We start from the raw sequence: 57671 nt of genomic DNA, 5'->3' as shown, positions 1-57671 counted from the left end.
TTCCCTATGTACCAACCCTACTCTCCTTCAGGGAGTTGAAGCCTGTGGTAAATGCATACCTTAGGTTAAGGACTAAGTCCCAGGTAATCCTCATTGATGGTCATGGCAGAGCACACCCGTATAGACTCGGTATTGCTAGCCACTTCGGTGTATGTATGCACATACCAACTATTGGTGTCGCTAAGTCGTTATTGTATGGTAGGGTGGATAGAGTTGAGGGCCCGATACTTGATATAAGTACTGACGAGGTTATTGGTTGGGCAATACAATGCGCGCCAAGTAAGCCAACCTATGTTAGTGTTGGTTATGGTTTATCACTGAGGAGTGCCGTTGATCTCGTTAAGAGACTATGTGTTGGTTCACAGATGCCAATACCAATACTACACTCGCATAATATGGCTAATAATCTGAAGAAGAGAATTATTGGGAAATTAATGAGTAAAGCATCAATTAATGAATTAGATAATGAATGCAGGATATCAATGAGTAATTACCTTTGAAATTAATGATTACCCTTCTCGCTAAGCTTCTCGGGTATTAGTAATTTCTGTCTCTCAATGACGTATGTCCTGACATCCCTAATCATTGAATCAATAACCTGTGGGTTAGCCCTAGCCTTAGCTAAGTCGAGTATTGTCTTGGACGTATCGACAAGCTTTAGATCATACTCAACAAGCTTCTCCAGGTTCTCGGGAAATACCTTAAACCTATCATGCATTCCAGCATCGCCTGTTGGTGATCCCCAAACCTCAGCAATTAAACTCCTTAAGTCACTGAGCACGGTCTCGTATTGCTGTATCAATGAATCAAAGGGGTTATTACGGGCTATCTCTTCCTCAATCCTTTCAATAAAGCCAAGAGCCTCCTCAAGCATTGAAGCTGCGGTCTTCCTAACGAGGAAATCGTCCTGCCTAATCAAGTCCTTAACCTTATAGCCTCTGAAACCCGGCACTAGTAATTGGAGTCTCTCCAATGGGCTGAGTGGCGACTCAGAAATAGGCGGTTTAGCATTGTCTGAAGACATTAATTATTAATTTATGCTCAATTTTATAAACACTAGCCTAGCTAACTAGGGATGGGTTAGCATTCAATCCCAATAACATCCTTACATGAACCAAGCAACTCCCTATACAAATGGGTTAGAATTCTGGCTGCCTTAATCTTCGTATCCAAGGTCTCAAGTAATTCGTAATAAGCCTTCCTAAGTATTTCCCTAACATCCTCCGGTTTTGTCTTTAGTGATAACTCAATATTGACAGTGTGACACACCATCTTAACAATAGGTTCCTCAACACAACCTGTTAACCTAACAATTACCTTTCCCTCATCAACCCTAAACTCAGGAACAACATTCAAGCTAGACAGTACCCAATTACTGCCAATTGGCGTTGCACCAGACATACTGCATTAGTAATTCACGGTTATTTTAAAATGCTATACCCTCAGGTGGCTTTTTACGATTTCGTTGGTTGTGCTTCGTATGGTTTTGGTAGTCCTGAGAATACTCCCCATGTGTAGAAGGCTATGGCTAGTATGGTGACCGTTACCATGTCCCACGGGAACTTAAGTATTGGCACTGGTCCTCCTGCTGTTTGGCCGATGTACGTCATTAGGACCATGGCGAGCATATAAACAATGTACCAAGTGGAATTTCTAAAGGCACCCCTAACCTTATAAATGGCTGCGAAAATAATCGATAAAACAAACACGAGCAAAACACCATATGGTGTTGCAGGCCAACCACTCCAATAAACAATCCAAGTAGCAAATATGAAGGCGAGTGCGCCAATAACGGCCGCTGCAGGCACCTTGTATGTTCCACTTAATCCCTGCCTTCTCGAAACCACCAATGACACCGGCACTACCGAGAAGCCTAGGTATCCAGCCACAACAGCCTCCTCAATTATTGTATAGACAGTCGGTATTGGTGAGAGAAGAGCTAGTACTAACCCTACAATACCAAAGATTATCAATGCCCAATAAGGTATTGCGTACTTCTCATGGATCTCACCAACCCTTTGGCTAACATATTTAGACCTATACATCGAGAAGAAGACCCTTGTTCCACCACCGAGATAGATATAGCCGACCACGAAGGGACCAATAATACCAACTATTGTAGCTATCGCCAATAACCAGTTAATACCGTATGTACCAGCTATGTACATTACTGGATTATATGATGATGTGATTGATGTTAGGTCAGCCCAATCACCAGGCTTTACATTAAACGCACTCCACTTAATTGATAATACGTACGTAGCGGCAAACAACACGTATATCAATGTTTGTCCAATAACCACAAGTAGGATGGCAATTGGTATATCCCTCTGCGGATTCTTCATTTCTTCGGCATAATCGGGTATAACTCTAGTACCACCGAAGGCAAACATACCGAGGGGTATTGCAGAGAATACTGCAGCCCATCCGTAAGGTACAAAACCACCAGGTAAGCTAGATACGTTCTGTGGTATGAACACAGCAGCAAGGAGCCCAACAGGAATTATCAGGTATAGTATTAACTTTATTATACCGATGCCTGTCGTTGATTGACCGAAGAATTTAACACCAAAGTAATTAAACGGTACCATAAGAAGAATAAGCAAGGCAGCAACACCGGCGCCAAGCCATGTAGGGATACCACTTGGCGTTAATAGATTATGCGTGAAATAATTTATTCCGTAAACCACTGCTATGGCCTCAGCCGGTGGTATGAATAGGTACCAAACCATACTAGCCCAGGCATTCAACAGGTTTGTTACAGGCCCATGTGTGTAGTAGGCATAGCGGGCAGGGCCACCAGCCTCTGGGTATAACGTGCCCATTTCCATGTACGTTAAACTAATTATGAAGTAGAAAATACCACCAAGTATCCACTCAAGAATTACAGCTGGTCCGCTCATAACCATCATCTGGGGCGCAGAGAACAGGATACCAGTACCAACAGCACCAACAAGACCTATTATCGTTAACTCAAGTAGACTTAACTCTTTACGTAAGCCAACACTTTGCCCGCTCTGTTCATTCCCAGAGCTTAGCATATTTGTCAAAATATTTGCTGTCTTTTAAATTTTATCATTTATCTTGATTTAAGTGAATCATTAATTATGAACTTTTACCAAGATTAATTATTCATGTAATAGCTCACTGATCTTCCTTAGGATAATGTGTCTTACCTCAGTAGGGCTTAGTCTCCTTCCTTCGATTATCTTTCTACCATTAATAATTAATGCAGGTAAATCAAATACGTTATATTCCCTTAATTCATTAATTATTGGCATAAATTCGGCGGGTCCCTCACCACCCAATAGCATGCTGATTATTATGTCCAGGTAATCTCTACTTATCTTAATGGTAACAAACCTAATAGCATTTTTACCTAGTCTTAATTCGTTAGTGGCTTCCTTAATCACCTCCTTAATTATTTCCAGGTACTTATCATCTCTGTCTTCAATCATATAAAGCCTAATGTTTATTATCATTCAATTACTAATAAATAATTAATCATTAATAAATCCTACTCTTCATTGAAAATAATTAATTGCCTCAACCAAACCTAGCAGCCAAGTAACCACCTATTACACCGGCGAGTATGTTAACGGCGATGAATATGCCAATCTTAGTCCTACTCCAGAGTGGCCCTGGATATACATCAAATAATATACCTAGTATCGCAACAGCTATTATGACATAAATAACAGTCCTCTGGGCAGGCCTAAAGTATATGTTATAACTCATCATCTCCTCAGACCTATACGGCTTAGTAAATAGTATGAGCAATCCATAAAGAATCAGTATTAGTATGAAGGATAGCAAGTAACCCCTAATTAATGCCCATATTGGGCTGAGGACAAGCGGCGTTGGGTAAAATATGTTGGCTACGGCCTCGAGTACTAGGGTGACCACCGATACGAAGAATGCGTAACCAACACCAGCCACTGCATTATACCTGGTCTCACGTGTGGACATTATTTTCAATTGATAAATAAACCTTATAAATCAATCTAACAATATTGGTATTAATATGTCGATAAGGGCTCAAGTAATATCCACGATAGATGAGAAGGGAATAGATCAGATGGGTCCTGATGACTTGATAGTGAAGTATCACTCGGTCGATGTTAGGACTAGGTCAAGGCTCATTGTTTACTCAAACCAAAAGGCAGTGGTTAGGATACAGGGGCAAATACAGGGGGTCTTTGATCCAGGTGCCCATGACCTTCAAACGCCCGCTAACCCAATATCACAATTCTTTGCCAAATTCCAGTACGCTGGTAACATACCGTGGGAAGTCGAGGTACTGTTTGCAAGTACGGCAAGGCACGAGGCAAGAAGCGAGGGAATTACGCAGACGAAGGAACTCGTACCAATGAGATATCAAGTGGCTTATTACTTCATGATTACCGATCCCGTCAAGTTCATAAACTCCGTACAATTCAGTGGTTTTAAGTATACAGTTGAGGATTTCAAGAACTACGTATCACCAATCGTTGACCAATCAGTTAGTCAAGTCCTAAACCTCGTCTCTCTCAATGAGGTTTACGCAAATCTGCATAAGGTCACGGATGCTGTAACGGCTAGTCTAAGAACATTCCTTGATGAGGTTGGTGTTCATTTAATAACGTGCAGGATAGTTAGGCTTGAGCCGGAGGATGAAACAATGAGGAGGGTTGTTCAGTTCATGGCCCTTGGTCTCGATGTAAATACTGCAATTAGAGCTAGATTATCTGAGATAATGGCTCAGAGGAGTGATCCGGCGGCCACGAATATGATGCTTGGCGTACCATACTACCCAATATACATATTACCAACGGCAGGCATGCCAACAAACCTACAGCAATTAATGGTGCCGCCGACTCAGACACAGCAACAATCCAAAGGGCAGTCCCAGCAAGGTGGTTCAGAGCAATCCAGCGGCTTTGAGATTAGTGGAGGTTAATGAGGGGTTATGAGTCACGAAGTCCTAAAAAGCTATGGAATGTTTAATAACAACGAATTAGTGCTTGAGGAGGTTAGGTTTGATAATCTGCCGTGTTTCATAAACCTATCAATACTTAGCCAGGGCAAAGTTCCTGAAATACTTATTGAGTTAAGTACTGGTTGTCGTCATTACAATACCATGATAAGGGTGACGAGGAAATTCATGGAGCTCTTTGGCGTAGATACCGCCAGGATAGCTGCGGCTAAGCTGGCCAGGGCATTGGGTATTGAGGATTACGAGGCCATTGAGCGTGGAGATATTGAATTAAGAATAAAGAAGATGCCGAGGCACTACTCAGAGTGGGTTGGTCAGAATATGAATATGGTAATTAATGCATTTAACGAGGTGTTATCGACACTTGGCATAATTACGCAACCAGTAATTACACAAACAGCTCAGGAGACGCAGCAGAAGTCGCAAGCAACATTAAGCATTCCTCAGCAAGCCTCCTCAGTAGCCTTAACAGCCCATGTGGTTAAATCATACGGTAATGTTGGCGGTCAAAACCTAGTACTAAGGTCCCTAAGCGAAAATAAGCATATTGAGTTATGCCTTGAGAGAATGGGTAGTTGTAAGCCATTAATCACAGTAAGGGCTAAGCCACTCGAAGTAGTGGTTCATGAGGATGCTGTAAAGGTATTTGGTGAAAATAGGGCGATTGAGTATGCCACGTGGATTGCTAACGCTCTGTATATAGCCAATTATAGTATTGATGAACCTAATGGCGAGATAATACTAAGATCTAACGATGGTGCTGATGATGCCTTAACAAATGAGGTAATTAGGGTAATGGATAGGATAGTCAATAAGTACCTTGGTACTGAATAGTAATGTAATTAAAACAGACCAATGTATTACATAAAACTTAAAATGGGTCATAGTATTGGGGTAATGTTATGATCATTGTAATACCTGTTGTGGAGAGTAACGGTAAGTATTACCTTTCTCCACACTTTGGTAAGGCACCTAAATACGCATTTATTGAGGTTAAAGGTAAGGAGTTCAATATCGTAGATGTAGTGAATAATCCAGTTCCTCCGAGTATTGAGGGCGGTGGTCGTGGACGTGCAATTGCTGATTTAATAATTAGTAAGGGAGCAGAGGCCGTAATAGCGCTGGAGGTTGGTCCTGGAGCCTTTAGATTCCTTAAGGAAGCAAACATTAGGATTTATTATTACCCACCAAGAAGAGGTCTAATACCGATTGAGGATGCACTGGACGCGTTTATAAACGGTAAACTTGAGGAGGGCCTAGAACCAAGGGAGATCGATTAATGAAGGTCCATGCGCTGCAAATGCTTAATTAACGGCACATCTATTTTTATCTCTGACGTAGACTAGGGTTGCAATTATAGGACTGTTGGTAGTTACGTTTAGGATCTGCGCTATTAATGGGCACTTGGCTCTAAATAGAAATACGGCATTTTTAATGGAGGATCCAGCTCAAGGTACGTCTCAAAGCCATCTAAGCCCTTCAGAAACAATGCGTCGTGCATCCTCATTTCGCTTCATAGCTCTTTATTAAATAGCGCCGTATATGCGCTAGCCTCACTATTCAATTCATGCCTTATCCAATTATGCGAACTCAACAAATACAGCAGCTCTACCTCTATTCGCATTCCTCATTATGTACTCCCCAAGTCGAGTATAAATGCCTGTCATTAATCCCTAGATTTCTTGATTCCGAGTACCTGGATTCGGGGAGGCACAATAGGCATTCTAGTGTGTCTATGTACTACACGGTTTCACACCTTTATGGCTAGATAATTAACACCTAGATACGCAAAGAAGAGAGGGATTAGCACAAGGTCCGTTATGTCGAGTCCCGCGGCCTCCATGGCCCACAACGTACCTAGACTAAAGAGTAGGGCTGAGAGTACGTACTTGAGGTGCGGCAGCCTAATCCTAGCTATTTGATCCTTAATTAACGCTGTAAGCACCACCACTATTGCGGCCGCTAACAACGTACCAATTAGGGCTGACGAGTAACTCCTTGGTATCAAGGCAATGAGCACCAAGGCAGCCTCAAAGGCCTCTATTGCAGATACCGTGAAAACCACCGCCAAGTCGCCACGCTCCTCCTCACTACCCTTACCCTTCCCAACCCTCCTGAAGTATCTACGCGCGCTCCTTATCAATCTATAGCCGAAGTAGAATAGTATTGCTGCGGATACGGCCAACACGTAGTCGAGGGGTAGGTAGATAATGTAACGACCAACTGTAAATGTTGGTACTAGGACTAGGAGGACCCCAGCTATTGCATAAAGCACTGGCTTGAACCCCCTGTAAATCCCCTGATAGATTGCCGTGACGGCACCAGCCTCCGAAAGCTCCAGCAGACTTATGCCAAATGCTGCGAAGAAGATCCCGAAATTCACGGGACCTTGATAATCATACCCAGTTTTAAGTATTTCTCATGGATTAATAATGAGTGCGAAGGTATATATTTTCCCTGAACATGTCATAAGGTAGAATGAGTGAAGAGATGATCATAATACCAAGCGTACTCATCGAGGAACTCAGGAAGAAAGATCTTGATCCTGAAGACGTGATTCTCGATGCATTAGTGAGAACAGCAAATCTGGACCCAGATGTGGTAATTGAAGCCAGGGTAAATCTCGCAAATAAATACTTGGGTAAGGAACTAGTTAATAAGGACCCAGTACAGGCGAGTGAGAAATTGTACAAGGCTGCTGAGGAGTGTGTGAAGGCCTTAGCTCAATACTACGATTTAAAGGACATACTTGTAAGAGTCAGTGAGAAAGGTAGGTGGACAGTGACGGAGCTCGAGAAAACCGTATTGGAAGTATCGAAGAGGCTTGGCAATTGGTTTGGGGAAGCTTGGGATAGGGCGTGGGCGTTACATGTCTGGGGTTTTCATGAAGCGAAATTCGACGCTGAAGATATAATGGCCAGGTTGCCTTATGTTCAGAGAATTGTGGAGGAGACTAGTAGGTTGGTAAAGGTTAAATCATGAGATTATGTGGTTATGCGCGCGAAATACGTATAAGTATGCGTGAATTAAGGTTTTCATGCCAAATTACAAGGTAATTAATGACATAACTAAGGTACGTGAGGAACCATTAAGTATTAAGGGCGCTGTGGGCGTGCGCACCCAATGGCTTGTGGGCAAGGACGATGGTTCAAAATACGCAGTAAGGAGACAAGTGGTTAAGCCGGGTGGTAGGGCACCACTACATAAGCATGCCTATGCAGAAACGTTCATAATATTAAAGGGGATTGGGAAAATGACCGTAGAAAATAACACAATTGATGTTAAGCCTGGCATGTGCATATTCGTAAAACCGAACACGCCACATTCAATAATGAATATTGGTAATGAGGATTTGGAGTTGATAACCATAATATCGTATGAGGATAATATGAGCATAGACGTTCTTGAATAATGTATATGATCTATGGGTTGTTTTATTAGAAATTGAACAGATACGTTTAAATACCTGTTTTACTTTCAATTTAATAATGAGTGAGCCCATACTAAGGCTTCGACCAATCCAGGAAAAAAGCCAAATAACTGGGTACATTCTTCCATTTGGAGTTATCATTGCAATGTGGTTCCTCATTGGCTACCTATTACCATTAAAAATGAATGCATCACTCTCAGTAACAATTGGACTCCAACTTTTCTTTGGATTGTTTTTCATATTGGCAATCTACAGCTTATACAGGGACATTAAGAGGAGGGGCAAGTTCATAAAGGATTTTGCCCTATATAGGGATTACGCCTGGTTCTTGACTAAGAATGATAAGGAAGTGACAATCCCAATTGGAGAATTCAACCCATGCGTAGTTGATTACGCACCGCCGGTGCGATCATACTCTCCACAGTGGGGATCATTATATTTTCCAGGAAAGGTTTGGATTAGGATTAATCATTATGGTGAGGATTACATACTCCTCATTGATACTGAGCAATGTAGAAGGCTTAATCAAATCCTAAATACGGACTTTGGGAAGCCCAGGATTGACTGGTGCGGTGGGAGGGTTGTGAAGGACATGGGCAAGCTTGGCAGGATTGAGAGACCTGGCCTAGCCTGCTAGGGATGATGAACATGAGCGCGATTGTAATAGGACCAGCCCCCGGTGGTGGGAGACCACGAACGCTCTTCGCACTGGGATTGTTTTTGGTCCTCATTGGGCTCCTAATCATGCTCCTTGGCTTCCTATACAGGAATTACACGTTAATTTATAAATACTCATGGATATTCCTAGCTCCGGGGATTGGGAGTTTAACATGGAGTTATCGTGGGCATAGGGCAGAGGTGAAGAGGGAGGAGTTTGTGAGGAATAGTGGGGCTTTATGGGGCTTTCCAAATGCCTTCGTTACATCAGTCAGGTCAATAAAGTCCTGGTTTATTGCCTATTCAATTATCAATTTATTCATGATATCGGTAGTTATTTGGGAGTTTATTAAGGGCTCTAGTGATGTTCTTGGATTGTTCATAGCGTTCCTAATCCTATTCATACCATATGTTCTAATCATGAAGGGTAGAGTGAGGGATATTAGGAGGGCGAGTAGGACTAGGAGGAATGAGGTTAGGGATATTCTCGTCTTTAATGACCATATCCACATTAGGACTGCATCGAGGGAGGAGTTGGATATACCACTTAATGATGCCATTGTTTGTATTGCAGGGTTGAATGTCCCTGACCCATTTGTATATTTGTATTATGATAAGTTCAGGATTAAGTATGGAGATAGGGTGTTCTCCCTGGTACTCCCTCACGGTACTGGCAACGAACTCATTAACGTACTCAAGGATAATTTAGGGCTCGAAATTCATACATGCGATTACCTGGGTATTAAATGACCTTATAAACGTCTATAAATTCACTGTACCACTCATTATACGTCCTCCTACTAACCACGTGGAACTCGAGTACCATGAGCACGTCCTCACCAACCTCCCTAATAATGCTCATGACTAATTCCACGTATTTATGAGGGTCATCACCATAGGCATCTGATATTATCAGAACATCAGCATCACTATCCGACCTGAAGTCACCGCACACGTAGCTACCAATGAGCATTAACTCAGCACTTGGGTCAAGCCTAAGCACCACGTCTCTAATCCTGCCCAGGTAATAGTCCATGTTATTGAGAATCCTGTCCCTAATCCCCTTAATGTCCATCAGCAAATCTACGAGATGCCCCGTTTCCCTGCATCCTAATGACCCTCCTCACTCCTCGGCTCCTGTCGGCATTGTCCCATCCTTGGGGGCATCAGTGGTCAGTTTCCCACGGGGCTGGGGGCCAGCCGGCCCATCACTGGTCAGGTAACCGGCTGGCTCTGTTTTGGCTTTTTCAACAATCTATAAACCTTTCTCTGTAGAAAACTTTATAAAGCAGTCTGTTAAATGGGTTATATGCCTCTGGTTTTGAGGGGGACTGTTGAGGTTAGGAGTTCGAAGGAGGGGAGGTACAGGTGGATGGGGATTTACCTGGGCAACGTGCCCGAGTTGGAGAAGTATAGTGGGAGGAGGGTGTGTATAGTCATCTACACGCCAGAGGAGTGCAGGATAGGTGATTGAATGCTGGCACACCGTACACTACTAATCAAGAGGCCATTAAGGACATTCACCAATGAGGAGCGTGAGGCATTGGTTAAAGTCCTTACCAGGGCTGACGCATTGGGCAACCTATGGGCAAGGGGGTTTGAGGTATGGCCGATAGGCCTAGACTCGAGGTTTGCGGATAAATTCAATTACTTTAAGAGTGAGTTAAGGCTTGTTAATGTTAAGAGGTGGTTGGCTAGGGTTCATGCAATATTCAATGTCGGCGTTAGGCTCGATAACGAGCGTGATATGGGTCAAGGCGTCTTCATTGACTTGACCAGGAATGCCCTAAGGCTTAGGTGGGTTATTAAGAGGAGGGCCATTGTTATCAGCCTCACGGAAAGTGAGGCTAAGTATATTCGTGATAGACTTAGCGAGGGTGGCAAGCCTAAACTAGCCAGGGCCTGGGTCGATGATGAGCATTTATTCATAGCCATAACTTTCGAGCGTGATGCCGAGCAAATCACGCCGAGCAATTATAGGCTTGTCATTGACGTGAATTCCTGGAAAAACGGCATTGTTTATGCAATTGTTAAGGATTCGACAAGGAACCTTGAGAGACTGTACAACCACGTCACCAAGCTTGAGCGAAAGTACGGCGCCTTGAGGAGGCTCGGCCTTCATAAAACGCCATACGGTAGGAGGCTTTGGCGCGAAATCAAGGCTACTAAGCGTAGGCTATACGCCTACCTGAGGGACTATGCTCAGAAGGCCGTAAGCATACTCGTTAAGCAGGCCCTTAATCTTAGGGCTAAGGTAATTATTGACGACATAATTGAGGAATCTAGGCGTGAATTGATGGAGGAGAAGCCGTTAAATGGATTAGCTAAAGTGTACATGCTCTATTTAAGGAGGTTCGTAAAATTACTGACTAACCAGCTGAGGTGGTACGGTATTCCCTACGAGTTCAAACGCCTACCAAGCACAACATGCCCAATATGTGGCAGTGAATTAACCCAGCTACCTGGAAGGATAATGATCTGTTCAAAGTGCGGATTTAAGGCAGATAGAGACTTGGTGCCGATCCTATGGGCGATCAAGCAGCCCTAATTAAGGGGTGGGGTTAAGTCAATAAGGGTTTCTGAGGAGAGGGCCCATGGAACCTCAGACTTTGTCACGCCATATTGCTTTTCAATTGTTGGTAAGGATGGCGTGACAACCATCTCAACGTACATAGCAATTATAGATATTGAGGCGAGGACAGCTAAGTATCTCCATGCCTCGGAACTAAGTCTAACGCTGCCGATATTCCTGAGCACGAAAACCGATATCTATAATGATTAAAAAGCTAACTCACGAAGTATTTAATTGACTTTATGACACTGCGTTTCTCATCGTAGTGTTAAGGTAATTGAAGGTATTTCATAATGGTATACCAAAGGTTTTGTTAATGGCGTACCTAAGCGATCTCAATGTCTAGCGTCGTTAGCTTTAAGGTTAGGAAGGAGGTTAAGGAGAAGATGGAGAGGTATAGGGATAGGGTTAATTGGGCTGAGGAATTAGGGAGGTTTGTTGAGGAGAGGATTAGGGAGTTGGAGGCTGAGGAGAATATTAAGCGTGTCGTTGAGGAGCTTGAGAAAATACCAATAAGTGCACCTAAGGGCTTTTCAGCAAACTCAGTGAGGGAGGACCGTGATAGTAATTGACACATCGGCACTAACAGCCTTCATACTTAAGGAACCTGGTTGGCAATCATTAATTACGTACGTCACTAATTCCATCTCTATCGATCATATCGTTAAGGAGGTTATGAACGCTATATGGAAGGCTCAGGTCAAAGGGATTGTTAGCAGGGAGTACGCGTTTAAACTTCGTGATATACTAATGTCCTTAATTGGTAAGAATGTCGTTTTAGAGCCTGAGGAGAAGTATGTTGATAGGGCGTTCATGATAGCAATTGATAATAAATTACCAATTTACGACTCGCTCCATATAGCGCTTGCAATGAGTAAAGGGCTACCCCCTTTTAACGCTTAATGTTAAGCAGGGAGAGATTGCGAGAATGTTAGGTATAAATGTGATAATGCTATTGTAGGCGTTACCTCCTTAACGGCCTTATGGGTGGTACTGCATTCAAGTGCATTAACTCATCAGGAATCGCCTTATTCATCGCTATCTCCCTATAGATATAGGCCGATGGTCTCCAGTACTGCTTCTTGCTGGAATAATCAACGTAGAGCAGGCCAAACCTCATGCTAAAGCCTGAGGCCCACTCGTAATTATCCGTTAACGACCAATGCAGGTAACCCCTAACGTCAGCACCATCGCCCAACGCCCTATGTACCTGGTATACGTGACTAACGAGATAGTAAGGCCTTAGGTAATCGGCCGCATCGGCTATTCCATTCTCCGTAACATACATAGGCAAGCGATAACGCCTCCAGTACTTCATTAAAACGTCATAAAGTCCCTCGGGATAGAATTCCCAGCCAAAGTCGCTGCATGGCTTGTTATCGGGACTCACAGAATTCCTTTCGCAGGCGTGACCATAGCCTGGAACTACGGAGTAGGAATTCTCACCGGTTAGCCTAACCACAAGCCTTGAATAGTAATTAACACCAATCCAATCAAGCCTACCCCTGAGATCATCCCTAACCTCACCATATAAATTACCATGAATTATAGCATCAAAGAAGGACCACCTGGCATCCTGCTCCGCCAACTCGACGGCCCCAGCATCCTTCTCTGTCAGTGGTGTATAGGCGTTGTTTGCGTAGATAATGCCGACCGGTTTCCTACTAATGGCCTTAATCGCATCATAAGCCCTGGCATGGGCCTGAATCAGGTTAATCAACGCCCTCCTGGCAAGGCCAGGGTTTAGGTAGCCCGGTGGGAAACCGCTCTTAACATTGGCGTAACCGGCGTAGGCAACCACATTGGGCTCATTCATTGTGGAGTACATATCGACCAAGTCATCAAACCTCCAAGCCACATACGCAGCAAACCTAGCGAAGTTAATGACAGTTTTAACATCAAGCCAACCAGTGGGCCCAGAAAGGTCACCACGCCTAACCCTAATCGGGTCATGAATCCATAGTGGCAACGGCCAGTGATACAGGTTGAGTATGAAGAAAATATTCCTATTCTTCAAATCATTAAACATCACCCTATAATGCTCAACAGCAGCCTTATTGGCAGCCTCATCGAGTCTCCTTAGGTCACGCTCATCAACATCAACCTTAATGACATTATCACCAACAACCTCAACATTACCACTAGGCGGCTCGGGCATTGGTTTTGGGAATACCCTGGACCACTCAACATTAATCCTCGCAATATCAAGACCCATCCTAACGGCATTATCGTGGAAAACCCTGTATAGACTCCAATAGCCAGGGCCGTTCTCAGGCAAGTCACCACTAACGAGCCCTGACGCTATATTATCCCTATCATGAACCCAAACCCACCAATCACTATTAGGATCCTCATCTCCAGGAATACCCATCTCATGCTGAAAACCAGCCTGAGACCAACCAAACCTAAAGTCCTGGGGAAATGACAATGTCACGTACTAAAATCCAGGTTAGGGATATTTTTATGGATTATCAACATAACTGGAAGTATTAAATTAGGTATAAACGGAATAATTAGCGTGAAAATAACGACCATAATCATCAGCACCACAAGAGCAAGAGCACCACTACTAAAGCAAGCCATTTCCTCAGTAATAAATCAATCCAGGAAGCCTGACGAACTAATTATCGTCTCGTCATACACTAATAACGAGATTAAGGAACTAGTCAACCCATACGGCTTTGTAATTCACCATACAAGCAATAAGGTAGGCCCCATGTGGGCCAGAGGCATTAAGGAATCAAGCGGCGACATTATCGCATTCCTCGACGACGATGATGAATGGCTACAAAACAAACTTAGCCATATAGAGAAGGTATTCAAAAACACCACCGATCTAGGTCTTTACCACAATCTATTTCAATTCATCGACATCAATGGCAACGAAATCCACTGCAACGAACTACCCACCTACTATTGCTCAGTGATCCTTAATAAGAAAATCATCACCAAGGACAATACCAATAAGTACATACGCCTAGACATCAATGAATGGCTACATGCCGATTATTGGCAACTATTCTACAATACATCAAGCCTATTAGCACTACGAGATCCATTAATTAAGAGACTCGACATAATTGAAAGCGTTAACCTATACTCAGACGCAATACTCTTCATACTCATACTTAGCCAATGCTTTATCGTACTTCATGAACCAATCATCCTAACAAAATACAGAATTCACGAAATGCAAACATCAAGAAAAATCCTAAACGGCGAACTCATGGAAATGGCCATCAAAGACTACGAACTATTTAACAAAATAATCAAGGAATCCGCTTGCAATAGCGATTAACACCAATCACAACAACCAACAAGAAACCACGAACAAAATAACCATCCATAAATAACACCACAAAACCCACTACTAAAACAAATCAAACAAAAACAACGATTTATATAGAGAAAACAAACAAAACAACAATGCCAACACTCACCAAAGAAAAATAATGAAATCAATACCGGAAGGATGGAAACTAGAAGACAACTACCTAACAAGAGAAATAGAATTCAAAACATTCATGGACTGCATAGGATTCATAAACGAACTAGCCCAAATAGCCGAGGCGGAGGAACACCACCCAGACATGATCATAACCTGGAAACACCTAACACTAAGACTAACAACGCACGACGAAGGAGGAATAACGCAACTCGACATAGAAATGGCAAAGAAAATAAACGAACTAATAAACAAATGGAAAGAAAAATAGAAATACTTAAATAGTTACCTTATTTTTCTTAATGCATTATTCATTAATCTTTCTTTAATAAATTCTTATCACTTTCATTCTAGACAAGAACCTTTAATAGTAGCTCAATTAAAATATTGACTTACTTCCCTTAAGTTCTAAACATTATTATCTAAATTAATTTAGGGCTAAATTATATCGTTAAGAATGCTAAATAATCTCTCTTTGGCTGTTTTTAATACATTATGAATGTCATCGAATTCTCCTGGGTCAATCCTTACTAAATATATATTTTTATTATTGTTTAATGAGATTTTTGCATAACCATATTTTTTAATTATACTCCAAAGTTTTGCCGTTGCCTTATCCTCTTCATCATATACGATCTTTATATTTAACCCTGGAAGCACCAAAATTCCTAGGTCGGCATTATATTCGTACATGTAAGCCATGACCTTATACCTACCAGCGGTTATATATGTAGGTGTTTCTGAGAATTTGCATTCAATTACTATTGTATGTTCATTTCCTACAATTGAGACATCAGGTCTACCTCTTACTCTTTTAGCTAAATCTTTACTAGAATCTGCAGACATAATTATAGAATTACTTAATGGTCTATTAAATACTATATTGATTATCTTCTCATTTTTAGATAACCTCAATATTCTCGACTTTTTCGATTCGATTTTATAACCCACGCTTTCAAATATTTCTAGTATAAGCATATATATGAATATTTCATAAAGTCTCCAACCGAGCATTATTAAATCATGAGTACCAACTTTGCGCCTGGTTGTAACATAAACTTTCCTGCCTAAGAAACGACTTAATAAGTATGCGTCATAGGCATCTAATAACCATGCAGGTGCATAAGGTGCCAATCTTTCAATCTCGGTTATTATATCTCGATGAGCATACTTAATGGTCGATGCTGGTAGCTTATTTATTTTTCGCTTTAGCCTTGCAACCATCTTCTTTAAGTTATTAGTCTCATATCTTAATTCATGAATAACTTTATTCTCTTGATCGCTATTACGTATTATATCTTCAACCCAATTAATTATATGTCTTGTGTTTATTAATGCTCGAGAGGCTATTTCCCTAAGTAATAAGTATTCTGGTGATTTACTTGTTGGTAGGTATGTCATAAATGCATAAAGTCCGCTGGGATATGTTATTACTGTACGTGTTACATCAAGGGCACCCCATGTCTGATTATCAAAAACAACTTTAAACTCCCTATATCTAATGTAATCATGTATTGCATCATTAATTGCTCTAATTAGATCTTTAGTAATTATCATACCCATAGTCACGAATAAGTAATTCCTAGTCAAATTATCGATAGGTACATGCGCATCTTCAGGTAAATGACCAAGGAGAACACGAAGTATTCTTGATGATTTACGTAAACCGTAATGCCTAACGTAATATCTTCCAACGAGGACAGATAAATTTCTCAGCCTTCTTAAGTACCTACTACTCATAGTAATTACATCTCACTAGGACTTATAAGCTCACTCTTGACTCTATTAATAGTATCCTCGAGTTTTTTGGCTGAGGTACCAACAATTATACCTAATGATGACTTAAGGTAATCTGCAAAATAATTCAGAACTTTAGCCTTATCGTTAGCATCGAGCAATTTTTTATCTAACGTATTAGACAATAACCGTATAGCATTCTTAACACTACCTGGAGATATACAGAGTTGCTTATTACTAAGATCCTTACGTAATCTACCTATAAACTCCTTAATTAGGTCCTTAATTGGATTATCTAAGGTAGTTAATTCTTTAAGGAACATTTCAACGTCATATGTATCTGTAGGGCACTTAAGTTCTATTATTACGAATCTCCTTAATGTAGCCTCACCAACCATGAATAGGTTCCTAATATCAATAACATTCATAGTACCAATAACTCTAATTAACTTTAACGGTTCATCTTTAAAGTTACTATAATTCTTAATAAATAATTTAGCTTGATTATCAATATGCTCATTATAACTTTCAATTTCACGTATTAAATCCACCGGTATTTCCCAATCTTCAGGATTTGGCGATCTAAATATTGCAAAGAAATCACCAAAGGCCTTATCTACATCTGCCCTATTAAATTCGTCAATAACTACAAAGTAAGGACGATTATCACCATTTTTAATTCTTTCGGCAACATTATTATAAGCCTGAACTAACATACCAGCCCTCCATTTAATAGAGCCCTCCTCAAGAGTTTCACCACCAATCACATCTCTCCTAAACCAAAGAGCATTTGCAACTCTAACCATATAGCCATTATCACCACCCAATAATCTTGCTGCAGTAATTGCAAGGCTAGTCTTACCAACGCCAGGAGGACCAACAAGAAGAACATTGCCAAACTGCACAGCACTAATGAACCTACGAATGAAACTCTCATCATAGTAAAAATCCTCAGATATCCTCTTAACGATTTCATTAATATTAAATTCAGAAATACCGACGAGAACCTGCTTAGATAATGCAGGGAATTGCGTATGCCCGTAAAATTTAATCATGGATTTAACCTCATCATCATTATGAAATATATCACTTATCTTCTGCCAAACCTCTTTACGCAAACTCTCATTTGTAAAACACGTATTTCCCTGCCTTGGCACATTAATTTCAATCCTATTAGTAATTCTATCCTTTAGCACCTTAATCAATTCCTCCTCATTTCTCCATCCAAAGCCAGGATCCATAAGAAGGGCCCTAACGCCAGGGTCAAGCCATAGAACCCTCATCCTCCACCTAATAATCCAATGACCCTGGTCCTCCCTCCAATGCCTAAAGTTCCTAAAAGCATCAAGGGTAATGTCAGTCACCAAACCAATCCCGACAACCCCAACATCAATTACGTGAAAAAGAGCAATAATAGGCATTGCATCGTTAAGATCCCTCCTCAATAACAGTCTAGCATTACCGTCCTTTTTCTCAATTCTAAATAAGGCATTAATGTACCTATCAACGAGACCCTTAAATGGAAAACCAGTATTCTCACTAAGGCCTTTAATACTTACGGGCCCACTAGCTCTATCACCCCAAAGAGCATAACCAACCTCACCCTTAACAGAGTACTTAAGGGACCAAAACCAATGCTCGGCATTACCAGGAAATACACAAATATATGGTGGCTCCTTCTTTGTTTTAATCCATTGAATAATCTCCTTTAAATCGCCAAATTTATCAAAGGGCGGTCTATAAATAAACCAATTATCTAATCCCATTAAAATCCAAGCTTTGCAGTACTATATTAATTTAACATGCAGAAATAGAATGCGAATGACAATACTATTATATTGTGGTTATTAGTGTGGCTATTGTTTTTGTGTCGTTTATTAGGTTTGTTATTTTTGTGTATTCGTTTGGTTGGTGTGCTACTTCGTCTATTGTTGACCATACTACGGCTGGTATTTCGAGCATTCTGAAGTATGCTGCGAATGTTCCTCCTCCTATTCCTCCTATTTTTGGTTCTATTCCTCTTGTCTCCCTCAGTACCTTTACCAGTGCCTTTACTATCTCTGCGTCTGTGGGTGTTGGTTTTGGTGCGTCTAGCCTCTGTATTGTCTCTACCTCTATCCTTGGTACCTCCTCGTTCTCTATCTTCCTATGGTACATGGCCTTGACTAGGTTTATTGCGTTGCCTATGTCCCTGAGTACTTCGTCTAGGCTGTATTGTGGTAGTACCCTACTGTCCATTACGAATTCATGGTATCCAGGTACGATGTTCGGTGAGGTTGCTGTCCCGCTTACCATTGTTATTTCGAAGGTTGACTCAGGCGGTTCATATAGCGCGTCCCTAATGCTGTATTTTGTGATCAGTAGGTTCTTTAGTAGGTTGGCTAGGGTTATGGCTACCTCATGTGCATTTAACCCCTTGTGTGGCGTACTACCGTGGGTCTGCTTACCATACACCTTGAACTTTAGCCATAGTATTGATTTCTCGGCAACCTCTATGAAACTACCATCCGAATTACCGGCGTCTGGTACTAGGGCTTGGTCCTTCTTGTCAAAGAGCTCTGGGTGTTTGCTCATTAGGTATTTTATGCCGTAGTCCGAGCCCGCCTCCTCGTCGCTTACGAAGGCCAGTACCACGGTCCTCCTAGGCCTAATGCCGAGTTCCATCAATGCCTTGACCGCGTATAGTGATGCCACCAGTGATTGTCCATTGTCCTCTGTACCTCTGCCATAGATTTTATCGCCTACGATCTTTGGCTCAAAGGGTTTTGTAACAGTCCATGCGCTTAGGTCGCCGGGTGGTACAACGTCTAGGTGGGTCACTATCCAGAGCTTGCCTGCACTCTCGTCCTTGCCCCTGTATATGGCTAGTATGTTTGGTCTAACGCCACCCTTGGCCCTCCTGTCTGGTGCGTCTATGCGTTTTACTTCGTCGAAGGGCCAACCCCTTATTATCTCGAGTAGTGCATTTGCCTTTTCCAACTCTCCTTCTCCCCCGTAGCTTGGGTTTACCGCTGGTATGCTTATTAGGTGGGTTAGTGTGTTGATTATTTCATTACGTAGTTCATCAACCTTCCTCGAGATCGATTCATACATTGATGACACACCTCCCTATTTACCTGTTGGATTAAAGTATTGCGTATGGAATTTATTGATTCTTGGTACCCAGCCTATAGATTATTTAGATCTCTTGGTCATTGATTGGCTTGCTCTAGTCATGGTCCTGGCTTTATCATTGTGAATATTTCCTAGATTTTTGCATGAATATTACGTGCTTGCTGAACGGTATGCCTGTTAGATTTCGTAATGCTTATATACCTTGCCTTTGTCTCATTCGAAACCGTGATCAACAAAACACACATTAAGTATGTGGTAATATCCCTAATCTCAATAATCGCTGTAATGGCCATGGTAATAGTAGCATCACAAAACACAACGCAGGTAAATGTGGTTGTTCAGGGGGTAGGTCCATTAAGTAATGCGACTATAACATACATGGAGTTTGTTCAGTCATATACCACACAAATGCTTCATGCATACGGTACGGCTACAACAAACAATGAGGGGATTGCATTAATTCCGCAACCACCGCCTCCATTGCCTGGTAAGGAGGATGTGATCACTATTACGGTTAACGCAACTATAGGTAAGACAGCGGTGTTTAGGGCATACACCTTCTACCTAACAAGTGAGAACTTTACTAATCAATTAAACATAACATTATCGATACCGGAGTCAAGCAAAGTTTCAGGTAATCAAGACATGCTATTAATAGCAATAATTATAGTGATCGTAGTACTGATTGCAGTAATAATATTGGCAATAAGAAGGCCAAGGTCATAATGGCATAAAGGCTTTGATTTTAAGTAAAAAGCCTTTTTTTATTTTCTCTCCATTGGTGGTTCATGAAGGGAATATTTCGCTCCTTGCCTCTCTGGTTGTTGGTCTTGGTGTTGTGGGGTATGGTAGGTATTCGATTCCGGGTCTGTTTGTTCTGGCTTGTGGGTATAGTGTCATTAGGTCATAGACCTCCATGGGTACTTCTGTTGATACCTTAAGGCCCATCTCCTTAAGATGCTCCACAGTTATCGGATAATCATGAGTATAATAACCACCCACAAGCCTATCAGCAATATACCCAGCCCTCTCCTCACCAACCTTATCCTTAATTAGCTCAATGACTAACTCCTTGACTTGATTAATGGCCTTCTCGGCCATGTCTGCGAGGATCAGTGTCTGATCATCAACCTTGTCCTTACCCTTAACCTCAACCGCCTTTAGAATAGACGGTGCAGGTAAGTAAATTCCTCCAGGGCCGCCCAACTGAGGATCAAGAGGTCCAAGTACAGCATTTGGGTCCATTACTATTTCATCAGCTGCCAGTGCGATCAGTGTACCGCCGCTCATGGCATAGTGTGGTACAACCACAACCTTCTTTGCTGGGTGTGCCTTGAGTGCCTTGGCTATCTGTGAGGCGGCAAGCACAAGGCCTCCTGGGGTGTGTAAGATGAGCATAATGGGTGTGTTAGGTGGTGTTGTCCTGATAGCCCTTACGATGGCCTCTGAATCCTCAATGTCTATGTAGCGATAAATCGGAACACCAAGTAGTCCAATCTTTTCCTGTCTATGAATCATGGTTATTACCCTGGATCCATACTTACGTTCCATGAATGCGATAAGCCTTAGTCGTGCATGTTGTAGTGATCTCATTGAGAGCCATGGCGATAGCATTGCTATGAAAAATAAAATCCAGAAAAGGTACCCGAGTACGTCCGTATATATGTCGAGAAGCATTGTGAAATTTAATTACATATACTTATTAAAAAGCATTACCATATACTTCATGATCACTGTAGTATAATATTTTTAATATTATTTTTAATCATAATAAGGGTGTCATTGAATGGGTAGGTACTCATTAATGATGGGTAGTGAGGCCTTAGTCCGTGGCGCCATTTATGCTGGTATTAGGTTCTATGCTGGTTATCCAATAACGCCTGCCACGGAGATTGCTGAGTACATGGCTCAATTATTGCCTAGGGCTGGCGGCATTTTCGTACAGACAGAGGATGAGTTGGCGGCAATAAACATGGCAATTGGAGCCTCGGTGGCTGGGTGGAAGGCCATGGTTGCTACGAGTGGTCCAGGTTTCTCCCTAATGCAGGAGGGTGTTGGTCATGCCATTAATACTGAGGTACCCCTGCTAATAGTTGATGTTCAGAGGGGTGGTCCATCAACAGGACAGCCCACAATGCCATCCCAACAAGACGTTATGCAGGCCAGGTATGGTTCTCATGGTTCCTACGAAATAATAGTCCTGAGCCCAGGCAATGTTCAGGAGTTGTTCTATCTAACCATAGATGCCATTAACTTGTCCGAGCAATACCGCACGCCTGTGATATTACTTACGGAGGAAGTTACTGTGCATCTGTGGGAAAAGATCCATGTTCCAGATCCCGAAGAATACCCGGTGCTACCTCACGTTACACCGCCAACCCACGGTGATGAGGGATTCTTACTCGAGAGCCAGCTTCATGATGAGAGGGGCTATAACGTGGCTAATGATCCTGAACTCTCCGCTAAGGCGCTATGGCGTTTAATAGGGAAGATTAGAGACAATGTAGATAAAATATCTAGGATTGAGGTTAAGTACGCCGGTGATAATCCCGAGATCTTCATAGCATCCTATGGATGCTCAGCAAGGTCAGCACTAGCCGCAGTTAAGATGCTTCGGCAAGACGGCCATAAGGTTGGTTTCCTACGACTTATAACACTCTGGCCATTTCCAGAAAATGCCATTAAGAGTGTATTAAGGAATGCCAACACCATTATTGTCCCTGAAATGAATTCCGGCTACATGGCCAATGAATTCAGGTTGCTTGGCCTAAATGTGGTGCCAATACCGAAGTTAGGTGGTGAAATACCAACACCCGAGGAGATATACAGTGCAGTTAAGGGTGTCCTCCCATGAATCCCCTTATCCAGAAGTACCTCCGAAGTGAATATGCACAGGGTAAGAGGAGGACTATATTTTGCCCTGGCTGCGGCAACGGCATAATACTTGGTTACTTCGTTAGGGCTATTGATGAGTTGAAACATGAGGGTAGGTTTGATGACTCTAAACTATACATAGTCACAGGCATAGGCTGCTCTGGGAACATCCCTGTACCCCTTAAGTATAATATTGTGCGTGCGCTGCATGGCAGGGCATTGGCCGTGGCCACTGGCATTAAACTTGTTAGGCCTGATGCAGAGGTCGTAGCCTTTGTTGGCGATGGCGATTTACTATCTATCGGTGGTAATCACTTCATTCACACTATTAGGAGGAACGCTGGTGTTAAGGTCATCTTAGTCAACAACATGCTCTATGGGATGACCGGTGGACAAGTAGCACCAACAACGCCCATGGACGCGATAACGCATACTACGCCGTATGGTAATCCAGAACCACCAATTGATGCCTGTAGATTAGCCATGGCCCTCGGCGCTACGTATGTGGCTAGGTGGACCGTAGCCCTGTCTAGGCAATGTATAGAGTCAATCAAGGAGTTACTGCTTCATAGAGGTTTCGGACTACTGGAGTGCTTATCCCAATGTCCCGTTTATCAGGGTAGGTATGTGATTGGTATTGATAGGCCCTCGAAAATAATGGATTACCACCTGAAAATAACGGTATTAGGTAAGGAACCCATGTATGGCGATAAAATAACCATTGGTAAGTTCGTGGACTATGAGAAGCCTACGTATGAGGAGATAATTTGGAGCATGATAAATAGGGTTAGTAAGGGTGGCGAGTCATGAAGAGGGTTACCAAGGTCTCTGTGATTAGGATAGACATTGATAAGTACCTCTGCAAGGGATGCTATATATGCGTTGATAAGTGCCCAACAAAGGTCTTTGAGGTCTCAGACATAGTTGGTGATTATGGCGTATTCATACCGCAGGCCAAGCATCTCGATAAATGCATTGGATGCGAAATCTGTGAATTGTACTGCCCGGACTTTGCAATAACAATTGTTAGGGGTGATGGTGGTGAGGTATGAAATTAGGTTTGCAGGGTTTGGCGGACAAGGCGTAATCACGGCGGGTAGATTATTAGCGTTAATGGTTATTGAGGCTGAACCAAGCATTTACGTGGTCTATAGCCCATCCTACGGATTTCAAACAAGAGGTGGTGATGCGGTATCAGACGTAATAATCAGTGATGAGGAAATTGATTTCCCAAAGGCGAGATACCTCGACTTAGCCTTAATCCTAAGCCAGCAAGCCTATAACAAGTACTGCAGGTACGTAAGGGAGGATGGTGCATTAATAGTTGATAAGTACATAAATAGGCAAGGCACATGCCAAAGTAAAAGACATCATGAGCTCGATATTGTAGCAAACGCTAAGGCGCTTGGCGGTGATGTGTTCTCATCAATGATAGCCTTAGGCTCAGCGATAAGGTTCTTCGAAAGTAAGTCAATACCCAATGATAAATTAACCTTAAGTCTGGCTGAGAAAATTGTGGCTGATTATTTTAAGGAGTCATTAATTGGTAGGAGGGTGAATGTCGAGGACATAATAGCTAAGAACATTAAGGCACTTAGGCTTGGTTATAAAATGGTAACAATATAATGTCTATTTTAAAGGTACTTATTTGGTGATGATTATTAATTGTACTAATCAGCACCGCCATCGTACTCCTCAACAGGCTTTGGTACCGCTAACTCAGCCATTCTTGATATTAACCTATCTTCACAAATTACATCGTTTGATGTTAAGACACCATATGGTTTACCTGAATCATCAACTACAAGTAAATGTCTAACACCATACTCGCTCATAATTAGAGCAGCCTTATAGATACTGTCATTTAACCTTATCGTAACCAGCTTATTATATGAGCAGCATTGACCAACGTTAACATCCAAACGCCCTGTCTTAACTATTGTCCTTAATATATCGTTAGCTGTGACTATACCTAGTATCTTTCCATTTTTGCCAGTTACGACTAAATAATCAGTATTTTCCTTCGTCATCAACTCAATAGCGATCTTTAAGGGTTTATCTTCATCAATTATTATTCCCTTTCTCCTAAGAACTTTATCAACGGTAGTACTCATCAAGGCAACGAATGATTAAACAAAATATAAGACCTGCTAAGGATACATTGCCTGCACTAAACGAATACTTTATAAATGTACTGAGCTTATATTCAAATGAATTATAACAAATATCAATATAATTAAGAAATAAGTAATATATTATTTAATAAATATCGATTCAGCCATACCCAAATATGTTTCTTCTTAATTCCTTCTTATCTAACCTGTACTTGTCAGCGGTATCTCCTTAACGAAGATTATATCGTCAGGTAACCACCACTTGGGTATCCTGCCAGAATTAACCTCCTTATTCAATGCTTCATATATTTGCACCTTAGTTATGTTATATCCCTCCCTTAACTTCACTACAGCTACTGGTCTCTCACCCCACTTCTCATGAGGCTTACCTATAACTGCGACCAAATCAACTCCAGGTATGTTGGAAATAATAGCCTCTAGAATACTCGTTGGTATCCATTCACCACCACTCTTAATAACATCCTTCAACCTATCAAGTACTCTTAAGCCGCCATCACTTAGTACTATACCAACATCACCAGTCCTAAACCAACCACCTACATAACTCTCCCTGGTCTTTTCAGGGTCCTTATGGTATTCGTATGGCAACCATGGTGCTCTCAACCAAACCTCACCTATTTGACCCCTATCGACATCCTTACCTGTCGCTGGGTTAACTATCCTAATTTCAACGAATGGAACAGGATGAGTTGTTAGTCTAATATAATCAAGGAATTCATCGACTGAACTAAAATCCTTAGACACTATTGATATTGATGTGGCGAGCATGTCTGTTCCTCCATAAATTGACGAAAAAGCTATGCCTAACTCATGCATCCTCTTAGCTAATCCGCTTGCTATTGGCATGCCACCAACCAATGCCTTAAGCCCACGTAATACATGTAACTTATTCATTTTCTCGGCCGCATCAATCAGCATGTACATCATTGTTGGTACGGCATTTATCCACGTAATCTTTTCCCTCTCTATCAACATTAATGCCTTATCTGGTGTAAATCTACCCATAAGCACATACTTACTGCATAAATACGGTGCATGTATGAAGCTACCCCATGAATGAATATGATAAAATGGTATAAACGGCATTATTATATCACCCTGATGAAGATTAGCTGGTGTATTGTAAAATCCAAGTTGATAAGCTATTGCTAGTGCGCCATGCACAAACTTTTCATGTGTGTATTTAACCGCCTTTGGAAGCCCTGTTGTTCCTGATGTAAAAAGAATAGAGAAATAGTCATTACCTGAGACCTCTATCTCGGGCTCCTTAACTTCCTTATTATTAATTAAATCATCATAACAATACTTAGCATCACATGTTGGGCCTAGGCTTACAAGCTTATCCTTATTGACGAGAGTAGCAAGCGCCCTAAAATCATTAGAATAAAATAACCACTCGATCTCGGCCACTTTCATGGTATACGCTATTTGATCAGGAGGTAGTCTTATATTTACTGGATATATCACAGCACCTATCATGGCTGCTGCATAGTGCAGCTCAAACATGGGCAATGTGTTCCAATCAGCTACACCGATAACAGTACCCTTATGAATACCAAGAGATAGTAATGAGTTAGCTAATGATATGATGCGCCCATAAACATCACTATATTTAAGCCTAGTATTTTCGGTCACAACCTCAGTATCAGGACATAGTAATGAAGCTCTCCTTATAACGTAATGCACCGTAAACCCAATCCCGCTATCTGACATACGTTACCACCTCGTTCTCAATATCTATTATTTTCCTGCCTAGATCATAAGAACCAACCTTATAACCACCCTGCAGATGCCTCTCTAGATATAGTTCAGCAATCACGGCATACCTCTCTATACCCAGCTTCTCTGCAATATCGGTTAATACAATAATGGATATGGCGTGACCTACTGTGGATAATATGTCCTTAGCCCTAAATTCTATTTCTAATGAACTTAATGAAGAAATTACCTGCATTGTGTTTCTCATCGCATTCATGGCTGCCTCAGCTATTTCGTGATAAGATTTGATGCTTGCCACAGTGTTTTCCATCTCACTCAACATAGTAATATGGGCATTCTTCTTATTCATTGCCTCAAGCATATCCAATGCCTGTATATTGCTTGTGCCCTCCCAAATTGGCGTTATCAATGCCTCCCTATGCCACCTCTCGATTGGGTATTCACTTAAGAACCCAATACCACCATAAAGTTCCATTGCCAACCTAGTTATGTATGCTGCAGCATCGGCGGTCACATTCTTAGCTATATGCGTTAATAACCTGGCATAATGATAACGATCACCATAAGGCGGCTTATCATGCCATGACCTATCAAATTCATCAACAGCCTTAAACACAAGCGCCGTGGCGCCCTCAAGGGCTACCTCCATATCCATTAAATCCCTAATGACGAGTGGATGCTCAATTAACAACTTGCCAAAGGCCCTCCTCCTACTTGCATACTCATAAGCCTCAAGATAGGCCTTCCTGGCAACACCAACGGCGCCAATGGCATTTGCAAGTCTTGATACCATTAAGTCTTCCATTATATAGTAAATACCATTACTCTGATCACCAACTAAGTAGGCCTCTGATCCGTGGAACTCGACCTCGCCTGTTGGTACGGAGTTTGTACCGCTCTTATCTTTTAATCTTCTAACCATGAAGTTCAAGTTGCCAGACGAATCGAGTCTAGGTACTGCAAAGAGAGCTAATCCCTTAGCGCCAGGTTTACCACCCTCTGGTCTTGCTGAGGTTAAAGCAATGTCTGCTAACCCGACACCACTGGCAAAGTACTTATCGCCGTATAATCGCCACTTACCTCCATCTACCTTAGCTACCGTAGTATTAGCACCAAGATCACTACCTCCCTGTATCTCTGTAAACCATGTAGCACCGAAATTGATTGGTTTATCATCACCAATAAGTTTTGGTACGTACCTCTTCAGTTCTTCGTTACCATACTTATGAAGAGCATATGCTGTTTGGTTAGTTATGGTGATTATGCAGTAAAGACCAGGGTCCGAGATTAGGTAGCCCATGGCATAATGCTCATGCCAACTACCACCATGATAAGGAGGTTTATTTATTCCAAAATCAAGTACTAATTTCTCAATTGCATATCTCTCAGCAGGATTTAACCAAACCCTATCAACTCTATTACCATTTACATCCCACATAATATGTTTAGGCTTTGAGATCTTGTCCACATAATCTGTAATTTCGAGCAAATCACGACCAGCAAAGATACCTAATTCACTAAGGGAAGGAATCTTACCAGTGAAATACTGAAGGATTCTCTGTAATGGTTTATCAGCATCATACATATTAATACCATATACATTAGACAAAAAGCCATACACATCTATATTATCCCCAATATTTCTTGACATATGCAAATTATTATTTATTTATGCTTTATAAGAGTTATAACAATATATTTTATATAGGTAGACAAATACACTCAACAATTGCATCTAGGATTTAATATTCTTTCAAGTATTTTATTTACTTCATCAATTACATACCTAGGTATTTTATTATTCACCCATAAAATGTATCGCTTAGCTATAAAATCAGCAATACCCATTAATATGAAGGATAAAGCCTCCGGATCATACCTCGCTATTTCACCTCTATTCATAGCCTCTGATAATTTCCTGGAGTATCTCTCGGATAATTTCATGTAGTGCCACTTATAAAGTTCGATATTATTTGATTCAGCCTCTATTAAGATTTTGTAGAGGTATTGATTATAATACATCCAATCAAAGAATGCCTCAAAGCCTCGTTTTTCTATTGATATTCTATCAGAGAGTCCCGCAGTACTTAACGTTAGGTAATGCCTCATATCCCTATTTATTCGTTTAACAAGTTCGTTTAGTAATTCGTCCTTATTATTAAAATAGAAGTAAAAAAGACCGTGTGATACACCAGCTCTTGATGTTATTTCATCAATCGACGCGTCGTTAAATCCCTTCTCGGCAATTACTGCAATTGCTGCATTTAGAATCTTATTTAAGGACTCCTCGCCTTTCTTTGTTTTTGGAGAATACTTCATGGTTTTACCATAGTAAATAAAAAGGTAGTTTAAATTTTTAAAGTGAAATTACTTAATACGTTGAAGCACTGTAGCGCCCCATGTCCAACCAGTACCTGCTGCCACTAAGACTATGATACTACCTTTACGTATCTTACCATATTGCTCGGCTAACCATAATGAGAGGAATGGATCAACTGCCTGCATATGCCCATAATTCTCTAGATATATTGTCCTGTCGGGAGGTATACCTAGTTCCTTTAGTATTTTCTCGTGGAATGAACGTTTCATATGTAGAATGGCTAAATAATCAACATCTCTTAATGCTAATCCACTCCTTTCCACCGCACTCTTTATTACATTAATGAAGTTGTTAAATGATACGCTTTCAAAGATTTTATTGAATTCGTCTGTTCTATTTACCTGAAGTAAATAGTCTTGATTTGCGTCATTAACGCTATAAAACCTCTCGCCTAATCTTTGATAAACGACATTTGAGAACCTTCCATCAGTTATTATAGAGCTCTCCAATATTCTGTACTTACCATCAACATTACTTAAGAGAACTGCTGCGGCCCCGTCAGAAAAATCGTACATAAATGAAGACGCCTTGTCCTTATAATTAACAATCATACTCTGCTTCGTGGCAATAACCATTAATACATGTGAATCATTACCCGTAGTCTGCAATTTCGACTTTAACAAATCAAGTGCAACAATACTACTGACACATTGCATTGATAAATCAACGCCATAGGCCCCCTCTATACCTAATTCATTAATTACATCCGGTGCAACATCCCAGACGTATTTATCTTTAAAATCAGAACCTGCATAGGCCACGAGATCAACCTTCACATTGTATTTACTCATTAATTTCTTAGCGACCAGCTTAGCCATATCAGAAACTGATAGTGATCTCTCAATTGGTTTCCTAACGATACCCATCTTATCCTTAATCACCCAATCAGGTAACCCCGTTTCTATAGCCAGGGTCTTATAATCAATGAATGTGTTTGGTATGTATAATTCATAATCAACAATATATGCGTTTCTCATAACTATGCTCAACCCTCATCTAGTACGTCCTTAAAACCATCCTTTATATACCTCTCACGCAACTCTCTTTTTGAAATCTTACCAATCTGGGTCTTAGGTATCTCCTTAACGAATATTATACGCTTGGGCACCTTAAACGAAGCCAACACCTTCTTAAGATCCTTCTTCACGTCATCCTCGGTTACCTTAAAACCTGGCTTCTTAACGACAACAGCAACGACAGCCTCGCCCCAATGCTCATCAGGAACTCCGAAGACAGCTGCGTCATCTATGTATGGCAATTGCTTAAGAGCTACCTCAACCTCAGTTGAGTAAACATTCTCACCACCTGTCTTTATCATATCCTTCTTTCTATCTAAGAATGAAAAGTCCCCATCCCTATCAATAACGAATAAGTCACCCGTCCTTAAATAGCCGTCCTCCGTAAATGGCCTTTCACCAGGTCTATTCCAATATCCCTTAAAAACATGTGGTCCCTTTATTAATAACTCACCCTCCTCTGATAATTTCATCTCAATGAACAGTAGGGGTTTACCGACAGACATCACCTTATCTCTGTAACGTTCTGGCGCGATATAGAAATTATTGGGACCAGCCTCGGTTAATCCATACCCCTGAAAGATCCTGTATCCTTTATTGATAAAACGCTGTGCAACATTGGGTAATAACGGCCCACCGCCATTAATGAAGAGAACATGCGATAAATCCATGCTTTCAAATAATGGCGACTTACTTATTGAATCAAGCATTGTTGGTACACCCATATACACGGTGCAGCCTTCCCTAACCAATGTTTGTATTGTCCAGTCTGGGTCAAACTTATCGGTTTCAGGGAGCACGACCTTACCACCGACTAATAATAATGGCATTAATAATACGTTCCATCCACCAGTGTGGTAAAGAGGTAATGATACTATGGTGCAGTCATTCTTTGTAAGCCCCCATGATATTACCGTTATTATTGCGTTCCAAAGAATGGATCCTTCATGAACCATAGCGCCCTTAGGAGGACCCGTAGTGCCTCCTGTATATAGAATCATGGCTATTTCATCAAGATTCATCCTATATTCATAACTATATCCATGGTTTGCATCTTCAATAACCTTATCCATACTTATACCCTTTCCGTAATAGTCATCGATTATAAGGGATGGCCTAACATCGTTAATTACGAAATTTAGAAAATCAATGCCAAGCCTAGGATTTACAGGTACCAATGTGGCTCCTATTTTCCTTAATGCAAAGAATGTTGTTACGTGATGTATTGGCGACCTTATAAGCGTAATAACCCTGTCGCCAAATCTAACACCTAGATTACTTAATGCATACGCAATCCTATTAGACAAAGCTTCAAGGTGTGAATACGTATATGAGTCATTACCAACCTTAATAGCGATTGAGTCCTCAATTCTAGCTCTATGCCTAAGTAGGCTCTCAAGCATGTTAAATCACCATGGCTTCCTTCGACGGCTTAAATGTACCATTGATAACATCATTTATGAAATTAAGAACTAACCTATTATAATCATCAGCACGCTCGATAATCGCCAAATGACCAGCCCCCTTAAGTATGACAAGCTTACTATTAGGCATTAATTGATTCATTATGCGGGAATTCTCAGGGTTAACTACATAGTCCTCATCACCAGTCACTATTAATGTTGGAACCACTATATTGGGCAGTCTATCCTTAAAGTCAAATGTCAGTACAGCGGCTAATTGATTGTTATATGCCTTTGGATCCTCCTCGAACATCATCCTCACCTCTACAATACGCTCAACCTCATCCCTATGTCTCTCAAAGAAATCCTTGGAGAAAGCAACCCTCATCCTTTCAATAAGCATTTGCCTCCTATCAAGATTAGGATTAGGAGGTTTTAACAAAACTTCAAGTGCTTCCTTACTTGGCGGTAACGATTTAACACCAAAATTAGTCCCACCAAGGATTAAGCCCTTAACCCTACCTGGGTTCCTATATGTGAAGTACATTGCTATCATGCCGCCCATCGAGACGCCCCATATAAACGCCCTATCTATTGAGAGGTAGTTCAGTAAGTCCTCAAGGTCATTAGCAAAATCATCCATAGTGTATGGTTTATCAGGCTTTGAGGACAAACCAGCACCCCTATTATCATAAATTATTAATTTTACATAATTAGCAAGCGACCTTTGCTTAATCCACATCCAATTAGCATACCCTAAACCCTCAACTAAGACCAAGGGTTCCCCCATACCATCAACTTCATAATATATCGATACACCATCTCTAGTGACTACATAACCGCTCTTCACATTAATCACCGCATTAATCCGAAACCTGCTCAAGCCTTAATTTAGTTGTTCTTGGGCCTGTAAGCACTATTAATGTGGCAATTATCTCAAATATGCCAAGTAGCACGAAAGTCCATACACCAGTACTAAGCGGATTTAATGGATTAAAGACGAGGTATATTATGAATGGAACCACGGCACCACCAAGATGCCCAACACCGTCGGCTATAGCGAAACCACTAGCCCTTGCCCTTGTTGGGAATAATTCAGCAGTATATGTATAGGCGGGCACAGCAAATGCCGTCGCAAAGGCGCCCAGGAATGCGCCTATAGTTAATATTATTGGTGAACGAATACCAACGGCTACGGCATATAAGAATACTGCGAGTGTGGCGATGCTAAAAGCTGAAGCCACAAGGTACTTTCTCTCCCACTTATCGGCTATAGGCGCCATGGACAACGCACCAACTATATAACCAATGCTACCCAGTGCTATGTACCAGGTCGCTGTTGTGAATGTGAAGCCAGCGGCCACGAATATGTATGGTGCAAAACCAATTACACCATATGCAAGCATGTAATCGAAGAACCAGAATAAAACGGCCATTAAAAGTCTTGGGCCGTATTTCCTATTGAATAATTCTGCCGTTGGGAACTTCGATAATAGTTTCTCAGGAAGTGGTGGTGGAACTGGCGGTAATGGCCTTACCTTCTTTTCAGCAAAGCTTTCCAGTGTTCTAACGACCCTCTCAGCCTCATCAAACTTACCCTTTATTGTAAGCCATCTGGGGCTTTCTGGCATTAGGTATCGTAAAGGAACTATTGCCGCTGCAACAAGTGCACCTAATCCAAATAACCACCTCCAGCCTATTGGCGATATTGGTATCAATGCAAAGGCTATGAATGGTGTTACGGCAAAACCTAAAGCTCCTGCTAAGTACGTAAATTGTACCATTTTACCCCTAATGGGTGCTGGCGTTATTTCTGATATGTATGTATTTATAATAGCTATTTCAGCACCAATACCCATACCAGCTATTAATCTACTTGCTATTAAGACGATGGCGTTTGTTGATAATGCGCTACCCAAAGAACCAATGGCAATTAATATGGCGTTAGTTATTAATCCCCACCTACGCCCCCAATAATCACTTACTGTGGCAACAAAATAAGCACCAATTATGTATCCAAATAATGAAACAGAGACAGCCTCACTGATCTCTAACCTAGTCATTTTCAATTGCTGAATCATGGGAGAAACTATAGCAAATGATAACGTAAGTATATCGTAGAATGCAAAGAAGTAACCAAGACCGATAATGACCATCCAGGAAACAGGGTAAGGTCTTACTGGGAGTCTATCTATTCTTGCTCGAAGCTCACCAAGCTTGAGCTCTCTATCTGACACTTGACCCACCTGTCAAGTTTAACATAAAAATAAGAATATTTAAAGATATCAAATCAATGTTTATAAAAGAACATTGTCGATATTATTAAAAGCAGTACTTATTAATATGTATTATTAAAATTAAATCCTTCAAATTTACGGTAATTAATTAATTGCATTAATTCTATTTCTTAATAATTAAGATTTTTTGAATAAAAATTATTATGTCGATTATTAAAAATACCTAATTGTTAAAGATAACCTTTTTATTCATGATTATATTCTATATATTTTATAAACATATTATTTTTATAAATCCTAAATTAATTATCAGATATTGTATGAGTATATTGCTTTATATAAAGCTAGGTTTAGCTGTGATTTGTTTGCTCCTTGTGGCAATATTACTGAGTGTTCCTATTAGCATTCTGGCTCCCCTAGGGCAGGTTCTTAATCCAGGTACTGGTGTTTGGAATAGTGTTCCTCCTCCTGGTGTTGGTTGTCATAGTAGTGTTTTAACGATTAATGATAGTTCCGCAGCCATTGTTGTATGTGTAACTCCTGATGGTTTCATTAGGATTGCCTCTAATGAGACCTGGGCTGTGTTTTATGAGGAGGGTTACTTAACAGCTGAGTATAGACTTGCTCAAATGTACTTTATGGCGATGATGACCATGGGTAATTTATCATCAGTAGTAGGTCCATCGGTACTACCCAGTGATGAATTCTTTAGGACATTATTAACACCCCAGGTTACTCAGGAAATTGTTGATTCATTGAACAAATCGAGCTTTACCTATGAGGCCCTTTACTACTATACCCTTGGCGTTAATGCATACATTGAATCATTGACATCACAAAGGATGCCCATTATATTTAAGGTTCTTGGTTTTAGACCTCTACCATGGACTATGGAAGATACCTTTGCCATACAGCAATTACTCACGTGGTCATTGAGCGGATCTGCTGATCAATTGCCATTTACTGTGGCACTTCTCAAAATGCCAAAGCAGGTTATTTATGCATTCTACCCGGCGTACCCCTCATCAATTCAATACCCCGTGTATCCCGAGGAATGGAACCTAGGTATTTACAATACCACGGGAAATATTAAGGGCCTAAGTTTCTATTCCCCAAACCCATTGCCACCCGGCATAACTAAGCAGGAATTTATTGAGGCGATTGATAAGGCAATAGCATTTTATGAGGAGAGCGATACTGCATTTAGGGACTCTATAGCTAGTAAGTTATTACCTGGCATAAACCCATTTGAGCACTTCGTAATTGGCTTGAGCGATGAAGGTAGTAATAACTGGGTCGCATTATCACCGAGCGGACAGGCATTCTTGGCAAATGACCCCCACCTAACAACGACTGTCCCATCTATTTGGATCGGCTTTCAACTGGTTGGACCTGGCATGAATGTGATTGGTGTAGATTTCCCAGGTGTTCCAGGTGTGATACTTGGTCATAATCCATTTATAGCATGGGGCGCGACCGATGCGGAGCCCCAGGTAGTTTATTATTACGTTGAGGTTACAAGCCCTAATCACCCAGGTGAGTATTACTATGATGGTTCTTGGATGCCCTTTGAGGTTGTTCAGGAGAAGATCTACGTTAAGGGTGTTGGGTATGTACCATATAATGTGTACCTAGCCCGTAATGGCGTTGTCATTGCCAATTATAGTGGTGTTGTTATAGTGATGAATTGGACTGGAATGTATCCAACAGATGAAGGAGCTACATTCCTATACTTCGACATTGCACAAAACCTCACTGAGTTTCTTGAGGGCTTATCGTACTTTAAGGTTGGAATACAGAACTTTGCGTACGCCGATAGGTATGGAAACATTGGTATATTTGCCTGGGGACTATACCCAGTAGTTAACGGTGGTAATCCAAGGGCTGTAATGCTCGGTAATGGATCTTACGACTGGGTTGGTTTTATACCGACACAATATCAACCATATGTCCTAAACCCACCATCACGCTTTGCATTATCAGCCAATGAGATACTTGTATCGCCTAACTACCCATATTACGTGGGTTGGATCTTTGAAAGTGGATTTAGAGCTGACGAGATTTATACATTGCTCTCCAAGTTTGAGGAGGAGAGTAACATAACTTACGCATCGATGGAGGCGATACAACTTAACGTTCATGATTACTCCACGAATTTATTCTTACCACCACTACTTAACGCCTTATCCACGCATTTAGACCGACTAACGCCGATTGAGGTACAGGCCTACGAATTACTTAAGGATTGGAACGGCGATTTCACACCAAACTCTGCAGCGGCCACGATATATTACTTCTGGCTATGGAATTACCTAAACGATACCTTCATGCCCTGGTTCCAATACTACAACATAACACCCGCTGATGGTCTCGGCGAATTCTCCATATTCCTAGGACCGGACGCAATATTCCACGGACCATTAATACTAGACCTGGCAAACTGGACTAATAATTATCCAGACATAGTGTGGTTTAACGACCCAATCACGGGACAAAGTAGGAACGCAACAATAGTCATGTTACTGGCCTTCAATCAAACAATAAGTGAATTAATGAGTAAGTTAGGGCCAACCCCGTCAACGTGGTATTGGGGTAGGGTGCATTATAGGGAATTAACAAGCTTCTTTGGCGTTAATCAACTATCGGTCGGCCCATTCCCAGCACCTGGTGATTGCAATACAATAAACGCGGCCTATGGATTGATATCGAATGAGGGACCGAGCTGGCGTCAGATAGTCAACATGGCCACCCCACTCGGTGGTATTGGTGTTTACCCAGGCGGTATTTCAGAGAATCCACTAAGTCCGTTATACAACGACACAACCGCATACTGGCTCAATGGACAATACTACACATTAATACCACCAGGCCTACCCCAGTACTTCTATTACCTATATCTACCAAACGCCACATTACCAGGGTGATAGACATGACCATGAGTTATACAACCCGCTTCTGGGTCTTATTCATAGTGAATCTGGTGATCTCATTTGCATTGGTATATGAAGGTTACTGGCTATTAATGGCAGTACTAGGTCTAATAATTGGTTATTCCTTAAATGCTAATAAGGCACTGTCTGCATTTACGTGCGCAGGGGTGCCTGGACTTCTCGGTGTCCTGATTAGTATTCTTGCAAACCCATACGCGATCTATGATGGCGAAGTAACAGCCGCAATAATCGGATTACCATACAGTATCGTTGGCTCAATAATACTCCTAGTAATAACGTTATTAATAGCACTCGCCCTCGCAGGCTTAGGAGGATTGGTGGGCCACTATATACGTAAATTAATAAAGCGTTAATCTGAAAGTAAGGTACGGTATTACTGAATGGTAAAGCTGTTTAAAAACTTACGGTATTACCGTCACTTCATGTTTACTAGCCGCTTTCCTCAGTCTTTGGTCGTAAGTGGCTAAGTAAGCACCCCTCCTTAATGCCACTGACAATATTATGTAATCATTTAACATTGAAATTGGAGCTCCATCCTCCTCCATCAGAGCTAAACCGGAATATATCGTATCTAAATCCTCATGAATTATTATGAAGTCACTTAATTCATTCAGTTTCGATTTAACAATCTTCACATCCTTCATTAGTTTCATTAATACCCATATATATTCATGAAGAACAACATAAGGTATTACGGCATCACCCTTTTGTATTATGCTATATGATTCATCATGATACTCACTATCTTTAAACGTTGCATATACCAAAACATTTGTATCAATGATTATTTGCGTTTTCATACCTCACCTCATTAATTATCTGCTCAATATCTTCAGGCGTTAACTTCTTACCTAGCGTATAGGTTGTCCATTTTTTACGATAAGGCCTTATGATAATGACTCCCTCCTTCTCGTCATAGGTAATGTCTACGTAATCACCAACCCTTATCCCAAGTCTTTCCCTTATTTCGGTGGGTATTGTTACCTGAAAATTCCTAGTGACCTTTACCCTCATAATTACTAAGTTAATTAATTACTAACTGATAAATCTTACTAAATCAAATTACCTAGTATTAATGTAATCACCATGCCTACCCGCACCCTCCTTAAACCTCCTCACACCCTCGTATATCTCCCCAGCCCTTATTGATTTCAATCCATAATTCATCTCAATGATTAGGCCTTCACTCAATGGCTTATCTAAGCCCTCGTATATCGCGAGCCTATCATTCCTAAGGGTCTCCTGTGGGTACCTACTGATTAATTCTGCAATTTCAATGGCCTTATCAAGAGCCTTACCCTCATCAACCAGGTAATTAACTAAACCCCACTGATACGCCTCCTCAGCACTTATTAATCGTCCCGTCAATATTAAGTCAAGGGCCCTACCAAGCCCAACAATCCTAACCAGTCTCTGCGTACCACCATCAACGAGTGGAACACCAAATCTCCTTTCCAGAAAGCCGAACTTAGCAGTCCTATCAGCAACCCTAATATCAGCCCAAAGCGCTATCTCCAAACCACCGGCTACACAATAACCACTTACCGCGGCTATCACAGGCTTGGAAAGCCTAAGCCTAGTAAAGCCAAGAGGACCATTAGGGTCAGTAACCCTATTAATGAGCCTATCAATGTCGTACAAATCAGCCCCAGCCGAAAAATAACCACCAGCACCAGTGATTATACCCACATATAGATCAGGATCTCCATCAAAGTACCTCCAAGCCCTAAACAAATCCTCAGCGGTATTAGCATCAATAGCATTCCTCCTCTCCGGCCTACTAATCATAACAATAAATACATGTCCCCTCCTTTCAGTAATTACATTGCCCATGATTAACATCATCCCTTAATCAATTATAACTATTTCATTCATTAAGATAACTAATTATCCAGCAGATTAATGCTCATAGTATACTTAAGCTATACCTATATATAATTATAAATTATATTACAGAAAAATAATTTTTGTCTAAAATAATATAATCATTACTTAAAATCTGGAGGAAAAACATACAAAACAATGTGAAATTAGTATTATTAATACGTTATAGTATATCTTATTGTTAAAAATAATTATAAAATACGAGAGATAGAAAAATTTATAAATATTTTGTTCCTTGGAACCTGTATGTCTCAGATAAGTGAGGATGAACGCACATGGGGCTTAATAGCCTGGATCATACCGCTTGTTGGTGGGATAATTGGCATTATAATGAGACCGAACTCTGGATATGTTAAGCATTGGTCCTACCTGAGTATAGCCTTTGGGCTTGTGATAATAGTTGTGGATGTGATACTGGACATATTGACCTTCGCACTTATTTTTATACCTCCGGTTTTATTGCTCATAAGGATCCTTGGAATCTTGGTTGGTTTAGCGTTTCTTATAATATGGTTAGTTGGAATACTTAGGGAACGTAGTAATCTTTATTGGAAACCACCAGTCGTATATGACATAGCTAGAATAATGGGTAAACAATAATGCTTAGCTTCATATTACTATTTGTTACAGGTATTATACTGCTATTTATTTCCCTATACATGTTTCGTCATTTGAGAACTTGGATTCGATCCTGGAGGATAAAGGAGAAGGGGACACATACATATGTGAGGGGAGGTCCCAAGGGTAAAAAGGCAGTTGCTATGGTACTGGGTATGTTCATGTTGTTCATAGGCTTGATACTTAATGTTGGCGTATTGACCATAGTGTTATTAATGATAACTGGTAACACGGGAATTGCGGAATTACTCTTGAATATGGTCTCAAATGCCGCATACATAGAAGCATCACCATATGGATTTAAGTACATAGGGCCTTTTACAAACTATACACCAACCCAGATTTACTACGGGAGCGTCAATACCGCAATCGTAATGGTAATACTCACAATGCTTGGAGCGGCTGTATTACTGGCGTTAATGAAATCGCAACCCATGGTAAAGGGTAACCCATTATAAACACTCTATTATAGTATTTTCCCTGGATTCATTATCATATTTACATCAAGTACATCCTTTATCTTCCTTAATAATTCCCATTGCTGGTTCATTTCCAATTTAACATAGTCCCTCTTTAGCAGTCCAGTACCGTGATGATGCGTTATGGTTGCGCCTACCTTGCTTGTGATTTCAAATGTCTTGTGCCAAATTCTCCAGTAAGTATTCTCATCCTGCCTAAGAACTACCACACTATAGAGTGAAGCGCCGTTTAGATATATATGGGTTATTCTTGGTAATACGTAGATCACACCATCGACTTCCTTAAGCTCGCCTTTAATACCAGCGTAAAGACCTGGCAACCTACTCCAGGTGGTTGCGGTATCTATTGTTTCAACCCAAAGGCCTTGATTCACCAACTGCATTAATTGCGATTCATAGTCTTTAGCAAGACGATTCTCCATCTCTTGACCAGGTCCTGACTAACCTCAGAACCACCATGGTGCCTTGCCAATTTACTTACAATACTCGCCTCAGCATTAACAAGCTCCTCATCATGCCTCCTAATCCTGATTAATGCGACAAACATATCCTCACCAATCATTAACTTACTACTATCCTTATCATGAATAACGACTCTATAAGGACCAGGAAGCCTAATGGCCATGTCCCTAGCGAATTTAATGGCACTGACAATATTGTTAAATACGAACGCCCTATCAACATAGTAATTAGCCAGCGGTTTAATTCTCAATGTGGCTCCTATCACGATGCCCAGTGCGCCCTCGGAGCCAATGAATAAGCATCTCATGTCGGGCCATGAAACCCTTACATAAGTGCCAGGACCAATACTCACTAGGTCACCATTTGGTAGGAGTATGTCCATTGATAGGACCAGCTCCTCAATATTACTAGCACTATGTGAGCCGGTGCTCCCATGCCCAATAGCACCACCAACTGTGAGCAATTGAAACGATTGCGGGTGGTAATCCAGGGTATAACCTCTCTCATTAAGCCACTTCTCCACATCAATCATCTTAGCACCAGCTTCAACGGTTATTGTTAGGTCCTCCTCACTAAAGTCTAGGATTTTATTTAACCTACTCATATCGATAACAACGCAACCATTGTGATAGGCACCACCAACAACGCTAGACCCACCACCATATGGAACAAGACATATGCCATACTTATTGGCAAGTTTAACAACATTAATTACATCATTAATACTACCAGGCCTAATAACGGCTGGTGGTGAATCAAGGCTATGCCCAAGGGCTTCCCTAAGCATGAGTATTGACCACCAATCCCTCCTGAACATCGATAATCCGTGGCCTTCACTAATGACGTTGTCTTTCCCAAGCAGCTCCTCAATGTCTTTAAGGAATTTTACTAATTCCACGATTAATGTGTGATAAAAATAATATTAATGCTATAGCACTATATAAAATATATTTTCCATATAAGCACAAACAATAAATCAAAAATCAAGGCATTACTAAGTATGCCAGACTGGAAACTAACCTGGGAGGGAAGCATTAAGGAATTCCCTGATCTCACTGAAAGAGTTTGGGTTACGGAGCGCCCACCCGGTGGTTGCTTCAATTATATAGCTCTGAGGGAGGTTAAGGGTAGGGACGTGACCTACCCATACCCAGTGCTGATACTGCCTGGTATGGCATCACATGGGGAGCAGTTGATTCACGTTTCATGGCATGGAATACAACCGATAGAACCAGCAATACCGGACTCCATGATACCTATATACCTAGTAAGGCGAGGTCACCTGGTCTATACAATTGATTATAGGACGCACTTCGTACTTCCTGACGTTAAGGATCTCTCATTCATGCTTGACTGGGGCTGGGAGACGTGGCTGGGCGATATTAAGGAGACTGTCAACAAGGTTATGGAGGTTAGCGGTAGGGATAGGGTCATATTGATTGGGGAGAGCTTTGGTGGAATTGCGTCAATGAATTACGTTACTATTCACCCGGAGGATGTTAAGGCGATAGTACTACTAGATGGTGCGCCAATAAGGGCCTCTGTTATTCAGACATTGCCTGTGCGTAGTGTTGATGATATCAGGGCAAGTAAGCTATATGCGGTACCATCAATACTAACTGGGGGTAAGTATCCAGGGAATATGGTGAACACGGTGTGGCTTAAGGCACTATACAATCCAGCAATACCAAGTCCAGAGCCTGGCTTCAAGACCTTAGGCGATTATTTAATGAATATAGCCTATAATCAGGGACTTGCAGACCCATATTCATACCCAACCTCACCTCCCCAAGCCATATTTGCCGTATTGGCGACGCTGGACCCGTACTGGCCTGTTAGGTTATTTATAGAGCCAATGGATCAATTCAGAACTAAATACGTGGAGGTTAAGGTACCAATACTCGCCATTATAAGTGGGTTATTTGGTATGAAGGTGGCTGACATGGACTTAGTAAAGAGGTTAATGAGTGATGTGATAATACTTGATGGTTATGGGCACTTAGACGTTTATGCGAACCCAAATAATGTTAGGGATGTTAATGAACCTGTTCATAAGTGGCTTATTAGGATTAAGGACTGATTGAGAATTAATAAAAAGTCATTTAAGTCTATACATTATTTCTAGAGAGAATAATGGGCATCACGAAGGTTAAAATACTAATAAAAAATCCGGAGACTGGTGTAAGTCGAGATGTGGAACTGATAGTGGATACTGGCAGTGTCTTTACCTGGATTAATAAGGATACCTTGGTGTCAATCGACATTAAACCAAGGAGGGTCAGGCAATTCAAGACTATAGATGGTAGGATGGTTATGAGGAGTGTTGGTTTAATCACAATTAAGTATGAGGACTATGAGGGTGATGTTGAGGTTGTATTTGGTGAGTCTAGCGATGCGGAGGTCCTTGGTGTCACGGCGCTTGAAACGCTGGGTTTAGATGTTGACCCAGTAAGTGGTAAATTGAAATACGTAGGTCACCTGGCATTGTAAATAGAAAGTCATAGCAACCCCTTCAACTCAGACAAAAGGGCTTCTCGAAATATTCCATAAGCCCTATAAGGGTTATTTCCTTAAAATGTTTTATGCTCACTGCGTCTTCTCCTAATGATAAGTATTACTATTACACTAATTGCGGTTATTATTACCGTATACATAATTACTGTGAGGAAATAATTAATGTGCCAAGTCACGGTTATGTTCGTTGGTTTATTGACTGTGATTACGAGCCCGAGCTCGCTTAGAAATACTCCATCGCTAAATACCGTGCCAGGCCTAATCATGAGCGTCTCACCGCTATAGAACCACTTGGTTATATTTGTTGTGTAAGTGCCGTTAACACTAACGGGGTATTTACTATATATTGTAACGAGGTACTGACGTACAAAGTTACCTAGGGATATATTAAACGGTAAATAAACAACAATGCTCTCATTGTTGCCTAGATAAACTAAGCATGTACCATTACCTAACACGTAGTACTTAGGTACGAGAATAATTAATGTAGAGCTCCTATTAACCCACGTAACTACCGAATAACCGCTTATATTTTGCAATCCCGATAAGGAGACTATCACAGGCACGGGACTATTCACATTAACCTGATACTGCTTCGTCCAATTAACAATGACTGTATATGGCCCATTAACTAGTAAATTGGTGACGTTGTTCATCACCATATGGTAGAGACTGGTTCCTGTGAGGTATATGTAGTAAGCATTGAATACTAGCCGTGTTCCATTATCGAGGTAGTATATTTCTGGTTCATTGAGCGTCACGACAGAGCCATAATTATGCCACCCACTTTCTCCGTTAAGTAGTCCACTCGGGTCGTTAATCGTGAGCATGTACTGTAATGTGTAATTAACATAAATGCTTGTTGGTCCCTGGAGTGTTAAGTTCAATGCATTCGTAGTGACTATGTATGAGTTATTGATTACGTAATTCATGAATATGTACCTAGTCTCGTTAGGTACTACGGTGATTATTGATGGTTCGTTTAACGTAGTCGTCGAGTTCACGGTATATACATCCAATGTCCTTGTCTCATTCACGGGATTATTAATTATTAATGGTATGAAGTACGTGTTAAGGAAGTACAACTTCTCAGGGCCTTGAATAACGTAGACGGATCCATAATTAAGCGGTGACACGTGGGCATCATATATTATCTCGGCGGTGTCCGTGCCGAAATCCCACATTGAGGGTACCGGCGATAAGTAATAATCGCTTGGGTAGGGCCACGTGAAGTATAGGGACAATGTAATATTTAGTGACCTAGCCGCTGTGCACTCGCTGTTCCACGGGCCTACAATTACTAGCTCTGCATCATTCATTAATCCACCACCATTACTTATTGGTGATACTTCCATGTACGTTGATGAGGACTTCACCCTTATTGTAACATTGTCAAACCAGGTAATTGACCTGCCATTGTATGAGTAGCCAAAGGCGATCCATGGGTAGTCATTACTCGTTAATCCAGTCCTCGTTATTAAATATATCGTGAATGGCAGATTCGCCTGCTGTGTTAGTTCTATGTAGTATGCATAGGCCGTTACATTACTTACCGTGGTATTTACGGGACTAACTACTCCATTGCCACTAATTAGGTTACTACTTAGTGAGGCGTTAATTGATGTACTATTCCACACATTATCACCCACCTGGGTCGTGTAGTTCAATGAATCAAAAAGCAATATATTCTGGAGCCAGTAGTATTGAGTGTAGCCACTGAGTGTATTTACTACAAGAACAGTATTCAGTTGAATACTGAACCAATTATTGCCGAGTTCGACGTAGCCCGTTGGACATGAACTTGGTTCCTGGGTAAATACATTGTAAATACTCGCCTTACCAATGAATTCATTGGTTTCATACTCATACGCAAAGTATGTGCCATTAATAATGGCAATACCATAATCAGCGATACCTATTGGGAATCCCCATTGATTGAGTATTGGCTTCCTCGTTAGTGATATAGCATAGACGACTAGTGTGGGTTTTGTTCCATTATTAATTATGACCACGTAATAAGTTCCTGTTTTATTAACATGGTAATAACCAGTTACGTTACTACCGGTCACCGAGTATAAATGTTCAATGCTGCTTCCATTAGTGTACTTCATGAGTTGCTGGTTAGTGAGTATGTACAGCATTATTGGTGATGTACTCCAAACACTGTAGTCTATGTATGATCCAGCCGTTGCACTGAAATTATAGTAGTAATACTCAATTGGTGGTAAGTATGCTATGCCGCCTGTCGTGTTGATGTACGTGTACGAAAATGATGTATTACTTGATAAATTGGTGACATTAAATACGCTCATTGATGGTATTTTAATTACGTAATTGGTTTCGGCAGCGCTTAATGTGGCGATTGATAAGGAGGTCATAAATACAATAATTAATATAAGTCCCAATGCGTCACCAATAATCAAGCGCCTTTTCGCAGCAATTAATTGCATCATAGTATTTTTAATTAGATTAATATGTATTTATTGCTTATTATCGCCTTAATTACTTAACATATTTACTTAACCTTTAATGTTAGTTGATAAATTAACGCCGATATTATTATCATAATGCCCATAATTACCCACAGGAATTGGTAATTAAGCCTAGTCAATATAAACGATGCCACTGCTGGCGCAACGGTGCCGCTCAACTGCCAGAAGAGGTTCGCAATGCCAGTCACACTACCGGCCATCTCACCACCAATCTTAGACACGGCGGTTGAGTTCGCCGGTGTTATTACAAACCTGATAAAGCCCATGAAGGCTGCCAACACCATTAATGGCAACTCCCTCGTGATCACGGCAAGAAGTATTGTTAATACACCATATAATGTCTCAAATAATGATAGTGTGTTCCTAACACCCAAGTCCCTAATTATGTAACCAGCGATTAATGTTGATGGAATGCCCAATAACGCAAGAAGTGAGTAGGTGAAGCCAGCAACGTAGTCGTTAAGCCCTATCGATAGGAAGTATTTGTAGGCGTATAGCGTTATTGTCCAGTATGATATGAAGAATAGAAAACCAGAAAGACTAATAATAATGACATTGCTATTCCTTAATAACTTAAGGTTTAATACATTACGTGCATTACCGCCATAGCCCTTAATATTAATGGGCATGTAAAGTAAGGCTATGATTATCGAGACGAGGGCAACAATGTAGTAACTCCACCTCCAACCAAGGACTATGCAGGTTTCAGGTAGGATAACACCGGCGAGCACGATTGACAACGGCCAGGCAATACTATAGTAACCCATGGCTATTGGCAATTCTGGACCGCTGAAGTTGATGGTCAGTAACTTCACAGTTGCTGGGTAAATCCACCCAGCATTCAATCCCATAAGGAGACTAGCCACGTACTCAACCCACATGGCATTGGCAATACCGGACACGAAGGATGATACCGCTAGGCCGATTAATGATGTTATAATGACGTACTTTGGGTTTATCCTATCTGAGATAATGCCGGCGGGTATCTGGACGGTCACGTAGCCTATGAAGAATAGTGAGAAGACTATGCTATCCTCAATGATTGTGGGCTTTAATGTTGAATATGACGAGACGATACTCCAGGCAAGTCTGGAGAAGTAGCTCATGAAGAAGGAGGCTGATGCGACTCCTATTACGTACATGTCCTTAATCCTCATCTCTCAATACATGGATTAAGTTCCGTCCTATTTATGTCATTCCCTTAAAGTATTCGTGTGGCGAGGTAGATTGGATCTATGGTTCCTCACTGAGGATTTTAAGGATGGTTCTATATCTCATACTCCTCATTACACCTAATTAAATTGATTAACTCGTCATAAGCCATGCTTATTGCGATATTCCTTATAGCATCAACTTAACTATTTTGACTATTTTGTTTTTCATGTTAATCAACGTTATTAAACATTTAACTAAATATAAAAAGAACATTGTACTGACGTGTTTATTTATGGCAAGACAGGGAAGTAGTGAGTTGATGAGGAATGCCACAGGTTTCCTTGGCTCACTATATAATTCACTGGCCGGTCAGGCGCCAGCCTATAGTATAGCTGGTGGTGCAGCCCTAATAATGGGTAGTGCGTATGCCGCGGCACCATTGGCTATGCTACTCACGTTATTGGGTGTGCTGGCCGTCGTCTACTCAATATTCGTACTAGCCCGCAAATACCCACACGCAGCCAGTTTCTACGCCTATGTAACAAACACAATAAATGCCAGGACAGGTTTCGTAAACGGCATAGTCTACGCAGTGTTCTATAGCATTGTTGGTGTTGGTTCAGTGGCCATAGCCTTCGCCTACCTCGGTACGGAGGGCATATACGCAGTAACGGGCCACGTAATAAACCCACTAATCCTACTACCAATACCCATTGTACTTGCCTTAATACCTGCAGTGCTTGGAGTAAGGCCTAGTGTTAGGACTGAAATGACACTAACAAGTATAGAAATAGCTGTTTTATTGATATTCGTAATACTCTCATTTATAGCAAATACAAGCAGGATATCCTTATTCCCATTTACTGTTCAAGGTACATTTGCAGTGACACCCTCCGGTATATTAACGGCATTATCTGGCGGCTTAATCTTTGCAATAACGTACTTCATGGGATTTGAGGTGAGTACACAAATTTCTGAGGAGGTTAGGGATCCAAGGAAGAGTGTTCCTACGAGCACGCTATGGGCTACGGTATTCATGGGAATACTCTACATACTAGTCACCTACGCAATACTACTCAACATAGGCTATACGCAAAACGCCATTAATAACTTCGTAAGTCTAGCCGAGGGCATGGGACCTAACCCAGTCTATACCCTAATAAGACACTACCTAGGTACAGCTGGCCTATTATTGTTCGCAATAAGTGTAATGATCAGTGTATTTGGGTGCTACCTAGCCACACTGAATGCAACTGCTAGGATGCTCTATGGGATGGCGAGAGACGGATTACTACCCACATGGCTCGCTGAGACACATCCAAGGTACAAGAGCCCACACAAGGCACTCTACTTAAGCACAGTCGTGGCAGTACTAACCATAGTACTCGCCTACATGGCAGCCTACATTAGTGGTTATATTAAGCCCTTAGAACTAACCTATAATGCCATGGAGGACGCCTACGCCATCGACTCCCTGTACTACGTACTAAGCCTAATACTCGTAGCTGCAGGAGCCCTGAAGCTTACTAGATGGAGTGGTAGGATAGCCATAGCCATTGGCATGGCGATACTCGCAATAACCTTCTACTACTCAATAGTAAGTATTTGGTATCTCACCATACTAGTGGCATCCATAGCGCTTACAATAGTGGTTTCATACGCCATAAATCCCAGGATAAGGAAAATAAAAATAACGATATGCCCATACTGTTAAATAATGGGTAACTTTTACGATGTAATAATTTCAATAATAGTCCTTAGTGCTTATCTCATGTTATTGTTTTCCTGACATAAATAATAAATAAATTATTGATGTCGCAATGAATGATATGAAGTAGCTTATGTCGGCGCCGCCTAGGGCGTTGGCTACTGGGCCTGTGAAGGGTATTAAGCCTCCCGTTACGGCGTTTAGGTTCATGAATGGTACCGAGATTAATAGGCCAATTATGTAGGCTAGTAGTGCCTTCCATATGGCCTTTGGCCCATTCTCCACGAGCCTCCAATCCCTGATTTTATTTACGTAGAACATGACCAGTAATATGCCTATCCAGGGCGTTATCCAGTAGTCCAGGAATAGTAGGAAGCCCTCGTAGTAACCAACGAAGTTTAACCCACCGAGTACCGCCATTATCGTGCCAACTATTGCACCAGCGATCAGGGCCTGCCACCTCCTTGCCCTATTGTATATCGCCAGGGCGGATAGGGAGTTTGTGTATATATTAAGGACGTTAGCGGCCAGCGCGCCTAGGAATAAGGCTATAACGGCTATTATGGCGTAGACAATCCCGTAATTACCCATGAACTGAACAAGCACAGTTGGTAGTCCACTCGTATTCCCAGTCGCTGCACTGACGGCGAAGCCCACGACCTCACTCCATAGGCTGGCCAATATACCACCCAAGGCCGCGTAGGCTATTATCTTTAGCCTGCTGGTGTTTTCAGGAAGGTAACGTGAATAATCACTGGCGTATGGACCCCACGACATTATGTAGCTGAAGACCGTCGCTAGTGCTATTGCGAAGTCAAATGGGTTAAACGACGTGCTTCTAACGTATGTGCTTAATAGGTACGGCTTTGATAGTGCTAGTGCTAGGGAGACTGCAAACATTATGCCTAGTATTATAGATAGTATGTACTCGGACCTGTGTATTATATCGTAGCCAAAGAGCGCAATTATGAATTGGGTTAGCACAGTTATGAGGATCGCCACATAGAGTGGTATTGCTGGGTCTATGTAATTTATTATGTAACCACCAATTATTGCATTCACGGAGAACCAACCAAGCGTACTAATCCAATTCGCAACCGCAAAGGGTAGGTTACCGATCCTGCCATAGGCAGCCCTTGAAATCATTATCTGCGGATAGCCATAGGTTGGTCCCATGGCTGCCAATAGCCCAACCAATAGGCTGCCAAGCACGTTACCGAGCACTAGGGCAAGTACTAGCCAGGGTATTGGTAGGCCAAGCATGTATAGTATTGGCCCAAGGGCGTAGTCAGCCACGGTTAGGTTGCTCGCAAACCATAGCGTGAATTGGTACATGATCCTGCCATGTCTCATTGAGCTTGGTATGTGCTCTATACCGAGCCTTTCTATTATCGATGTCATTAGACAGAGAAGAGAAAATGGGAGAAGTAAGTATTATATGGCAAAAATCTGCGGCGATTTATTACGAATTAATTAAAGTGGACTGGGCAGAAAATGCCAAATTATCTCTTATTGCGTGATTAAGGTGGTAATGAGTTATTTCACCGATTACCTCTCGATGTATGATGATAGGTATGGAGTGGTTGATTTTAGGGACAAGGATGTAATTGATGTCGGAGCATTCATTGGTGATACAACGATTTACTTCATAATGAGAGGTGCAGGCAGGGTTGTGGCTATTGAGCCACATCCTAATGCTTTCAGGGAGCTTATTAGAAATGTAGAATTGAATGGATTAACCAATGAGGTAATACCCATCAACGCAGCACTTAGCAGTCTCTCTGGAACCACCTGCGCTTCCATGGATCTGGACCTAGGAAGTATAATGGCTACGTACTTCGGGCCTGTAACTAATGATGGTATATGCATTAATGGGGTCAGGGCCAGATTGATTGCACTGGGTGAGGTTATTAATGAGACTAGGGTGCATACTGATGTTCTAAAGATGAATTGTGAGGGTTGTGAGTATGGCGTCATACTCAATGATTATGAACACGTTAGGTTATTCAGGGAGTTGATCTTTGAGTATCGCAGGTGGATTACGGGTATACCCGTTAAGGAATTGCTTAATGTATTAAGTAAGGATTTCAAGTGTATCTTCACTGGGCGTGCTCATGAGGATTACGGTTATGTTTACTGTCGGCGAATAACTTAAAATCAATTAATCCTTCATAGGGCAGTGATAGAGCTTAGCGAGAAGGTTAGTGGTCTTATTTATCAATTAAGGATATTCATGCCCATGGAACCCGGCTACGTATTCTCATATATAGTGAAGAGAGATAATGAATGCGTAATGATTGATGCTGGATACCCTAACGCCGAACTTCTTAACCCACTGATTAACGAGCTAAGCAAAATATCAAATTGCAGGTTAAGCACGTTATTTATTACGCACATGCATATTGACCATACTGGTTTAGCCAATGAACTACGCAACAGGCTTAGCCTGAGCATAGTCATGCATAGGAGGGATTATGAGCAAGTTCTGAAGATGCTTGATAGGGATTTATTCATCAAGGAATTCCTGGAGCTATTAGGGCAATACGGAGTTCCCAATGCCGAAATGGAGCTCTACAGAAATGTAACTAGTGGCCTGTCAAGTAGAAGGAGATTAAGTGCATTAAATCCAGATGTTCTCATTAACAATGAGGAGGAATATATTGAGAGGATGCATGTACTACTAACGCCGGGGCATTCACCTGGTCACATATCAATAATACTTGATGAATATAAGCTCGCATTTACGGGTGACTTAATATTGCCAACAATAACGACTCATGTAGGCTTAACCCCAATAAACCCAGGAAATCCACTTCGTGATTACCTGAACTCATTAATTAGGATTAGAAAAGTGGATCTTAAGTGTCTATATCCAGGGCATGAGGGTGAAATATGCAACGTTAATGATAGAATAAATGAACTTATCATGCATAGAGTCTCAAGGCTTTGCGAGGTGGTAAATACATTGAGGAATAATGAATTAACAATATTCGAGATAACGAATATGCTCAAGTGGATGGATGATAAGAAGTACGTGGATCTCGACCCAATGAATAAGTACATGGCATTAACAGAGACGGCAGCTCTCGTTAAGTACCTGGAATCAATAGGCATTGTTAAGACAGGTAATGACTATAAATACGGAATTATAAGGGAAATCATGTGTGATATCAGAGAGTTAATACCACAATAGAGTTAATTAAGTTCGGGATTACTGACTTATTAATGGATTTCGGGGAGATTGAGGAGTTTATACTTGGTAAAATTAGGGAGTCGAGGTTGCCAAGTCTGAGCATTGGCATTATTAAGGATGATGAGTTAATATATGCAAGGGGCTTTGGCTTTAGGGATATTGAGAAAGGCTTACCTGCAACTCCACGAACAATTTACGGTATCGGTTCGATAACGAAATCCTTCACAGCACTGGCAATACTCAAGCTTGTTGAGGAGGGTAAGTTAAGCCTCGAGGATCCTGTTGATAAGTACGTGCCAATTAAGTTGAACCCAATGGGCATAGTCAAAATACACCACCTACTAACCCACAGCAGCGGATTACCCGCACTTGGCTATGCCGAGGCCTACATAAATGGTGCGCTTGGCCTTGACAGTAATTGGTTGCCACTGGCTACACCCGAGGATGTACTGGCATTCATGAGGAATGCGGCTGATTGGGCTGTTGCGAAGCCTGGCGAGAGGTTCTTCTACCTTAATGAGGGTTATGTAATTTTAGGCCTAATAATCAAGAGAGTTAGCGGTTTGCCTTACGAGGACTTCGTTAAGGAGAAGATATTAAAGCCACTGGGTATGACTAGGACGTACTTCACGGCTGAGGAGGTTCTCAAGGATCCCGAGGTTGCAATCCCATACATAATCGATAAGGAGGGTAGACACATACCAAGTAGGTTCCCGTTTGGTATAACGGCTGATGGTGGATTACTGAGTAATGTTATTGATATGGCTAGGTACGTGTCGATGTTCATAAATAGGGGTGAGCTCAATGGTGTTAGGATATTGAGTAAGAAATCAATTGAAACAGCCGAGAGTGGCTACATTGATGTGCCCTGGAAAATAATTGGTGACGAGAAGTATGGCTACGGATTAATAATAAGCCAGAATTTCCATGGAAGAAAGTTTGTTGAGCATAGCGGTGATGTTGGTGTCTATACTGCGGATATAGCATACTTACCAAACGATAGAATTGGGATTATCATAATGGCTAATGCCCAGGGCTATTCTCTATCAATGATCGGCATCCATGTACTAAGTAAGTTACTCGGTCATGACCCAAGTGAATTAAGGCCATTCATGGTAGAAAGTATCACTAAAAAGATTGAGGGTGTTTATGAAACTTATGGAAGTACTGTGAGAATCTCAACACAAAGACAGGGAGATTACCTAGTAATGAGAAGTTCAACAAAGTATACAGAAGAGACTACAATATTGGTGCCTGATGAGGTAAGGAAGGATTACGCCAGGTTTTATGCATTAATAAATGGTGCCAAAGTACCTGCTGAATTCCTCATAGAGGGTAATAAAATAGTACTAATTTACGAGAGGTTTAAATTTATAAAACGGGAATAAATGAGCACGTGTTATTTTCGTAGAAAGGTTTTTAAAGAACTCCAATATACGATATTCGTATGATTAGAATAAAGTTTAACAGGAACAATATAAGGAGGAGCGTCTCAAACGAAAATTCCGATGGATATATGTATACAAACAATGTTCAAGAATACAGTAAATACTATGCATTTATACGGAGAGTGCCAATGTGACAGTACTACTTAATTACTTTATTGCTAAATCTTATCTGTGATTGTTGGTAATATGAATAACGTACCTCTTGAGGACGCCTCAAAACTGCTTAAGGGTACAAGGGGCTTCTATGTGCAGTGGTTAATAACTAAGGAGCATGGATCTAAATACGCAGTTAGGAGGTTCATAGTTAAAGCTAATGGGATCATGCCCCTGCATAATCATAAGTATACTGAGGCCGTCGTTATACTGAGGGGTAGGCTTAGGGTTAAAACTAATGAAGGGATTTATGAATTAGGCCCTGGCGATTTCCTCTTTACAAGACCCTATGAACCTCATGCAATTGAGAATATTGGTAATGATGAGGCTGAGTTTATCTGTGTGATTTCCTATGAGGACGACATGTCATTAAAGCCTTTAGAGTGATTGAACAGTATCGAACTTATTCTTAGTATTATCCTTTAAAATCCACAAATTATATAGTGATAATTAGTGCGATGTAGATTATTTGTTGAAAAATAGTTATTAAGAAGTGATTACAACGTATACTGATGAATCCAGTAAATGATTACTTAAAGGATATAGTTAGGGAATTACAGGGTGAGAAGGCCTTCACGTATTTAGCCAAGGCGCATGAAGTGGCTGAGAGGAAGGGTGTCAAGGTTATATCGTTTGGTATTGGCCAACCTGACTTACCAACATTTGATAATATAGTAAACGCGGCTAAAAAGGCTCTTGATGAAAGGTTCACTGGGTATACAGAGACTGAGGGAATTAGGGAGCTTAGGGAAGCCATCGCAGACTACCTTAACTATAGGTACCACGCAGTTGTCAGGCCCGATGAGATTGTTGTAACCACCGGAACTAAGACAGCTATTTTCCTGGCTATAGCGGCTTATATAAGACCGGGCGATGAGGTAATAATACCAGACCCAACATACCCAGCCTATCCAGAACTCACTAAGTTCTTCGGTGGTAAGCCTATTTATGTCGCCATGAAATTTGACCCAGAGAGTGGGTTTAGGCTTGACCTGGAGACCATAGAGAATTCAGTAACTCCAAGGACTAAGGCCATTGTGATAAATAACCCGCATAATCCAACAGGTGCCATATTCAGGCCTGAGGAGATTTCGAAACTCCTTGAGATCGCCAAGGACTATAAATTACTGGTTATTGTCGATGAGATATACGACAACTTTGTCTATGGTCAAAGCATGTTTAAGGGGATCTTAGAGCTTGAACCTGATTGGAGAAGTTACGTACTTTACACAAATGGCTTTAGTAAGACATTCTCAATGACTGGCTGGAGACTAGGTTATCTAGTGGCTAGTAAGGAGGTTATTGATCCGATAAAGAAGTTAGCAGCAAACACATATAGTTGCCCACCGAGCATTGCCCAGAAGGCTGGTGTTGAAGCTCTAAGGGATGAAGCATCCTGGAGGAGTTCTGGAGCAATGGTCGAGTTATTCCGGAGGAGAAGGGACGTTATGTATGAGGAGTTAAGGAAGATACCAGGTATAGAGGTTTGGAGAAGCACTGGTGCCTTCTATATGTATCCAAGGATCAAGAAAATACTTGATAAGTTGGGCATGGATGTTGAGAAATTCGCTGATTGGTTATTAGAGAATTACGGCGTAGTTGTTCTGCCAGGAACAGCATTCTCAGAGACTAGTATGGGTAGGGAATACGTAAGGCTTAGCTTCGCGTTGGATGAGAAATTAATTAAGGAGGGAGTGGAGAGAATTAGGAAAGCTGTGGAAGAGGTAACAGGATAATACGTTCTAGGGGTCACAATGATGATATAATTACTGACATGTTAGTATTTCATTTAATTGTTCCAGGAAATTCATTATACCCATCCTGTTCATTATCTCAGTAATTAACCTTAGAGTTATATCATCACCAGGCTTATCTGCTGCTCTCTTTACTTCACCGGCGTATTTGCATGGATTATTTACGAAATCCTCATTACCATAATGCATAAGCATTTCCCTCCTATTACCGCTACACATTACACGAATAAGTATAGAGTTAGTATGTTCACTCACGGCATCGCCATATAATGGTGAATACCTAGTATAAACCTCAATCCTTACCTGGGCATAATCACCAGGTCCATAAAATATCGGCCCCTCCACTATTAACGAAGTGAGTGATCCATTATTATCCACAATGAACTCAACAGTCAACTCAAACTCATGAAACCAAAAATGAACAATTAAACAATCAAAAAGTCCCAAATATCTCGAACATCTAAGTCCGTTCTCAATGCATCCCTTTATGTCCACAGCGCTTATCAAGACTAAACCTATTTAACAATGTCGATTCAATGAACTCAATTGACATTTAGCAAATAATACACCCTGACCAAGGATAGGGCTATTCCAGATAAAACACAAGAGAAATCTTTAAATAAAGGCAAAAAGTAGAATCAATAGCAAAAAGTTAGGCAGGCCCACTATCGTGGGCTAAAACCTAATCAAACTTTTCCTTTTTCTCCACTCATTAGGCAAGGAATCCTAGCTAATTATTGCTATATCATTTTACATTCTATAAGGGAACTAATGCATTATTATATTGAGATCTACAAAGTTTTTATCTAGAGCATACTAAGAAGATTTAAATATATCCTCAGCACTTTATCACCGTATGAGTTATACCGAGGTTAGTCTTGGGGATGTTGTTGGGATTATTAAGGAGTTAAGGATTCTTAGGGATTCACTTAGGAATAGGCTTTCCATTAAAGTTCCCAGGGATTACATTGTTGGTAATGTTGATATTCTGGCTAGACCAATGTTTACTGACGGCTTTGTTATCTCGTTTAGGGTTGGTCAGCGTGAGTATAGGGTTTGGTGGTCAAGTATCGAGGAGTCATTGAGTGGTAAGAGTAGTGATTGGGGCGATTATAGGATTATGACTGGTAAGGAACCCTACATTGAGTTTTTAAACCCTGATGGTAGCACCGCAGCTAGAGTTAGGATTAATGAGGAATTAATAAATAGGTTAGATAGCATGATGAATGCGGCATTTCTGCTCAGTGTAGTTGATTGGTTTATTGAGGATGATGTCAGGAGCATCGCTAATATAGCCAACGTATTCATACCCGAGGACTACTCAGAGTTAAGGTACATTAGTGACTTCGTTGAGACCGTGCATTCAAAATTAAGTGAGTTGAATATTATCAAGGAGCTTGAGGATGGCGTTAGGAGGATAGAGCTCGAGTGCCACATGAATAACCACAGGAATAGGGAGATAGTCGACGTAATACCACTCGGCAAGTACTACCTATGCCCAGACTGCCTAAGGAGGGCTGAAAAGTACGTAGATGAAGTACTCAATAAGTGGAAGGATGAAAAAATAAGAGTCCCGCTCGAAACATGGCAGGGAATACAGAAAAGTATAGAACAAACAAAGGAAATAATACAGACAATAACAAAGGCAACATAGTGTTGATATAAGGTCCCAAGCATTACAATTCAACCTCAAATTCAATATCAAAGTCACCAACAAGAAACTCCCTTTAGGAACAGTAACTAAGAAGAAGGTAGGTAAAATACTACATTACAACCAACAAACAAGCAAGTTATTAATCAAACTGGTGCGGGGGCCGGGATTTGAACCCGGGACCTCCCGGTTATGAGCCATACGCGGGGCTTTCGCCCCAGGGCGCTCTAGCCGGGCTAAGCTACCCCCGCTGTATGGTCTTCACATTCTCCGGTTTAAAAGTGTTTTTCTATGGTCGTTTTGTTCGGGGTTATAGCCTTGGTATTTTTCTTCGTCTTCTTGGTCTTAATGTGTATCTTAGCATGTATATAATTAGTATGATTAGTATTAGTAGGAGTAGGGTTTGTGTTGATGTTGTGTAGTTTGTTTGTGGCGTTGATTGTTGGTTTTGCGTATTGTTTTCGTTATACCATTGCTGTATTATTGTGATTATTTCCTGGGCTATCTGTGGATTCTCGATTATTATTCCGAGTTCCCTATTGCTATTTAATGAGTTATAATCGAGGTTTACACTGCCCACGTACACGTAGTTGCCAACGACTATTGCCTTTGCCGTTAAGTCACTAACCATCACCGCGCCCAACTCATTGACTGCTTCCTCGTTCTCAGTGTGCTGTCCAACGAGTACAAGCCTATCACTGTGTGTCAGGATTAGGCTGTACATGCCTGAGGATGGGTAGAGCTCCTCCATAGCCATGTAGAGAGTTCCCGGCTGGCTGAGTAGGTCCTTTAGGTATTCCCCTGAGTTTATGGGTGATACCACAATGCCTGGGTAGTTTATCTGCGTGGTTGATTCATTATGGTAGTCAGTGAGTATTATTCCTGCAAAGACCTGGGCCATGCTTGAGTTCCCAATCACGAGGTCAATACCCAGGTCCCTCTCAAAGCCGTAGTATGTTGGGTTTATTGAGCCTATTATCACGGTATCATTATCAACAACGAAGACCTTACTATGTACATAGTCATAGCCGTAATTAAACGAAACGTGGGCACCAGAATTAATTAACTCATTAACGGCTGAGTATTCCTCCTCGGGTATCCTGCCATATACATTGCCTGACAAAACCACGTAAACCTCAACACCCCTCTGAGCCAAGCTTGCCAGCTCATTAATAAGAGGTTGATAGGTTAATTCATAAACCTCGACATACACGCAACACCTTGCCTCACCAATCACATTGAGGATGTAGGTTGAGTTCGTCGGCGAAACAACAACCGAGACTTGACTCGAATTTATAGCGACATACCAATCCTGCGCGTATGAGTTCATGGATAAGGCCGCAATACCAATCAATATGAGTATTAAGACGGGTCTCATCAAGCTATAATTCTCAGTTTAATCATTTAAGCACAGCATTAAAAATATGCAATACTACGAAGACCTTAGAAAAATGCTTTTAAATCAGAGAAAAATAGTCGTAGATGAGGGCCCGTAGCTCAGCCAGGTAGAGCGGC

The 57671-nt window shown here is 41.3% G+C and carries 63 protein-coding genes and 1 tRNA gene (1 of these 64 running past the window's edge); 32 read left to right on the top strand and 32 right to left on the bottom strand.

Annotated features, from left to right (window positions below):
* Positions 1-500: the 3' portion of an endonuclease V gene (locus tag VMUT_RS00310; RefSeq protein WP_013603440.1), read on the top strand. It extends 274 nt beyond the left edge of the window; only the last 500 of its 774 coding nucleotides appear in the window; its start codon lies off the left edge, out of view; its stop codon occupies positions 498-500.
* A gap of 2 nt (positions 501-502) precedes the next feature.
* Here VMUT_RS00310 and VMUT_RS00305 read toward each other — a convergent pair whose 3' ends face one another.
* The 5 genes from VMUT_RS00305 to VMUT_RS00285 all read right to left on the bottom strand — a co-directional run bounded on the left by VMUT_RS00305 (position 503) and on the right by VMUT_RS00285 (position 3969).
* Positions 503-1024 (bottom strand): hypothetical protein, encoded by a 522-nt coding sequence (locus VMUT_RS00305; protein WP_013603439.1) that lies wholly within the window; start codon positions 1022-1024, stop codon positions 503-505.
* 56 nt (positions 1025-1080) lie between these two features.
* Positions 1081-1401 (bottom strand): hypothetical protein, encoded by a 321-nt coding sequence (locus VMUT_RS00300; protein ID WP_013603438.1) that lies wholly within the window; start codon positions 1399-1401, stop codon positions 1081-1083.
* Between the two features lie 53 nt (positions 1402-1454).
* The gene (locus VMUT_RS00295; protein WP_013603437.1) at positions 1455-3041 is read right to left on the bottom strand and encodes an APC family permease; all 1587 of its coding nucleotides are present in this window, start codon (positions 3039-3041) and stop codon (positions 1455-1457) included.
* Between the two features lie 87 nt (positions 3042-3128).
* Positions 3129-3482, bottom strand: a complete 354-nt coding sequence (locus VMUT_RS00290) for a thioredoxin domain-containing protein (protein ID WP_013603436.1) — start codon at positions 3480-3482, stop codon at positions 3129-3131.
* Positions 3483-3546: 64 nt separating this feature from the next.
* Positions 3547-3969: a hypothetical protein gene (locus tag VMUT_RS00285; RefSeq protein WP_013603435.1), complete on the bottom strand. Its 423-nt coding sequence runs from the start codon at positions 3967-3969 to the stop codon at positions 3547-3549.
* Between the two features lie 55 nt (positions 3970-4024).
* Here VMUT_RS00285 and VMUT_RS00280 point away from each other — a divergent pair, with 55 nt between their 5' ends.
* From VMUT_RS00280 to VMUT_RS00270, 3 genes are all read left to right on the top strand, one after another.
* Complete coding sequence (locus tag VMUT_RS00280) at positions 4025-4939, top strand: SPFH domain-containing protein (protein ID WP_013603434.1); 915 nt, start codon at positions 4025-4027, stop codon at positions 4937-4939.
* A 9-nt stretch (positions 4940-4948) separates the two neighbouring features.
* Positions 4949-5809: a hypothetical protein gene (locus tag VMUT_RS00275; protein ID WP_148224600.1), complete on the top strand. Its 861-nt coding sequence runs from the start codon at positions 4949-4951 to the stop codon at positions 5807-5809.
* A 68-nt stretch (positions 5810-5877) separates the two neighbouring features.
* Positions 5878-6255, top strand: coding sequence for a NifB/NifX family molybdenum-iron cluster-binding protein (locus tag VMUT_RS00270; RefSeq protein WP_013603432.1), 378 nt, complete (start codon positions 5878-5880; stop codon positions 6253-6255).
* Positions 6256-6725: 470 nt separating this feature from the next.
* On the opposite strand, the gene VMUT_RS00265 is transcribed toward VMUT_RS00270, so the two are convergent.
* On the bottom strand, positions 6726-7358 hold the full coding sequence (locus VMUT_RS00265) for a membrane protein (RefSeq protein WP_013603431.1): 633 nt from the start codon (positions 7356-7358) through the stop codon (positions 6726-6728).
* Positions 7359-7453: 95 nt separating this feature from the next.
* Between VMUT_RS00265 and VMUT_RS00260 the strand changes: the two genes are divergently transcribed.
* The 4 genes from VMUT_RS00260 (at position 7454) to VMUT_RS00245 (ending at position 9812) form a co-directional block, all read left to right on the top strand.
* Positions 7454-7957 carry a PaREP1 family protein gene (locus VMUT_RS00260; RefSeq protein WP_148224599.1) on the top strand — a complete coding sequence of 168 codons (504 nt, stop codon included), beginning with the start codon at positions 7454-7456 and terminating at the stop codon, positions 7955-7957.
* A 55-nt stretch (positions 7958-8012) separates the two neighbouring features.
* The gene (locus VMUT_RS00255) at positions 8013-8387 is read left to right on the top strand and encodes a cupin domain-containing protein (protein ID WP_013603429.1); all 375 of its coding nucleotides are present in this window, start codon (positions 8013-8015) and stop codon (positions 8385-8387) included.
* Positions 8388-8463: 76 nt separating this feature from the next.
* The gene (locus VMUT_RS00250) at positions 8464-9042 is read left to right on the top strand and encodes a hypothetical protein (protein WP_048056767.1); all 579 of its coding nucleotides are present in this window, start codon (positions 8464-8466) and stop codon (positions 9040-9042) included.
* 11 nt (positions 9043-9053) lie between these two features.
* Positions 9054-9812: a hypothetical protein gene (locus tag VMUT_RS00245; RefSeq protein ID WP_148224598.1), complete on the top strand. Its 759-nt coding sequence runs from the start codon at positions 9054-9056 to the stop codon at positions 9810-9812.
* Here VMUT_RS00245 and VMUT_RS00240 read toward each other — a convergent pair.
* A complete protein-coding gene (locus VMUT_RS00240) occupies positions 9805-10137 on the bottom strand; it encodes a nucleotidyltransferase domain-containing protein (protein WP_013603426.1) in 333 nt (110 codons plus the stop codon). The genes VMUT_RS00245 and VMUT_RS00240 overlap by 8 nt on opposite strands.
* A gap of 234 nt (positions 10138-10371) precedes the next feature.
* On the opposite strand from VMUT_RS00240, the gene VMUT_RS12740 reads away from it, so the two are divergent.
* Positions 10372-10536 carry a hypothetical protein gene (locus VMUT_RS12740; protein WP_158304775.1) on the top strand — a complete coding sequence of 55 codons (165 nt, stop codon included), beginning with the start codon at positions 10372-10374 and terminating at the stop codon, positions 10534-10536.
* Positions 10537-11610, top strand: coding sequence for a zinc ribbon domain-containing protein (locus tag VMUT_RS00235; protein WP_013603425.1), 1074 nt, complete (start codon positions 10537-10539; stop codon positions 11608-11610).
* On the opposite strand, the gene VMUT_RS00230 is transcribed toward VMUT_RS00235, so the two are convergent.
* Positions 11607-11819, bottom strand: coding sequence for a hypothetical protein (locus tag VMUT_RS00230; protein WP_048056766.1), 213 nt, complete (start codon positions 11817-11819; stop codon positions 11607-11609). The two genes, VMUT_RS00235 and VMUT_RS00230, sit on opposite strands and share 4 nt — an antisense overlap.
* A gap of 153 nt (positions 11820-11972) precedes the next feature.
* Between VMUT_RS00230 and vapB the strand changes: the two genes are divergently transcribed.
* Both vapB and VMUT_RS00220 read left to right on the top strand, forming a co-directional pair.
* Positions 11973-12206 carry a type II toxin-antitoxin system VapB family antitoxin gene (vapB, locus tag VMUT_RS00225; RefSeq protein WP_013603424.1) on the top strand — a complete coding sequence of 78 codons (234 nt, stop codon included), beginning with the start codon at positions 11973-11975 and terminating at the stop codon, positions 12204-12206.
* Positions 12193-12537 (top strand): type II toxin-antitoxin system VapC family toxin, encoded by a 345-nt coding sequence (locus tag VMUT_RS00220; RefSeq protein WP_013603423.1) that lies wholly within the window; start codon positions 12193-12195, stop codon positions 12535-12537. The genes vapB and VMUT_RS00220 overlap by 14 nt, the downstream gene beginning before the upstream one ends.
* A gap of 61 nt (positions 12538-12598) precedes the next feature.
* Here the strand turns inward: VMUT_RS00220 and bgaS are convergent, their stop codons facing one another.
* Complete coding sequence (gene bgaS, locus VMUT_RS00215; RefSeq protein ID WP_013603422.1) at positions 12599-14068, bottom strand: beta-galactosidase BgaS; 1470 nt, start codon at positions 14066-14068, stop codon at positions 12599-12601.
* Between the two features lie 84 nt (positions 14069-14152).
* Between bgaS and VMUT_RS00210 the strand changes: the two genes are divergently transcribed.
* Together VMUT_RS00210 and VMUT_RS00205 are read left to right on the top strand one after the other, a co-directional pair.
* A complete protein-coding gene (locus VMUT_RS00210; protein ID WP_013603421.1) occupies positions 14153-14932 on the top strand; it encodes a glycosyltransferase in 780 nt (259 codons plus the stop codon).
* 154 nt (positions 14933-15086) lie between these two features.
* On the top strand, positions 15087-15350 hold the full coding sequence (locus VMUT_RS00205; RefSeq protein ID WP_013603420.1) for a 4a-hydroxytetrahydrobiopterin dehydratase: 264 nt from the start codon (positions 15087-15089) through the stop codon (positions 15348-15350).
* Between the two features lie 167 nt (positions 15351-15517).
* On the opposite strand, the gene VMUT_RS00200 is transcribed toward VMUT_RS00205, so the two are convergent.
* From VMUT_RS00200 to VMUT_RS00190, 3 genes are all read right to left on the bottom strand, one after another.
* Positions 15518-16819 (bottom strand): hypothetical protein, encoded by a 1302-nt coding sequence (locus tag VMUT_RS00200; RefSeq protein WP_013603419.1) that lies wholly within the window; start codon positions 16817-16819, stop codon positions 15518-15520.
* 5 nt (positions 16820-16824) lie between these two features.
* Positions 16825-18582: an AAA family ATPase gene (locus VMUT_RS00195; RefSeq protein WP_013603418.1), complete on the bottom strand. Its 1758-nt coding sequence runs from the start codon at positions 18580-18582 to the stop codon at positions 16825-16827.
* A 67-nt stretch (positions 18583-18649) separates the two neighbouring features.
* A complete protein-coding gene (locus VMUT_RS00190) occupies positions 18650-19918 on the bottom strand; it encodes a M20 family metallo-hydrolase (protein WP_013603417.1) in 1269 nt (422 codons plus the stop codon).
* Positions 19919-20155: 237 nt separating this feature from the next.
* Here VMUT_RS00190 and VMUT_RS00185 point away from each other — a divergent pair, with 237 nt between their 5' ends.
* The gene (locus VMUT_RS00185; RefSeq protein WP_148224597.1) at positions 20156-20656 is read left to right on the top strand and encodes a hypothetical protein; all 501 of its coding nucleotides are present in this window, start codon (positions 20156-20158) and stop codon (positions 20654-20656) included.
* 60 nt (positions 20657-20716) lie between these two features.
* Here VMUT_RS00185 and VMUT_RS00180 read toward each other — a convergent pair whose 3' ends face one another.
* Complete coding sequence (locus VMUT_RS00180; RefSeq protein ID WP_013603415.1) at positions 20717-21607, bottom strand: SDH family Clp fold serine proteinase; 891 nt, start codon at positions 21605-21607, stop codon at positions 20717-20719.
* Between the two features lie 109 nt (positions 21608-21716).
* Between VMUT_RS00180 and VMUT_RS00175 the strand changes: the two genes are divergently transcribed.
* Genes VMUT_RS00175 through VMUT_RS00160 form a run of 4 tightly spaced genes read left to right on the top strand, consistent with a single transcriptional unit; the run spans position 21717 to position 24430 of the window.
* Positions 21717-22784, top strand: a complete 1068-nt coding sequence (locus VMUT_RS00175) for a thiamine pyrophosphate-binding protein (RefSeq protein WP_013603414.1) — start codon at positions 21717-21719, stop codon at positions 22782-22784.
* The gene (locus VMUT_RS00170) at positions 22781-23614 is read left to right on the top strand and encodes a thiamine pyrophosphate-dependent enzyme (RefSeq protein ID WP_013603413.1); all 834 of its coding nucleotides are present in this window, start codon (positions 22781-22783) and stop codon (positions 23612-23614) included. The genes VMUT_RS00175 and VMUT_RS00170 overlap by 4 nt, the downstream gene beginning before the upstream one ends.
* A complete protein-coding gene (locus VMUT_RS00165) occupies positions 23611-23856 on the top strand; it encodes a 4Fe-4S dicluster domain-containing protein (protein WP_013603412.1) in 246 nt (81 codons plus the stop codon). The genes VMUT_RS00170 and VMUT_RS00165 overlap by 4 nt, the downstream gene beginning before the upstream one ends.
* Positions 23840-24430, top strand: coding sequence for a 2-oxoacid:ferredoxin oxidoreductase subunit gamma family protein (locus VMUT_RS00160; protein WP_048056765.1), 591 nt, complete (start codon positions 23840-23842; stop codon positions 24428-24430). The genes VMUT_RS00165 and VMUT_RS00160 overlap by 17 nt, the downstream gene beginning before the upstream one ends.
* A 44-nt stretch (positions 24431-24474) precedes the next feature.
* Here the strand turns inward: VMUT_RS00160 and VMUT_RS00155 are convergent, their stop codons facing one another.
* The 8 genes from VMUT_RS00155 to VMUT_RS00120 all read right to left on the bottom strand — a co-directional run bounded on the left by VMUT_RS00155 (position 24475) and on the right by VMUT_RS00120 (position 33694).
* Positions 24475-24918, bottom strand: coding sequence for a CBS domain-containing protein (locus VMUT_RS00155; protein ID WP_013603410.1), 444 nt, complete (start codon positions 24916-24918; stop codon positions 24475-24477).
* 201 nt (positions 24919-25119) lie between these two features.
* Positions 25120-26652: an AMP-binding protein gene (locus VMUT_RS00150; RefSeq protein WP_013603409.1), complete on the bottom strand. Its 1533-nt coding sequence runs from the start codon at positions 26650-26652 to the stop codon at positions 25120-25122.
* A complete protein-coding gene (locus VMUT_RS00145; RefSeq protein WP_013603408.1) occupies positions 26642-28309 on the bottom strand; it encodes an acyl-CoA dehydrogenase family protein in 1668 nt (555 codons plus the stop codon). The genes VMUT_RS00150 and VMUT_RS00145 overlap by 11 nt, the downstream gene beginning before the upstream one ends.
* A 71-nt stretch (positions 28310-28380) precedes the next feature.
* A complete protein-coding gene (locus VMUT_RS00140; protein WP_013603407.1) occupies positions 28381-28977 on the bottom strand; it encodes a TetR/AcrR family transcriptional regulator in 597 nt (198 codons plus the stop codon).
* A 48-nt stretch (positions 28978-29025) separates the two neighbouring features.
* Positions 29026-30015: a 3-oxoacyl-ACP synthase gene (locus tag VMUT_RS00135; protein ID WP_013603406.1), complete on the bottom strand. Its 990-nt coding sequence runs from the start codon at positions 30013-30015 to the stop codon at positions 29026-29028.
* Positions 30016-30023: 8 nt separating this feature from the next.
* A complete protein-coding gene (locus VMUT_RS00130; protein WP_013603405.1) occupies positions 30024-31457 on the bottom strand; it encodes a class I adenylate-forming enzyme family protein in 1434 nt (477 codons plus the stop codon).
* 1 nt (position 31458) lies between these two features.
* A complete protein-coding gene (locus VMUT_RS00125; protein ID WP_148224596.1) occupies positions 31459-32307 on the bottom strand; it encodes an alpha/beta fold hydrolase in 849 nt (282 codons plus the stop codon).
* A gap of 13 nt (positions 32308-32320) precedes the next feature.
* A complete protein-coding gene (locus VMUT_RS00120) occupies positions 32321-33694 on the bottom strand; it encodes an MFS transporter (protein WP_048057089.1) in 1374 nt (457 codons plus the stop codon).
* 320 nt (positions 33695-34014) lie between these two features.
* Here VMUT_RS00120 and VMUT_RS00115 point away from each other — a divergent pair, with 320 nt between their 5' ends.
* Both VMUT_RS00115 and VMUT_RS00110 read left to right on the top strand, forming a co-directional pair.
* Positions 34015-36618 carry a penicillin acylase family protein gene (locus tag VMUT_RS00115; protein WP_013603402.1) on the top strand — a complete coding sequence of 868 codons (2604 nt, stop codon included), beginning with the start codon at positions 34015-34017 and terminating at the stop codon, positions 36616-36618.
* A 5-nt stretch (positions 36619-36623) separates the two neighbouring features.
* Positions 36624-36998, top strand: coding sequence for a hypothetical protein (locus VMUT_RS00110; protein ID WP_148224595.1), 375 nt, complete (start codon positions 36624-36626; stop codon positions 36996-36998).
* A 48-nt stretch (positions 36999-37046) separates the two neighbouring features.
* Here VMUT_RS00110 and VMUT_RS00105 read toward each other — a convergent pair whose 3' ends face one another.
* From VMUT_RS00105 to VMUT_RS00095, 3 genes are read right to left on the bottom strand one after another with little or no spacing between them, the layout of a single operon-like run.
* Positions 37047-37445 carry a PIN domain-containing protein gene (locus tag VMUT_RS00105; RefSeq protein ID WP_048056763.1) on the bottom strand — a complete coding sequence of 133 codons (399 nt, stop codon included), beginning with the start codon at positions 37443-37445 and terminating at the stop codon, positions 37047-37049.
* Positions 37423-37659, bottom strand: a complete 237-nt coding sequence (locus VMUT_RS00100) for an AbrB/MazE/SpoVT family DNA-binding domain-containing protein (protein ID WP_013603399.1) — start codon at positions 37657-37659, stop codon at positions 37423-37425. Before VMUT_RS00100 ends, VMUT_RS00105 begins: the two co-directional genes overlap by 23 nt.
* A gap of 48 nt (positions 37660-37707) precedes the next feature.
* On the bottom strand, positions 37708-38487 hold the full coding sequence (locus VMUT_RS00095) for a crotonase/enoyl-CoA hydratase family protein (protein ID WP_013603398.1): 780 nt from the start codon (positions 38485-38487) through the stop codon (positions 37708-37710).
* Between the two features lie 288 nt (positions 38488-38775).
* Between VMUT_RS00095 and VMUT_RS00090 the strand changes: the two genes are divergently transcribed.
* Positions 38776-39129: a hypothetical protein gene (locus VMUT_RS00090; protein WP_013603397.1), complete on the top strand. Its 354-nt coding sequence runs from the start codon at positions 38776-38778 to the stop codon at positions 39127-39129.
* The gene (locus VMUT_RS00085) at positions 39129-39605 is read left to right on the top strand and encodes a hypothetical protein (RefSeq protein WP_048056762.1); all 477 of its coding nucleotides are present in this window, start codon (positions 39129-39131) and stop codon (positions 39603-39605) included. The genes VMUT_RS00090 and VMUT_RS00085 overlap by 1 nt, the downstream gene beginning before the upstream one ends.
* An 8-nt stretch (positions 39606-39613) precedes the next feature.
* On the opposite strand, the gene VMUT_RS12965 is transcribed toward VMUT_RS00085, so the two are convergent.
* Both VMUT_RS12965 and VMUT_RS00080 read right to left on the bottom strand, forming a co-directional pair.
* On the bottom strand, positions 39614-40048 hold the full coding sequence (locus VMUT_RS12965; RefSeq protein ID WP_202795179.1) for an FAD-linked oxidase C-terminal domain-containing protein: 435 nt from the start codon (positions 40046-40048) through the stop codon (positions 39614-39616).
* A complete protein-coding gene (locus VMUT_RS00080) occupies positions 40009-40986 on the bottom strand; it encodes an FAD-binding oxidoreductase (RefSeq protein WP_052298487.1) in 978 nt (325 codons plus the stop codon). The genes VMUT_RS12965 and VMUT_RS00080 overlap by 40 nt, the downstream gene beginning before the upstream one ends.
* 102 nt (positions 40987-41088) lie before the next feature.
* Here VMUT_RS00080 and VMUT_RS00075 point away from each other — a divergent pair, with 102 nt between their 5' ends.
* Together VMUT_RS00075 and VMUT_RS00070 are read left to right on the top strand one after the other, a co-directional pair.
* On the top strand, positions 41089-42168 hold the full coding sequence (locus tag VMUT_RS00075) for an alpha/beta hydrolase (protein ID WP_013603396.1): 1080 nt from the start codon (positions 41089-41091) through the stop codon (positions 42166-42168).
* Positions 42169-42221: 53 nt separating this feature from the next.
* Positions 42222-42578 carry an aspartyl protease family protein gene (locus VMUT_RS00070; protein ID WP_013603395.1) on the top strand — a complete coding sequence of 119 codons (357 nt, stop codon included), beginning with the start codon at positions 42222-42224 and terminating at the stop codon, positions 42576-42578.
* A gap of 80 nt (positions 42579-42658) precedes the next feature.
* Here the strand turns inward: VMUT_RS00070 and VMUT_RS00065 are convergent, their stop codons facing one another.
* Positions 42659-45055 carry a thermopsin family protease gene (locus VMUT_RS00065; RefSeq protein WP_237699671.1) on the bottom strand — a complete coding sequence of 799 codons (2397 nt, stop codon included), beginning with the start codon at positions 45053-45055 and terminating at the stop codon, positions 42659-42661.
* Between the two features lie 62 nt (positions 45056-45117).
* Positions 45118-46251, bottom strand: a complete 1134-nt coding sequence (locus VMUT_RS00060; RefSeq protein ID WP_013603393.1) for an MFS transporter — start codon at positions 46249-46251, stop codon at positions 45118-45120.
* 290 nt (positions 46252-46541) lie between these two features.
* Here VMUT_RS00060 and VMUT_RS00055 point away from each other — a divergent pair, with 290 nt between their 5' ends.
* Positions 46542-47963: an APC family permease gene (locus tag VMUT_RS00055; RefSeq protein ID WP_013603392.1), complete on the top strand. Its 1422-nt coding sequence runs from the start codon at positions 46542-46544 to the stop codon at positions 47961-47963.
* Between the two features lie 60 nt (positions 47964-48023).
* Here the strand turns inward: VMUT_RS00055 and VMUT_RS00050 are convergent, their stop codons facing one another.
* Positions 48024-49358, bottom strand: a complete 1335-nt coding sequence (locus VMUT_RS00050) for a purine-cytosine permease family protein (RefSeq protein WP_013603391.1) — start codon at positions 49356-49358, stop codon at positions 48024-48026.
* 130 nt (positions 49359-49488) lie between these two features.
* Between VMUT_RS00050 and VMUT_RS00045 the strand changes: the two genes are divergently transcribed.
* The 5 genes from VMUT_RS00045 (at position 49489) to VMUT_RS00025 (ending at position 54487) form a co-directional block, all read left to right on the top strand.
* Positions 49489-50112 (top strand): FkbM family methyltransferase, encoded by a 624-nt coding sequence (locus tag VMUT_RS00045; RefSeq protein ID WP_048057087.1) that lies wholly within the window; start codon positions 49489-49491, stop codon positions 50110-50112.
* A 24-nt stretch (positions 50113-50136) separates the two neighbouring features.
* Positions 50137-51150 (top strand): MBL fold metallo-hydrolase, encoded by a 1014-nt coding sequence (locus VMUT_RS00040; RefSeq protein WP_013603389.1) that lies wholly within the window; start codon positions 50137-50139, stop codon positions 51148-51150.
* A gap of 32 nt (positions 51151-51182) precedes the next feature.
* Entirely contained in the window at positions 51183-52538 is a 1356-nt protein-coding gene (locus tag VMUT_RS00035) for a serine hydrolase domain-containing protein (RefSeq protein WP_013603388.1), read from the top strand.
* Positions 52539-52769: 231 nt separating this feature from the next.
* Positions 52770-53138 carry a cupin domain-containing protein gene (locus tag VMUT_RS00030; RefSeq protein WP_013603387.1) on the top strand — a complete coding sequence of 123 codons (369 nt, stop codon included), beginning with the start codon at positions 52770-52772 and terminating at the stop codon, positions 53136-53138.
* A 125-nt stretch (positions 53139-53263) separates the two neighbouring features.
* Positions 53264-54487 carry a pyridoxal phosphate-dependent aminotransferase gene (locus tag VMUT_RS00025; protein ID WP_013603386.1) on the top strand — a complete coding sequence of 408 codons (1224 nt, stop codon included), beginning with the start codon at positions 53264-53266 and terminating at the stop codon, positions 54485-54487.
* A gap of 30 nt (positions 54488-54517) precedes the next feature.
* Here the strand turns inward: VMUT_RS00025 and VMUT_RS00020 are convergent, their stop codons facing one another.
* The gene (locus tag VMUT_RS00020; RefSeq protein WP_148224592.1) at positions 54518-55000 is read right to left on the bottom strand and encodes a hypothetical protein; all 483 of its coding nucleotides are present in this window, start codon (positions 54998-55000) and stop codon (positions 54518-54520) included.
* Positions 55001-55361: 361 nt separating this feature from the next.
* On the opposite strand from VMUT_RS00020, the gene VMUT_RS00015 reads away from it, so the two are divergent.
* The gene (locus VMUT_RS00015) at positions 55362-56159 is read left to right on the top strand and encodes a hypothetical protein (RefSeq protein ID WP_013603384.1); all 798 of its coding nucleotides are present in this window, start codon (positions 55362-55364) and stop codon (positions 56157-56159) included.
* Positions 56160-56308: 149 nt separating this feature from the next.
* Here the strand turns inward: VMUT_RS00015 and VMUT_RS00010 are convergent.
* Both VMUT_RS00010 and VMUT_RS00005 read right to left on the bottom strand, forming a co-directional pair.
* Positions 56309-56407: transfer RNA gene (locus tag VMUT_RS00010), tRNA-Met, on the bottom strand.
* A 59-nt stretch (positions 56408-56466) separates the two neighbouring features.
* Complete coding sequence (locus VMUT_RS00005) at positions 56467-57534, bottom strand: phospholipase D-like domain-containing protein (RefSeq protein ID WP_013603383.1); 1068 nt, start codon at positions 57532-57534, stop codon at positions 56467-56469.
* Positions 57535-57671: the final 137 nt, after the last annotated feature.

Origin of the sequence: Vulcanisaeta moutnovskia 768-28 (assembly GCF_000190315.1) — an archaeon.
Classification (GTDB): Archaea; Thermoproteota; Thermoprotei; order Thermoproteales; family Thermocladiaceae; genus Vulcanisaeta; species Vulcanisaeta moutnovskia.
The sequence above is the reverse complement of the archived record's forward strand: the minus strand, read 5'-3'. Positions and strand labels throughout refer to the sequence as shown.

Bases quoted from the DNA above. Each gene is read 5' to 3' on its own strand.
- VMUT_RS00105 (WP_048056763.1), bottom strand. From the start codon at position 37,445: ATGAAAACGCAAATAATCATTGATACAAATGTTTTGGTATATGCAACG.
- VMUT_RS00275 (WP_148224600.1), top strand. From the start codon at position 4,949: ATGAGTCACGAAGTCCTAAAAAGCTATGGAATGTTTAATAACAACGAA.
- VMUT_RS00095 (WP_013603398.1), bottom strand. From the start codon at position 38,487: ATGTTAATCATGGGCAATGTAATTACTGAAAGGAGGGGACATGTATTT.
- VMUT_RS00135 (WP_013603406.1), bottom strand. From the start codon at position 30,015: ATGAGAAACGCATATATTGTTGATTATGAATTATACATACCAAACACA.
- VMUT_RS00100 (WP_013603399.1), bottom strand. From the start codon at position 37,659: ATGAGGGTAAAGGTCACTAGGAATTTTCAGGTAACAATACCCACCGAA.
- VMUT_RS00280 (WP_013603434.1), top strand. From the start codon at position 4,025: ATGTCGATAAGGGCTCAAGTAATATCCACGATAGATGAGAAGGGAATA.
- VMUT_RS00005 (WP_013603383.1), bottom strand. From the start codon at position 57,534: ATGAGACCCGTCTTAATACTCATATTGATTGGTATTGCGGCCTTATCC.
- VMUT_RS00055 (WP_013603392.1), top strand. From the start codon at position 46,542: ATGGCAAGACAGGGAAGTAGTGAGTTGATGAGGAATGCCACAGGTTTC.
- VMUT_RS00300 (WP_013603438.1), bottom strand. From the start codon at position 1,401: ATGTCTGGTGCAACGCCAATTGGCAGTAATTGGGTACTGTCTAGCTTG.
- VMUT_RS00070 (WP_013603395.1), top strand. From the start codon at position 42,222: ATGGGCATCACGAAGGTTAAAATACTAATAAAAAATCCGGAGACTGGT.
- vapB (WP_013603424.1), top strand. From the start codon at position 11,973: ATGTCTAGCGTCGTTAGCTTTAAGGTTAGGAAGGAGGTTAAGGAGAAG.
- VMUT_RS00160 (WP_048056765.1), top strand. From the start codon at position 23,840: ATGGTGGTGAGGTATGAAATTAGGTTTGCAGGGTTTGGCGGACAAGGC.
- VMUT_RS00035 (WP_013603388.1), top strand. From the start codon at position 51,183: ATGGATTTCGGGGAGATTGAGGAGTTTATACTTGGTAAAATTAGGGAG.
- VMUT_RS00075 (WP_013603396.1), top strand. From the start codon at position 41,089: ATGCCAGACTGGAAACTAACCTGGGAGGGAAGCATTAAGGAATTCCCT.
- VMUT_RS00260 (WP_148224599.1), top strand. From the start codon at position 7,454: ATGAGTGAAGAGATGATCATAATACCAAGCGTACTCATCGAGGAACTC.
- VMUT_RS12965 (WP_202795179.1), bottom strand. From the start codon at position 40,048: ATGGAGAATCGTCTTGCTAAAGACTATGAATCGCAATTAATGCAGTTG.
- VMUT_RS00060 (WP_013603393.1), bottom strand. From the start codon at position 46,251: ATGAGGATTAAGGACATGTACGTAATAGGAGTCGCATCAGCCTCCTTC.
- VMUT_RS00050 (WP_013603391.1), bottom strand. From the start codon at position 49,358: ATGACATCGATAATAGAAAGGCTCGGTATAGAGCACATACCAAGCTCA.
- VMUT_RS00140 (WP_013603407.1), bottom strand. From the start codon at position 28,977: ATGAAGTATTCTCCAAAAACAAAGAAAGGCGAGGAGTCCTTAAATAAG.
- VMUT_RS00155 (WP_013603410.1), bottom strand. From the start codon at position 24,918: ATGAGTACTACCGTTGATAAAGTTCTTAGGAGAAAGGGAATAATAATT.
- VMUT_RS00270 (WP_013603432.1), top strand. From the start codon at position 5,878: ATGATCATTGTAATACCTGTTGTGGAGAGTAACGGTAAGTATTACCTT.
- VMUT_RS00245 (WP_148224598.1), top strand. From the start codon at position 9,054: ATGAGCGCGATTGTAATAGGACCAGCCCCCGGTGGTGGGAGACCACGA.
- VMUT_RS00290 (WP_013603436.1), bottom strand. From the start codon at position 3,482: ATGATAATAAACATTAGGCTTTATATGATTGAAGACAGAGATGATAAG.
- VMUT_RS00255 (WP_013603429.1), top strand. From the start codon at position 8,013: ATGCCAAATTACAAGGTAATTAATGACATAACTAAGGTACGTGAGGAA.
- VMUT_RS00115 (WP_013603402.1), top strand. From the start codon at position 34,015: ATGAGTATATTGCTTTATATAAAGCTAGGTTTAGCTGTGATTTGTTTG.
- VMUT_RS00285 (WP_013603435.1), bottom strand. From the start codon at position 3,969: ATGTCCACACGTGAGACCAGGTATAATGCAGTGGCTGGTGTTGGTTAC.
- VMUT_RS00145 (WP_013603408.1), bottom strand. From the start codon at position 28,309: ATGTCAAGAAATATTGGGGATAATATAGATGTGTATGGCTTTTTGTCT.
- VMUT_RS00085 (WP_048056762.1), top strand. From the start codon at position 39,129: ATGCTTAGCTTCATATTACTATTTGTTACAGGTATTATACTGCTATTT.
- VMUT_RS00250 (WP_048056767.1), top strand. From the start codon at position 8,464: ATGAGTGAGCCCATACTAAGGCTTCGACCAATCCAGGAAAAAAGCCAA.
- VMUT_RS00295 (WP_013603437.1), bottom strand. From the start codon at position 3,041: ATGCTAAGCTCTGGGAATGAACAGAGCGGGCAAAGTGTTGGCTTACGT.
- VMUT_RS00065 (WP_237699671.1), bottom strand. From the start codon at position 45,055: ATGATGCAATTAATTGCTGCGAAAAGGCGCTTGATTATTGGTGACGCA.
- VMUT_RS00165 (WP_013603412.1), top strand. From the start codon at position 23,611: ATGAAGAGGGTTACCAAGGTCTCTGTGATTAGGATAGACATTGATAAG.
- VMUT_RS00305 (WP_013603439.1), bottom strand. From the start codon at position 1,024: ATGTCTTCAGACAATGCTAAACCGCCTATTTCTGAGTCGCCACTCAGC.
- VMUT_RS00200 (WP_013603419.1), bottom strand. From the start codon at position 16,819: ATGAGTAGTAGGTACTTAAGAAGGCTGAGAAATTTATCTGTCCTCGTT.
- VMUT_RS00170 (WP_013603413.1), top strand. From the start codon at position 22,781: ATGAATCCCCTTATCCAGAAGTACCTCCGAAGTGAATATGCACAGGGT.
- VMUT_RS00090 (WP_013603397.1), top strand. From the start codon at position 38,776: ATGTCTCAGATAAGTGAGGATGAACGCACATGGGGCTTAATAGCCTGG.
- VMUT_RS00130 (WP_013603405.1), bottom strand. From the start codon at position 31,457: ATGCTTGAGAGCCTACTTAGGCATAGAGCTAGAATTGAGGACTCAATC.
- VMUT_RS00110 (WP_148224595.1), top strand. From the start codon at position 36,624: ATGACCATGAGTTATACAACCCGCTTCTGGGTCTTATTCATAGTGAAT.
- VMUT_RS00205 (WP_013603420.1), top strand. From the start codon at position 15,087: ATGAAATCAATACCGGAAGGATGGAAACTAGAAGACAACTACCTAACA.
- VMUT_RS00015 (WP_013603384.1), top strand. From the start codon at position 55,362: ATGAGTTATACCGAGGTTAGTCTTGGGGATGTTGTTGGGATTATTAAG.
- VMUT_RS00025 (WP_013603386.1), top strand. From the start codon at position 53,264: ATGAATCCAGTAAATGATTACTTAAAGGATATAGTTAGGGAATTACAG.
- VMUT_RS00045 (WP_048057087.1), top strand. From the start codon at position 49,489: ATGAGTTATTTCACCGATTACCTCTCGATGTATGATGATAGGTATGGA.
- VMUT_RS12740 (WP_158304775.1), top strand. From the start codon at position 10,372: ATGCCTCTGGTTTTGAGGGGGACTGTTGAGGTTAGGAGTTCGAAGGAG.
- VMUT_RS00150 (WP_013603409.1), bottom strand. From the start codon at position 26,652: ATGTCAGATAGCGGGATTGGGTTTACGGTGCATTACGTTATAAGGAGA.
- VMUT_RS00195 (WP_013603418.1), bottom strand. From the start codon at position 18,582: ATGGGATTAGATAATTGGTTTATTTATAGACCGCCCTTTGATAAATTT.
- VMUT_RS00240 (WP_013603426.1), bottom strand. From the start codon at position 10,137: ATGGACATTAAGGGGATTAGGGACAGGATTCTCAATAACATGGACTAT.
- VMUT_RS00180 (WP_013603415.1), bottom strand. From the start codon at position 21,607: ATGCTTCTCGACATATATACGGACGTACTCGGGTACCTTTTCTGGATT.
- VMUT_RS00235 (WP_013603425.1), top strand. From the start codon at position 10,537: ATGCTGGCACACCGTACACTACTAATCAAGAGGCCATTAAGGACATTC.
- VMUT_RS00175 (WP_013603414.1), top strand. From the start codon at position 21,717: ATGGGTAGGTACTCATTAATGATGGGTAGTGAGGCCTTAGTCCGTGGC.